Source organism: Prevotella pallens, assembly GCF_900454935.1.
Classification (GTDB): Bacteria; Bacteroidota; Bacteroidia; order Bacteroidales; family Bacteroidaceae; genus Prevotella; species Prevotella pallens.
In genome coordinates, this window is the sequence record NZ_UGTP01000001.1 from 1,211,100 (window position 1) to 1,268,770 (window position 57,671).

Annotated in this window: 38 protein-coding genes (2 of these 38 cut by a window edge); 14 read left to right on the plus strand and 24 right to left on the minus strand. The window is 36.5% G+C overall.

The window, feature by feature from the left end:
• The 3 genes in view from DX009_RS05235 to DX009_RS05245 are tightly spaced (at most 30 nt apart) and all read right to left on the minus strand, a layout consistent with a single transcriptional unit that may run on beyond the window.
• Nucleotides 1-338, minus strand: partial view of a LutC/YkgG family protein gene (locus tag DX009_RS05235; protein WP_115083252.1) — the 5' portion only. It extends 238 nt beyond the left edge of the window; the window shows 338 of its 576 coding nt (coding positions 1-338); it begins with the start codon at nucleotides 336-338; its stop codon lies off the left edge, out of view.
• Nucleotides 339-368: 30 nt separating this feature from the next.
• The gene (locus DX009_RS05240) at nucleotides 369-1,766 is read right to left on the minus strand and encodes a lactate utilization protein B (protein ID WP_115083253.1); all 1,398 of its coding nucleotides are present in this window, start codon (nucleotides 1,764-1,766) and stop codon (nucleotides 369-371) included.
• Nucleotides 1,767-1,789: 23 nt separating this feature from the next.
• Nucleotides 1,790-2,521, minus strand: a complete 732-nt coding sequence (locus DX009_RS05245; RefSeq protein ID WP_006044866.1) for a (Fe-S)-binding protein — start codon at nucleotides 2,519-2,521, stop codon at nucleotides 1,790-1,792.
• 391 nt (nucleotides 2,522-2,912) lie between these two features.
• Between DX009_RS05245 and DX009_RS05250 the strand changes: the two genes are divergently transcribed.
• The 5 genes from DX009_RS05250 (at nucleotide 2,913) to DX009_RS05270 (ending at nucleotide 10,913) form a co-directional block, all read left to right on the plus strand.
• Entirely contained in the window at nucleotides 2,913-5,072 is a 2,160-nt protein-coding gene (locus DX009_RS05250; RefSeq protein WP_115083254.1) for a Tex family protein, read from the plus strand.
• Nucleotides 5,073-5,675: 603 nt separating this feature from the next.
• Complete coding sequence (gene abc-f / locus DX009_RS05255; RefSeq protein ID WP_115083255.1) at nucleotides 5,676-7,643, plus strand: ribosomal protection-like ABC-F family protein; 1,968 nt, start codon at nucleotides 5,676-5,678, stop codon at nucleotides 7,641-7,643.
• A gap of 124 nt (nucleotides 7,644-7,767) precedes the next feature.
• Complete coding sequence (locus tag DX009_RS05260; protein WP_115083256.1) at nucleotides 7,768-9,801, plus strand: M13 family metallopeptidase; 2,034 nt, start codon at nucleotides 7,768-7,770, stop codon at nucleotides 9,799-9,801.
• Between the two features lie 139 nt (nucleotides 9,802-9,940).
• Nucleotides 9,941-10,300, plus strand: coding sequence for a cyclopropane-fatty-acyl-phospholipid synthase (locus tag DX009_RS05265; RefSeq protein ID WP_115083257.1), 360 nt, complete (start codon nucleotides 9,941-9,943; stop codon nucleotides 10,298-10,300).
• Between the two features lie 253 nt (nucleotides 10,301-10,553).
• Nucleotides 10,554-10,913, plus strand: coding sequence for a cyclopropane-fatty-acyl-phospholipid synthase (locus DX009_RS05270; RefSeq protein ID WP_115083258.1), 360 nt, complete (start codon nucleotides 10,554-10,556; stop codon nucleotides 10,911-10,913).
• A gap of 639 nt (nucleotides 10,914-11,552) precedes the next feature.
• Here the strand turns inward: DX009_RS05270 and DX009_RS05275 are convergent.
• From DX009_RS05275 to DX009_RS05285, 3 genes are read right to left on the minus strand one after another with little or no spacing between them, the layout of a single operon-like run.
• Nucleotides 11,553-13,079 carry a peptide MFS transporter gene (locus DX009_RS05275; RefSeq protein WP_115083259.1) on the minus strand — a complete coding sequence of 509 codons (1,527 nt, stop codon included), beginning with the start codon at nucleotides 13,077-13,079 and terminating at the stop codon, nucleotides 11,553-11,555.
• Nucleotides 13,080-13,113: 34 nt separating this feature from the next.
• Complete coding sequence (locus DX009_RS05280; protein ID WP_115083260.1) at nucleotides 13,114-13,863, minus strand: porin family protein; 750 nt, start codon at nucleotides 13,861-13,863, stop codon at nucleotides 13,114-13,116.
• Nucleotides 13,864-13,902: 39 nt separating this feature from the next.
• The gene (locus DX009_RS05285; protein WP_115083261.1) at nucleotides 13,903-15,276 is read right to left on the minus strand and encodes an amino acid ABC transporter substrate-binding protein; all 1,374 of its coding nucleotides are present in this window, start codon (nucleotides 15,274-15,276) and stop codon (nucleotides 13,903-13,905) included.
• A 105-nt stretch (nucleotides 15,277-15,381) separates the two neighbouring features.
• Here DX009_RS05285 and DX009_RS05290 point away from each other — a divergent pair, with 105 nt between their 5' ends.
• The 3 genes from DX009_RS05290 (at nucleotide 15,382) to DX009_RS05300 (ending at nucleotide 24,546) form a co-directional block, all read left to right on the plus strand.
• Complete coding sequence (locus tag DX009_RS05290) at nucleotides 15,382-16,077, plus strand: gliding motility-associated C-terminal domain-containing protein (RefSeq protein ID WP_115083262.1); 696 nt, start codon at nucleotides 15,382-15,384, stop codon at nucleotides 16,075-16,077.
• A gap of 34 nt (nucleotides 16,078-16,111) precedes the next feature.
• Nucleotides 16,112-18,946 (plus strand): excinuclease ABC subunit UvrA, encoded by a 2,835-nt coding sequence (gene uvrA / locus DX009_RS05295; RefSeq protein WP_115083815.1) that lies wholly within the window; start codon nucleotides 16,112-16,114, stop codon nucleotides 18,944-18,946.
• 1,169 nt (nucleotides 18,947-20,115) lie between these two features.
• Nucleotides 20,116-24,546: a choice-of-anchor J domain-containing protein gene (locus DX009_RS05300; RefSeq protein WP_115083263.1), complete on the plus strand. Its 4,431-nt coding sequence runs from the start codon at nucleotides 20,116-20,118 to the stop codon at nucleotides 24,544-24,546.
• A 761-nt stretch (nucleotides 24,547-25,307) separates the two neighbouring features.
• Here the strand turns inward: DX009_RS05300 and DX009_RS05305 are convergent.
• The 10 genes from DX009_RS05305 to DX009_RS05345 form a co-directional block, all read right to left on the minus strand.
• On the minus strand, nucleotides 25,308-27,662 hold the full coding sequence (locus tag DX009_RS05305) for a bifunctional dihydroorotate dehydrogenase B NAD binding subunit/NADPH-dependent glutamate synthase (protein ID WP_115083264.1): 2,355 nt from the start codon (nucleotides 27,660-27,662) through the stop codon (nucleotides 25,308-25,310).
• Between the two features lie 230 nt (nucleotides 27,663-27,892).
• Nucleotides 27,893-29,182, minus strand: a complete 1,290-nt coding sequence (gene serS, locus DX009_RS05310; RefSeq protein ID WP_006044881.1) for a serine--tRNA ligase — start codon at nucleotides 29,180-29,182, stop codon at nucleotides 27,893-27,895.
• A 224-nt stretch (nucleotides 29,183-29,406) separates the two neighbouring features.
• Entirely contained in the window at nucleotides 29,407-29,835 is a 429-nt protein-coding gene (locus tag DX009_RS05315) for a biotin/lipoyl-containing protein (protein ID WP_006044882.1), read from the minus strand.
• Nucleotides 29,836-29,841: 6 nt separating this feature from the next.
• On the minus strand, nucleotides 29,842-29,991 hold the full coding sequence (locus tag DX009_RS13310) for a hypothetical protein (RefSeq protein WP_181792315.1): 150 nt from the start codon (nucleotides 29,989-29,991) through the stop codon (nucleotides 29,842-29,844).
• A gap of 35 nt (nucleotides 29,992-30,026) precedes the next feature.
• On the minus strand, nucleotides 30,027-31,592 hold the full coding sequence (locus DX009_RS05320; RefSeq protein ID WP_040595394.1) for an acyl-CoA carboxylase subunit beta: 1,566 nt from the start codon (nucleotides 31,590-31,592) through the stop codon (nucleotides 30,027-30,029).
• A gap of 660 nt (nucleotides 31,593-32,252) precedes the next feature.
• The gene (locus DX009_RS05325) at nucleotides 32,253-33,992 is read right to left on the minus strand and encodes a DEAD/DEAH box helicase (RefSeq protein WP_115083265.1); all 1,740 of its coding nucleotides are present in this window, start codon (nucleotides 33,990-33,992) and stop codon (nucleotides 32,253-32,255) included.
• 55 nt (nucleotides 33,993-34,047) lie between these two features.
• Nucleotides 34,048-35,178 (minus strand): LptF/LptG family permease, encoded by a 1,131-nt coding sequence (locus tag DX009_RS05330; protein ID WP_314957895.1) that lies wholly within the window; start codon nucleotides 35,176-35,178, stop codon nucleotides 34,048-34,050.
• Nucleotides 35,179-35,283: 105 nt separating this feature from the next.
• Entirely contained in the window at nucleotides 35,284-36,411 is a 1,128-nt protein-coding gene (tgt, locus tag DX009_RS05335) for a tRNA guanosine(34) transglycosylase Tgt (RefSeq protein ID WP_115083267.1), read from the minus strand.
• Nucleotides 36,408-38,876: an endopeptidase La gene (lon, locus tag DX009_RS05340; protein ID WP_115083268.1), complete on the minus strand. Its 2,469-nt coding sequence runs from the start codon at nucleotides 38,874-38,876 to the stop codon at nucleotides 36,408-36,410. The genes tgt and lon overlap by 4 nt, the downstream gene beginning before the upstream one ends.
• 634 nt (nucleotides 38,877-39,510) lie before the next feature.
• Complete coding sequence (locus tag DX009_RS05345; RefSeq protein ID WP_006044890.1) at nucleotides 39,511-40,176, minus strand: hypothetical protein; 666 nt, start codon at nucleotides 40,174-40,176, stop codon at nucleotides 39,511-39,513.
• Nucleotides 40,177-40,347: 171 nt separating this feature from the next.
• Between DX009_RS05345 and uvrA (DX009_RS05350) the strand changes: the two genes are divergently transcribed.
• The 4 genes from uvrA (DX009_RS05350) to DX009_RS05365 all read left to right on the plus strand — a co-directional run bounded on the left by uvrA (DX009_RS05350) (nucleotide 40,348) and on the right by DX009_RS05365 (nucleotide 45,128).
• Complete coding sequence (gene uvrA, locus DX009_RS05350; RefSeq protein WP_115083269.1) at nucleotides 40,348-43,203, plus strand: excinuclease ABC subunit UvrA; 2,856 nt, start codon at nucleotides 40,348-40,350, stop codon at nucleotides 43,201-43,203.
• A gap of 13 nt (nucleotides 43,204-43,216) precedes the next feature.
• Nucleotides 43,217-43,960, plus strand: a complete 744-nt coding sequence (locus DX009_RS05355; RefSeq protein ID WP_115083270.1) for a hypothetical protein — start codon at nucleotides 43,217-43,219, stop codon at nucleotides 43,958-43,960.
• Between the two features lie 151 nt (nucleotides 43,961-44,111).
• Nucleotides 44,112-44,453, plus strand: a complete 342-nt coding sequence (locus DX009_RS05360; RefSeq protein ID WP_115083271.1) for a hypothetical protein — start codon at nucleotides 44,112-44,114, stop codon at nucleotides 44,451-44,453.
• Between the two features lie 78 nt (nucleotides 44,454-44,531).
• Nucleotides 44,532-45,128 (plus strand): imm11 family protein, encoded by a 597-nt coding sequence (locus DX009_RS05365; RefSeq protein WP_245944590.1) that lies wholly within the window; start codon nucleotides 44,532-44,534, stop codon nucleotides 45,126-45,128.
• Between the two features lie 319 nt (nucleotides 45,129-45,447).
• On the opposite strand, the gene DX009_RS05370 is transcribed toward DX009_RS05365, so the two are convergent.
• The 3 genes from DX009_RS05370 to DX009_RS05380 are packed head-to-tail and all read right to left on the minus strand — an operon-like array spanning nucleotide 45,448 to nucleotide 48,399.
• Complete coding sequence (locus DX009_RS05370; RefSeq protein ID WP_115083272.1) at nucleotides 45,448-46,551, minus strand: glycosyltransferase family protein; 1,104 nt, start codon at nucleotides 46,549-46,551, stop codon at nucleotides 45,448-45,450.
• Nucleotides 46,552-46,567: 16 nt separating this feature from the next.
• A complete protein-coding gene (locus DX009_RS05375) occupies nucleotides 46,568-47,551 on the minus strand; it encodes a glycosyltransferase family 2 protein (protein WP_115083273.1) in 984 nt (327 codons plus the stop codon).
• Nucleotides 47,503-48,399 (minus strand): glycosyltransferase family 2 protein, encoded by an 897-nt coding sequence (locus DX009_RS05380; RefSeq protein WP_115083274.1) that lies wholly within the window; start codon nucleotides 48,397-48,399, stop codon nucleotides 47,503-47,505. Before DX009_RS05380 ends, DX009_RS05375 begins: the two co-directional genes overlap by 49 nt.
• A 53-nt stretch (nucleotides 48,400-48,452) precedes the next feature.
• Here DX009_RS05380 and DX009_RS05385 point away from each other — a divergent pair, with 53 nt between their 5' ends.
• Nucleotides 48,453-49,949, plus strand: a complete 1,497-nt coding sequence (locus tag DX009_RS05385; RefSeq protein ID WP_115083275.1) for an oligosaccharide flippase family protein — start codon at nucleotides 48,453-48,455, stop codon at nucleotides 49,947-49,949.
• Nucleotides 49,936-50,928: a glycosyltransferase family 2 protein gene (locus DX009_RS05390; protein WP_115083276.1), complete on the plus strand. Its 993-nt coding sequence runs from the start codon at nucleotides 49,936-49,938 to the stop codon at nucleotides 50,926-50,928. The genes DX009_RS05385 and DX009_RS05390 overlap by 14 nt, the downstream gene beginning before the upstream one ends.
• Nucleotides 50,929-51,033: 105 nt before the next feature.
• Here the strand turns inward: DX009_RS05390 and DX009_RS05395 are convergent, their stop codons facing one another.
• The 5 genes from DX009_RS05395 to nrfA all read right to left on the minus strand — a co-directional run.
• A complete protein-coding gene (locus DX009_RS05395) occupies nucleotides 51,034-51,762 on the minus strand; it encodes a YebC/PmpR family DNA-binding transcriptional regulator (RefSeq protein WP_006044900.1) in 729 nt (242 codons plus the stop codon).
• A 13-nt stretch (nucleotides 51,763-51,775) separates the two neighbouring features.
• Nucleotides 51,776-54,244 carry a phenylalanine--tRNA ligase subunit beta gene (gene pheT, locus DX009_RS05400; RefSeq protein WP_115083277.1) on the minus strand — a complete coding sequence of 823 codons (2,469 nt, stop codon included), beginning with the start codon at nucleotides 54,242-54,244 and terminating at the stop codon, nucleotides 51,776-51,778.
• Between the two features lie 665 nt (nucleotides 54,245-54,909).
• Nucleotides 54,910-55,707, minus strand: coding sequence for a cytochrome c biogenesis protein CcsA (gene ccsA / locus DX009_RS05405; RefSeq protein WP_006044903.1), 798 nt, complete (start codon nucleotides 55,705-55,707; stop codon nucleotides 54,910-54,912).
• The gene (locus tag DX009_RS05410) at nucleotides 55,704-57,011 is read right to left on the minus strand and encodes a cytochrome c biogenesis protein ResB (protein ID WP_115083278.1); all 1,308 of its coding nucleotides are present in this window, start codon (nucleotides 57,009-57,011) and stop codon (nucleotides 55,704-55,706) included. Before DX009_RS05410 ends, ccsA begins: the two co-directional genes overlap by 4 nt.
• Nucleotides 57,012-57,055: 44 nt before the next feature.
• Nucleotides 57,056-57,671, minus strand: partial view of an ammonia-forming cytochrome c nitrite reductase gene (gene nrfA / locus DX009_RS05415; RefSeq protein WP_115083279.1) — the final stretch only. It continues 881 nt past the right edge of the window; 616 of the gene's 1,497 nt are visible here — the last part of the coding sequence; its start codon lies beyond the right edge, outside the window; it ends in the stop codon at nucleotides 57,056-57,058.

Genomic DNA, 57,671 nt, shown 5'->3' on the forward strand with positions numbered 1-57,671 from the left:
ATACAACCATTTTCTGCAACTCCAACCTCTCCTTGTACAATGCCTACGTCTGTTCCATTTAAATCGGCTGCAGAAGCGATAGTATCTGGATTTAAATCAGCTTCAATCCCCTCTACGTTCGATGCAAATATTTTTGCATTGGGACAGGCTTCCCTTATTACAACGTTTAGGTTGTCTCCTTTCTTCACCTCTATTACCTTTGAGCCAACTGTCTTAGACATACCTATGAACTCTTTTACGACATCGGTATAAACAATTCCTTGTACAGGTTTGGTTGGCATATCGAATTGCTGTGTGATGTTACGACGTAATTTATCGAGTAATTCTTCTTTCTTCATCTTGGCCTTCGTTTATGAAACCATAATACATTATTTTATTCCCTTCTCTTTCTCTTTTTCTTCTTCCATCATCTGCTTATAAAGTGTATGGAATGTTTTCTTAGGGAAGTGTGGCATATCGTGTCCCACACTCCATGTATTCGGTTTTACATCCATCATTTTTTGTGGGATAATATTAGCGAAATGCGCATATTTTGTAGCAACGCTGTAAATTGCAGGGTGTTGGTATAGTTCGGTCATTGCAACCGACATATATTTTTTCTCTTTATTTTCTGTACCAAATCCCTCCAACGCTTGACGCCAATAATAAATTTGGCTACCAGGTGCCACTTTTACTGGACAAACAAGGTCGCAGCTTAAACAGAGAGAGCAAGCTGAAACATTTCCACTGTGTTTTTTCGGATTGTGTACCATTCCGAGATTAATCCCTATTGGTCCAGGAATAAAATAATTGTATGAATAGCCCATTGAACGGCGATAAACAGGGCATGTATTCATACATGCACCACAACGAATGCATTTAGCTGTTCGCCAGTGCAATTGGTCTGCTATAATATTGCTTCGTCCGTTGTCTACCAAAATAACGTGCATTTCTGCTCCTGGACGAGCTTTACGAAACTGAGAAGTAAAGGATACAGAAGGCTGTCCGGTTGCGCTTCGGGCCAATAGGCGTTGGAACACAGCCAGTGCATCATAGTTTGGAATAACCTTATCTATACCCATTGACACTATATGCAGTTTTGGAATGGAAGTACTCATATCAGCATTTCCTTCGTTTGTGCACACCACACAATCGCCCGTTGAAGCTACACCAAAGTTGCAGCCCGTCATACCAGCATCAGCTTCTATAAATTCTTGTCGTAGACTATAGCGTGCGCATTGTGTTAGATAGGTGGGATCGTGATTACCTATATCCTTTGATATACCATCTTTCTCGAACAATTCACCAACTTCATCGCGTGTAATATGAGCTGCTGGAACCACTATGTGTGCAGGTTTTAAGTTCATCAGCTGCAATATGCGCTCACCCAAGTCGGTTTCTACAACATCAATACCTTTTGCTATAAGGTATTTGTTCATTTCACACTCTTCAGTTAGCATCGATTTAGACTTCACCAGCTTCTTCACATTATGCTCTGCTAATATGCTGTATGCAATCTCGTTAAATTCTTGGGCATCTTTTGCCCAATGAACAATAACACCATTGCTCTCTAAGTTCCTTGAGAATTCGTCTAGATAATCAGCCAAATGTGTTAGTGTGTGCTCCTTTATCTCGCTCGCATGTTCTCTTAAATCTTCCCATTCGGGAAGCATTGCTGCTTGTATATCTCGTTTTTCTCTAAGTCCCCAAAACGTTTGGTCGTGTCGGGTTACTCTTTCGGGGTCTGATATAAACTTTGCCGCTTTCTTTGCATGACTTGTTGCCATCTCTATTCTTTCTTCGTTATAACCTAAATACCAGCTGCTAAAATCTCAGCAATGTGCTTAAATTGAATATTGTAGTGCTTTTTGTGTGCAATTCCTTGCATGTGCATTAAACAAGATGAGTCTGGTCCAGTAATAAATTCAGCACCTGTAGCTATGTGGCGTTTTACTTTATCATCGCCCATACGGCTACTTACATCTGGTTCTTCTATAGCAAACATACCGCCAAATCCACAGCATTCGTCTATACGTTCTGGTTCTTTTACCGTTATACCTTCTTTTAGACTTAGAAGATCTACTATCTTGCTATATCTTGGAATATGTTCTTCTGATGGTGAGCTCAATCGTAGCTCGCGTACTCCATGACACGAATTATGAACTGAAACTATATGTTCAAACTTTCCTGGAAGCTGCTTAACTTTTAAGACATCGTGTAAGAATTGCACCAACTCTAACGTTTTCTCAGGTGTAGAACATTTATGTTTATGAAGTTGCGGGTGGTTGAACTGTACAAAAGCTGCACATGAAACACTTGGAGTTACTATATAATCATAATCCTTAAACACATCTTCAAATTTTTCAACTAAATTCTTCGACATACGTTGGAAACCACCATTCGCCATTGGTTGTCCACAACAAGTCTGCCGTTCTGGATACTCTACATCAAGGTTCAACCCACGTAGAAGTTTATAAGTGGCAATGCCTACCTCTGGATATAAAGTATCAACATAGCATGGAATAAATAATCCTACTTTCATAAATAGTTATATCTTGTTAGCTTTTATAATACAAAGGTAGATATAAAATAATAAATAGAAAAGGAATGTAGCTACAAAATATAATTAGAGAGTTAATTTAGTTTGCATAGCTCTATTGTTTGAGCGTATAGACATACAATTACTGTAATAACTTTTAGCATTATTCCCACTTCACTATCTTTCATTTCTAAAATACAAAAGAAGTACTCTACATAACCATTTTAGCGTAGACAGAATAGGTGAAGTAATATAAGATGGAAACTTTTTGGTAGCCACAATATACAATATACTACTAATTAGAAATATATCATATAAGAGTTACTTAGTGTAAGTAAATACTCCTATATTTCAAGATTTCTATGTAAATTTGCATCCAACCAAAAGTTAGAAAATGAACACATATACAAAACATATAGCAAAAACGCTTAATTTACCTGAACGAAATGTTGATGCAACATTAACGCTATTGAAAGAAGGCTGTACTATTCCTTTTATTGCAAGATATCGAAAGGAACGTACGGGAAACCTCGATGAGCTGCAAATTACACATATTGCAGAAATGAACGTGCGTCTGATAGAAATAGATAAACGTAAGGATACTATTTTAAGAACAATAGGTGAACAAGGAAAGCTTACCAACGATTTGGAAAATAAAATTGCAAATTGTTGGGATAATACGGTGTTGGAAGACTTGTATTTGCCATTTAAGCCCAAACGAAGAACTAAAGCTCAAATAGCACGCGAACAGGGACTTGAGCCATTGGCTATGTTGTTATTGATGCAGAAAGAACAGAATCCAATAGTTGCAAGTAAGCGTTTTGTAAGAGGGAATGTGGAAAACGAGATAGCAGCGCTACAAGGAGCAAAAGATATTATTGCCGAAATGGTGAGTGAAAACCAGCAGGCACGGAATACTGTGCGTAATATGTATAAGCGAGATGCTGTGTTATCTTCTATGGTTATAAAAAAGATGAAAAGTACTGATGTGGCACAGAAGTATTCTGACTACTTTGATTTTTCAGAACCATTGCGAAGCTGCAACAGTCATAGGCTATTAGCTATGCGAAGAGGCGAAACTCTTGGAATACTGCGTGTTAGCATTTCGATTGATGAAAAGGATTGTATTGAACGATTGAATCGGCAGTTTGTACATGGTAAAGGGGCTTGCCAAACTTTAGTAGCTGAAGCTATTGAAGATAGTTTTAAACGTTTAATTAATCCAAGCATCGAGAATGAATTTGCCCGATTAAGTAAAGAGAAAGCCGATGAGGACGCTATAAAGGTATTTACTGAGAATTTGCGCCAACTGTTACTGTCTGCTCCACTCGGTCAGAAAAGAGTTTTGGCTCTTGATCCGGGTTATAGCAATGGTAGCAAAATAGCTTGTTTAGATGCACAAGGAAGTCTGTTGCATCACGAGATAATCTATCCACATCCACCAAAGCGACTCTACGCACAGGCAACAGTGGCTATGATACGTATGATAAATCAATATCACATAGAAGCGATAGCTATAGGAAACGGAACAGCGAGTAGAGAGTCGAAAGAATTTGTTACCGATTGTATAACACATTTATCTGAAGCTGGGAAAGAAACTCCAAAAGTATTTGTCGTAAGCGAAGATGGCGCTTCTATTTATTCGGCTTCTGCTATTGCGCGAGAAGAATTTCCTAATGAAGATGTAACAACACGAGGAGCCGTATCTATAGGTAGGAGACTAATAGACCCATTGGCAGAACTTGTGAAGATAGATCCTAAAAGTATTGGCGTCGGACAGTATCAGCACGATGTAGACCAGGCTGAACTACGGCGTTCTTTAGACTTAACTGTAGAAAGCTGTGTGAATCAAGTAGGTGTGAATCTTAATACAGCATCAAAACACTTATTGATGTATGTTAGTGGATTGGGTCCAGTATTAGCACAGAATATAGTTGATTATAGAAAAGAACACGGTGCTTTTACATCGCGTACACAACTAAAGAAGGTTCCTCGACTTGGAACAGTGGCATATCAGCAAAGTGCAGGTTTTTTACGAATACCAAACGCAAAGAATCCACTCGACAATTCGGCTGTACACCCTGAAAGCTATCATATTGTTGAAGCTATGGCAAAAAATAAAAATTGTACAGTAAAGGAACTTATAAACAATAAGAAACTGTTAGAACATATCAACCTAGAAGAATTTGTATCAACCGAAGTTGGTTTACTAACACTGAATGACATCTTGCACGAATTAGAGAAACCTGGACGAGACCCACGTGAACAGCTGAAAGAATTTGAATTCGATAAATCTGTGCATACAATTGCAGACCTTAAAGAAGGTATGGAATTGCCTGGAATAGTAACTAATATAACAAACTTTGGTGTCTTTGTAGATGTTGGGGTTCACCAAGATGGGCTTGTACACATCTCACAATTAAATAGTAAGTTTGTTTCTAATCCTAACACTATTGTACATTTACATCAACACATATATGTTAAGGTTATAGAGATAGATTCTAAGCGAAATAGAATAGGTTTGAGTATGAAGAATATTAAACAACCAATTTAAAATTGTATACGCCTATATAATCAATCTAGTATATCGACTATGTAGACTTAATAAGAATATAGTGGAAGATTTATTAGACGCATCTATTATTTACGCATAAAACAAATATAATATTCCTAATTTTGTTACTTTTGTTTCAGATATCTGTAAGTCTCGTTACAGATATCTATGAGTTTCGTTTCAGACGTCTATCAGTAACAAAATAGATATCACAAAAAACTACAACTGTTATGAGTCTATACTGTAATACGCAAAATATATTTATTCAGCTTAAGATATATGGCTTATAATATCTGTAATCTTTTAATTTAATTATATTTTATAAGTATCATATTCACAACAGATTATTAATTTTAATTTATGTATAAATGGAATACATTATAAGCCTTTTCTTATTAAAAGTATTCCCATCTATTTTCTATTGAGTCTTTTCTCAATTTAACAATCTCCTTCTTATAATATCCCTATATAATCATACATTTTCTTGTGATACCTACTTGTAAATCAAACTCACTATATGGATAAAAGTAAGGTTGGCTACTAAGAATTACGAAATTATTGCGTATCTTTGCAATCGTTAATTAGGGAGAAAACAAAAAATAGATGCTGTCAATCGAAGGTTTAAAAGTTGAGTTTGCTGTAAAGCCACTCTTTCATGATGTTTCTTTCGTGGTAAACGACCGTGATCGTATAGCTTTAGTCGGCAAAAATGGAGCGGGGAAATCTACAATGCTTAAAATACTCTGTGGTTTACAACGTCCCACAGCAGGTGTAGTAGCTGTTCCAAATGATACCACAATAGGCTATTTACCACAGGTTATGAAGTTATCTGACGATACTACGGTAAAAGAAGAAACGCGTAAGGCATTTGCAGATGCTACCAAAATGAAAGAAAAGTTGGAGCGTATGCAGCAAGAAATGGCTGAACGTACCGACTATGAAAGTGGAAGTTATGCTGAATTGGTCGAAAAATTTACGCAGGAGCATGAACGTTTTATGTTACTTGGCGGTGAAAACTACGAAGCAGAAATAGAGCGGACACTGACAGGGTTAGGCTTTGAACGTACAGATTTCGATCGTCCTACGTCTGAATTCTCTGGTGGTTGGCGTATGCGTATAGAGTTGGCAAAGATACTTTTACGCCGCCCCGATGTACTATTACTTGATGAGCCAACCAACCATTTGGACATTGAGTCTATACAATGGTTAGAACAATTTCTTGCTCAAAGTGCCAAAGCTGTAGTGTTAGTATCTCACGACCGTGCATTTATTAATAATGTAACTAACCGTACATTAGAAATAACATGTGGCAGGGTAGAGGATTACAAAGTGAAATACGATGAATATCTTGTTTTACGTAAAGAACGTAGAGAACAGCAGATGCGTGCGTATGAAAACCAACAAAAGGAAATAGCAGATATAAAAGCTTTTATAGATAGATTTCGTTATCAAGCAACTAAGGCTGTACAGGTTCAGCAACGCATAAAACAATTGGAGAAAATTGTCCCTATAGAGGTAGATGAGGTTGATAATTCAGCTATGCGGTTAAAGTTCCCACCATGTTTACGAAGCGGCGATTATCCAGTTATAGGCGACAATGTGCGCAAAGAATATCCTCCACGACTTGTTTTCGATAAGGTAGATATGACCATTAAGCGAGGCGAGAAAGTAGCTTTTGTCGGCAAGAATGGTGAAGGAAAGTCTACACTTGTGAAGTGTATAATGGGAGAAATACCATTCGATGGTAACTTAAAGATAGGGCATAATGTTCAGATTGGCTATTTTGCACAAAATCAAGCCCAGCTTTTAGATGAAAGCTTAACAATTTTTGAAACCATAGACCAAGTGGCAAAAGGCGATATGCGTTTGAAGATTAACGACCTTTTAGGTGCTTTTATGTTTGGTGGAGAAACGTCTGAGAAGAAAGTCAAAGTACTTTCAGGTGGCGAACGTTCACGTTTAGCAATGATAAAACTATTATTGGAACCTGTTAATCTTTTAATTCTGGACGAACCTACAAACCACTTGGATATTACGTCGAAAGAGGTTTTGAAAGAAGCTATTAAAGCTTTCGATGGAACAGCCATTATTGTTTCGCACGATAGAGAGTTTTTAGACGGATTAGTAAGTAAGGTTTATGAATTCGGTGGAGGTAAAGTGCGTGAGCATTTAGGTGGAATTTACGACTATCTACGTGCTCATAATGCTGAAACAATACAAGAAAGTTTGAGTAAAGCAAGTGCAAACAACATTGCAGCTGAAGCAGAAAATATACTAAATGCAAAGCAAGAAACGGCAGCTCAACCTTCATCTGGTGCAGCTTCCTACGCAGAACGCAAAGAACAACAGAAGAAAATAAGGAAAGCACAGCGCGCAGTAGAAGACTCTGAAAAGAAGATTGCCAAGATGGAAGAGCGTAAAGCTGAACTTGACGAACTATTGATGGTTGCTGAGAATGCGTCGAATATGGAACTCGTTACTGAATACACCGACCTGCAACGCTATCTAGATAGAGAAAACGAGCAATGGCTTGAGCTTTCAGAAGCGTTGGAAAGGTTGCTCGATGAATAAGGAAAAGTAATTAAATTCAATAAATAAATCAACAATCTTTTTCGTTTATATTGAACTTGTAGAACATGCGTTTAGTTTTAAGGGTGATATATTAACGAGAAGTTTTAAACTAAAATCATTTAAAATGAACATTAAAACAATCTTACCAATGATGATGATTGCTGCTGTTCCTATGACTGGTTTTGCTCAAAAGCAAGCTGGTATAAAGGAAAGTAATCTCGACAAATCGGTACGTCCAGCTGATGACTTCTATCAGTTTGCGACAGGTGGCTGGCAGAAAAACAACCCATTGCCTGCAGCTTATTCACGTTATGGTTCTTTTGACCAATTAGGTGAAGACAACAACAAGCGTATCAACACAATTCTTACAAGTCTGCTTAAGGCTAAAGCAAAGCCTGGAAGTGTTGAACAAAAGCTGAGCGATTTTTACAAACTCGCTATGGACTCTGTGCGTAGAAATAAAGAAGGTGTTGCCCCAGTAATGCCATTGCTCAACGAAATTGAGAATGCTAAGACTTTAGCAGACCTACGTAAGATTCAGTTGAAATATGCAAGTCAAAGCTATGGTTTGCCTATCAGCTATGGATTTGGTGCTGATGAGAAGAACGCGAAGATGAATATTCTTAACGTTAGTCAGAGTGGTTTAACTTTAGGTCAGAAGGATTACTATCTTGACAACGATAAGTCAACAACCGAAATACGTAATGCGTTTAAGAAGTTCATTGTAAATATGTTTGAACTTTTCGGTTTCTCTAAGGCTCAAGCTGAACAGAATAGTAACTATATTATGCGTTATGAAACAGCTATTGCACTGATTTCAAAGAGCAGAACTGAGCTTCGCGATGCTGCTGCTAATTATAACAAGATGACATTGGCAGACTTTAAGGCTAAATATCCTAATATTCGTTTGGAACAATTGCTTAATGCCGACGGGGTAAAGTCTGCTGATATACAGGAAATGGTAGTTGGTCAGCCTAAGTTCTTAGTAGGAGTAGACAAGTTGATAGAGACTGAAACTGCAAACGAACTTCGTGCTCGTATGGAGTGGGAGGTTATTCTTGAAGCTGCAAACTATCTCAGCGATGACGTCCGTGCTGAATACTTCAACTTCTTCAGCAAGACAATGCGTGGCACAAAGCAAGATTATCCACGTTGGAAACGTGCTACACAACAGATTGAAAGTCAAATGGGCGAAGCACTCGGCAAAATATATTGCGAACGTTATTTCCCTGCAAGCAGCAAACAACGCATGGAGCAACTCATCAAAAATCTTGAGGTTAGTTTGGCTGAGCGCATCAAAGCACAAAGTTGGATGAGCGAAGAAACTAAGAAGGCTGCACTCGAAAAGTTATCTACTTTCTACGTTAAGGTTGGTTATCCTAACAAGTGGCAAGATTTAAGCTCGCTTACCATTGACCCAAGCAAGTCGTATTACGATAATGTTATGAACTGCCGTAAGTTCTGGCATAAGGTAAATCTCGACGAAACTGCTGGAAAACCAGTTGATAAGGATAAGTGGTATATGACTCCACAAACTGTAAACGCATATTACAACCCTACCACTAACGAGATTTGTTTCCCTGCAGGTATTCTTCAGTACCCATTCTTCGACCCGACTGCTGACGACGCCTTCAACTATGGAGCTATCGGTGTGGTAATTGGACACGAAATGACTCATGGTTTCGACGACAATGGTCGTAACTACGATAAGGACGGAAACATGAGAGACTGGTGGGCTAAGGGAGATGGCGACAAGTTTAAAGCTCGCACAACTCCATTCGGTGAATTCTTCAGCAACATTAGTGTACTTCCAGACCTCAAAGCAAATGGAAAGCTTACTATGGGTGAAAACCTTGCCGACCACGGAGGTTTAATGGTGGCTTACAATGCTTTGAAGAATGCAATGAAGGGCAAAAAGTCGCAAAACATCTTTGGTTTCACACCAGAACAGCGTTTCTTCCTTGCTTATGCAGGTGTATGGGCAGCTAACATTACTGAAGCTGAAATACGCAATCGTACTAAGAGCGACCCACACTCGTTAGGCGAATGGCGCGTAAATGGTGCTTTGCCACACATCGACGCATGGTACGATGCTTTCAATGTGAAGCCTGGCGACAAGCTGTACTTGCCAAAAGAACAGCGTTTAGACCTTTGGTAATTCCCAAAAAACAAACATATTACTTTCAACAATCATTAAGAAAGTAGTTTAATAAAGGGCTGGATTTATCTTAATAGTTATTCAGCCCTTTTAATTTAAAACTTCAAAAAGATTAAAAACATCATTATTGCCCTTAAACATGGATAAAGAAAGAGTTGTAGAAAGATTATCATGGATATTAAATTCTCCAGTATCATCACCAAGATATGCCACTAAAGAATTCAGAGAAGAACAATTTCGTTTTTTCGAGAATTATGTTCATTTTCTCCAAGACAATGGATTTACTACGAGAATCTTGTTGAAGAAAGGCGAAAAGGCAACAAACGAATCGCAAATCAAGGTAGGAGATTTAACCCCTGAAGGACTAAAATTCTATGCCTTCGGAGTAAGAAAATGGAGAGAAAAGTACGACCGTGCAAAAGATAAAATAAGAGCAATCAACGACTTTGCATTTATAGAAAAGAAATTGAAGCAGTTTCGTGAACAAGAAACAAAATAGATTCTTCAAACCACAAATAAAGGTATCTAAGTTCATAACACCTTTAAGAAACTCGGAAAACCAACAGAGCAAAAAAATCCACCCATCAGGACTTAAACGAATGTATGTTTTGAAGATGGAAAATAAACATATAACTTTATACAATTATTAAGAAAGATGGCTAAGCAAAGGACTAAATAGCTTTCAAGGTAGTTCAGTCCTTTAAAGTTTAAAGCTATTGCGATTTTTAAAGAAACATCATTATATAAGAAATATGGATCCAGAAGAATTAATTGAGAAATTAGATTGGCTATTTAAATCGCCCTTATCTTCGAACAGGTACAACACTCAAGAATTTAAAGAAGAACAATTTCGTTTTTTCGAGAATTATGTTCATTTTCTCCAAGACAATGGATTTACTACGAGAATCTTGTTGAAGAAAGGCGAAAAGGCAACAAACGAATCGCAAATCAAGGTAGGAGATTTAACCCCTGAAGGACTAAAATTCTATGCCTTCGGAGTAAGGAAATGGAGAGAAAAGTACGATCGTGCAAAAGATAAAATAAGAGCAATCAACGACTTTGCATTTATAGAAAAGAAATTGAAGCAGTTTCGTGAACAAGAAACAAAATAGATTGTTCAAACCAAAAACTAAGGATAGATTATAGTATTACGCCTTAAAGAAGCTCAGAAAACTGTCTGAGTAAAATATACCAACAAGGAGTTGAACGAAAGTAGGTTTGGGATATAGAAAAGAAACATTCTAAACCTACTCTCAAAAGCCTATGACTTTTTTCATAAAAGTTATTGAGCCTTGTTTTAAAAGTAATAAAACCATTTGATAAAAATAACAATAACAATACGACCTAGATAATGGCATTTGTTGCGTATTAAAAAATATCACAATACTTCATTTGTCAAATAATCTATAATATAATCATAAAGGTCGTAATTTGCTATGAAATCTAATTAGTAAAAACAGATATCTAAAACGTAACTGACAGACGTCTGAAACAATCGTGACAGATATCTGAAACGAACATTATAGATATCTAAAACAAAGAAACTACATCTGTTTAACTTCTTTTTATGTCTGAAATATTCTATTGAATATGAAAGTAAACAGAATGTGTACTGTTTTATAAATCTTATCTAATTTATACAGAATCAATAAGAATAGGGATATAGGCAAGATGGAATATATAAAAAGACGTATCAAATATACCCATTCAATACGTCTTTTAAATAATATATATTTATCTCTATCTCTTTATTATTTTGCAACTTTTTCTAGTTTTTTCATAACAGAGAACATAAAGAGTGCAGATAGAACACAAAGAATAATGAATACGCTCCATACAACAGTTAATGGAAGCTTACCCCAGAGGAATCCGCCGACACTAACGAGGAGGTTACCTAAGGCTGTTGCAACAAACCAGCCGCCCATCATTGCACCTTTATACTTTGGAGGAGCAACCTTTGATACAAATGATATTCCCATAGGGCTAAGCAATAACTCACCAAAGGTAAGAACTAGATAAGTTCCAATAAGCCAATTAGGAGATGCAAATGTCTTTGCACCCTCTGCAGCTGCCTTCTGTGCATCAGGAGAGTTGAGACCCATAGAAGCGAGCAACATCACCAAGAAGCCGCAACCAGCAATCAGCATACCATAAGCAATCTTTCGTGGAGCAGATGGTTCTTTACCTTTACGAGCCAATGCACCGAATATAGCCATACTAACAGGAGTTAAAGCTACAACATAGAATGGATTGAACTGTTGGAAAATAGGAGCACTAACAGCTACACTACCACTTATGCAGCTATATTTATAGGCTATCACTGCTAAGGCTGCAAGAATAACGAGCGCTGAAATTCCTCTTGCTTTTCCTGTTTTTGCACCAAAGAATGCGAAACCAGCATAAACGATGATGATAACCATAAAGAGATTAATAACATCGAACACCATACTCTGCACACCTTCTGCTGTAGGCTGTACAAATTCGTCAGCAAAGTAAGTTAGTGTGAGACCATTTTGATGGAAAGCCATCCAGAAGAAAATTACAACAGCAAAAACGAGGCAGAGGGCTATGATGCGTTCTTTTGTTTCAGCAGGAGAAAGTTCTTCTACTGTTGTAGCGCCAGCTTTTTCTTCTTTCTTCTTAGTGCTACCTTCTAAATGTTTAAATCCTGGACGGAAAGCATAATAGATTGCAATAGAAAGGATTAGTGAGACGCAAGCAACGGCAAATGCCAAGTGATAGGCAGAATTGGGGTCCATGTGTAATGATTTTACTCCCCAATCATGAATTTTCACAGCAGCAGTAGGAGCAAACAAAGCACCTATATTAATTGCCATGTAGAAAATAGAGAAACCTGAATCGCGTTTGCTTTCCATTCCTTGAGCATCATAAAGATTACCGACCATTACTTGTAAGTTTCCTTTAAACAAACCAGTACCCAAAGAAATTAAAAGCAGAGCAGCTAGCATACTAGAGAAAGCAACTGTGCTTGTTCCTAATGGAATGGCTAAACAGAGGTATCCTATGAACATAATCATAATACCGGTTGTAACCATCTTACCATAACCGAATTTGTCTGCCATAATACCACCAACCAGTGGTAAGAAGTAGACTAATCCAAGAAAGGTGCTATAAATAGCTCCTGCTGTACCAGGCTCGAGGCCAAAGTTTCCTCTAAGGAAAAGGGCAAAGACTGCAATCATGGTGTAGTAACCAAATCGCTCTCCTGTGTTGGCTAAAGCCAATGCATAAAGACTTTTAGGTTGTCCTTCGAACATAATTTTAAAGTTTTAATTTTGTTATTAATTAATTTTATTTGTTGTTTTTATTCTTCACAATATCATATAGATATGTTAATTTGATAATTATATTACTATTATTAGATTTTCCAAAGAAATCTTTCTTACTATTGCCGTATATATTGCCCAATCCATAGTAATAGCGTGCCTCTAAAATAATATGTCCTATGCGACGGATACTCCATTCAGCACCTAAACCTGCTGCAATACCGTAGTCGAATTTCTTTTCGACGGGCATAGATTCCTGTTTTACAATTGTATTACTTCTTCCTGTACCATCATTTAATAAATTGGGTGTATCATAGTTGCTTATGACAGTTTCATTCAGTAATATCCCAATTTGTGGACCTGCTTGTACAAAGAAATTGAAACCATTCTGTTCTCTTCCCCACGCTAAATGTGCAAAAACAGGTATTTGCAGATAGTTTAATGTCCGTGAATACTTTTCAGCAGACCCATTTGTATTGATAACAGGTTTATCTGTTGCAGTTCGTATATCTTGTTTCCAACCAGTTGAAGCATAATTTATCTCACCGTAAATAGAACAGATAGTGTTGAAATACTTTTCACATACATACCTCACACTTAGACCAGCAGTAATACCGCTGTGTAGAGATTGTGATACTTTAGGGTCAAATCCTACGTTAGATAATATATAGCCGGTATTACCACCTATAGAAAGACTATTGCGGTAATCTCCCACTTGTGCATATATCCATAATGGAAAGAGTATAAGCAATGCTGTTACTACTTTTCTGTTCATAGCTTTATCTGTTCTACTACTGTATTAAGTTTTTAAGACTTAATAAACTAAGTTCTCCATAGTCTTATTAGGTTTAAAGTGTACTAGCTGGAAATGATTATTAATGTAGCCACCATTCCCTATATGTTCAAAATTGTATCGTGTTTGTAATGGAACATAATTAACTTCTGTACTTGTTCCCTTAAAGTTTTTGCCCTTATTCTTAATACCTCTAATAAAGAATTGTGCCTGATCGTATCCAACAATAGCAAAACGTGGAATATATGAATCCTTCATAGGTTCATCATATTTATTGATATATTGTTTTTCTAACGCTTCAGTTCTTTTTGCTGCTTTATTATAATAATAGGTAGATGGGATATAAACATCATATTTAAAATAATTATTGATATTATAATCCTGGTACATAAACCATTCGTTATAACCATACATCGAGATATTAATATTTGGATTAGCCTTTCTTAGTAGGTCTAATTTTTCAAATACTTTATTCAGATAAGGACTTTTCTCAGAATTTATAATAACCACGTTAGGTTGAGAAGTGCTGAATTGTTTCGCAAAATCAACTTGTGGTGTATTTAAGTTAGTTATATTATAATGTATTTTTGCTAATTCAAGTTGTTTTCTTAATCCATTAGTAAAGAGTCCAACTTGGCTATCAATATCATTACAATTAATAAATATAGGGTGATGGGTCTTTTGGAAACGCTCGAAGAAACATGCAATGGCTTTTCTATTCAAACGATTATTATCTTGATATACTTGGAATATATAAGGATTGGTATCTACTTCTTTCGATTCGATAGAAAAAGGTATAACCATTTTTATATTGTTGCGTTGGCAAAAGTCGCCTAATGGTTTTACTTGATTAGAATAGAGTGGACCAAAGATAATATCTAACGTCGGAGCATTCTTATCTAATAAAGTTGTTTTAATATCGGCATCTTTAGGAACATTCCAAGCATGCACATCTGTATTAATTCCTTCTTGTTTCATTTGTTCTAATGCAAGTAGAATACCTCTATAGTATTCAACCATTCTTAATCCATCGCCATCTTCTCGATGTAAGGGTAACATAACTCCTATGCGAATGGCATTTGTCGTTGTGTTGGCTATTACAGGTTTCTTATCATTAATATTGTTTGGTGAATCAGGTACATATTTTTTATCATTCCCTTTGGCATAAGGAACAAATATCCAATTACCTTTCTTGAGTTCATACCCCTCTTGTTTCATCTCTGGATTTGCATCAATAAGTTCTTGAATACTAATTCCATAATCTTTTGCTATTCCAAAGATTGTTTCTTTCTTTTTTACTTTATGAATATCTCGCCAGATAGTAGTCTGAGCTGATACTTGAATGGTGAAAAATAATGTAAGCAATAAGAATAAGTATCTATAATAACGCTTCATAATCTGTTTATTTCTGAAATTAACACTCTGCAAAGATAACAAAAACTATTTACTATTTGCTTTTTGTCGATAGAATTTTTGTATTTTTGCAGAAATAAGAAGATTATGCAGCTATATTTTCATAAAATATCTTTAATAGTGGTTTTATTCCTAATCGCCACTAATAGTTTTTCTCAGTCTTGCGAGCCTTATGGAACGTATATTGGAGAAAGTGGGAGCTCTGAAACGATAAACTCAGCACAAGGCTTTTCAGGTTCAGCCCCATTAACTGTAAATTTTGTAGCGAATCCTACTGTAAATTTGCCAAATGGGACTCATTTTGAGTGGCATTTTTTAGAGCAAAACAAACCTACTAATGCATTCTTAATTCGCTATGAACAAGACACACAATATACTTTCATAACTGCAGGCTCATTTCGTGTTTGTTTATATGAGATATTAAATAATGATACTGTTTATATTTATGAACCGATAAACATATCTATTAGTGAGAGTGAAATATCTTTCCCCAATGCCTTTTCTCCTAATGGCGATGGTATAAATGATGTGTTTAAAGCTAAGAAAGGATTTAAAAGTATTGTAGAATTTCATGCAGTTATCTTTAATAGATGGGGGCAAAAGCTTTTTGAATGGAATAATCCTAATGAAGGCTGGGACGGAACTTTTAATGGAAAGCCTGTTGCACAAGGAGTTTATTTTGTGAATGTGAAGGCTACAGGCGCAGATGGAAAGAAATTCCATATTAAGAAAGATGTGAATTTATTGCGCGGATACAACGAAACAACTACACAAACGCATTAATTGTAGTTTTACAAACAAACTGACACAAATAATGGTGAATGATAAAATAGAAGTGTTTGGGGCACGTGTGCACAATTTAAAAAATATAGATGTGTCAATGCCTCGTAATGCATTGATTGTTTTTACAGGATTATCTGGCTCGGGTAAAAGTTCATTGGCTTTTGATACTATATTTGCTGAAGGGCAAAGACGCTATATTGAGACGTTTTCTGCTTATGCTCGGAACTTTTTGGGTAATATGGAGCGACCTGATGTTGATAAGATTACTGGATTATCACCAGTAATATCTATTGAGCAAAAAACCACAAACAAAAATCCACGTTCAACAGTTGGCACTACAACAGAGATATACGATTATCTTCGTTTGCTATATGCACGTGCAGGAATTGCTTATTCGTATATGAGCAACGAGCCAATGGTAAAATACACGGAAGAACGTGTAATCGAAATGATTCTTCACAATTATGCCAACAAAAGTATTTATGTACTTGCACCATTGGTAAGAAATCGTAAAGGACATTATCGTGAACTATTCGAACAAATGCGACGTAAGGGATATCTTTATATTCGTGTAGACGGTGAGATATTGGAAATTACACGTGGTATGAAGGTAGATAGATACAAAAATCACAATATAGAAGTTGTAATAGATAGACTTAAACTTGGTGCTGCGAACGATGAAACCTTTAAAGAGCGTTTAGCAAAGACGGTATCGGTAGCAATGAAACAAGGCGACTCTCTTATTATGATTATGGAGAAAGAGAGCGGCATTACTAAATATTTCTCTAAACGTTTGATGGACCCTATTACGGGAATTGCTTACAAAGACCCTGCTCCTAATATATTCTCATTTAATTCTCCAGAGGGAGCGTGTCCGCATTGTAAAGGATTGGGCAAGATAAACGAGATTGATTTAACGAAGGTAATTCCTAACAAAAGCCAAAGTATTTATGAAGGTGCTATTATTCCTTTAGGTAAATACAAAAACCAAATGATATTCTGGCAGATAGCTGCTATTCTTGAAAAATACGATTATACTTTGAAAACACCAATTAAAGATATTTCGAAAGAAGTGCTTGACGAAATACTTTATGGGTCGCTAGATAAAGTTCGTATCTCTAAAGAGCTTGTTCATACTAATTCCGACTATTTTACTTCTTTCGATGGTGTTATAAAATACTTGCGTTCAGTAATGGAAAACGATGAAACTGCTGCCGGAAAGAAGTGGGCTGACCAGTTTATTGCTGAACGGGAATGTCCTGAATGCAAAGGACAACGTCTTAATCGTGAAGCTCTCTCATATAGAATATGGGACAAAAATATAGCAGAGCTGTCTACAATAGATATTGCCGACTTAAAGAACTGGCTTGGAAATGTAGAGCGACACCTTAACGAGAAACAGCAACTTGTTGCTAAAGAGATTCTAAAAGAAATTCGCAAGCGTATAGACTTCTTGCTAAATGTTGGTCTTAATTATCTTTCGCTAAACAGACAAAGTGCAACGCTTTCAGGAGGAGAGAGCCAACGTATAAGACTGGCTACACAGATTGGCTCTCAACTCGTAAACGTGCTTTATATTTTAGACGAACCTTCTATTGGTTTGCATCAGCGTGATAACGATCGCTTAATAAAATCATTGTGCAAATTGCGCGACCTCGGAAATACGGTGATTGTTGTTGAGCACGATGAGGATATGATGCGTGCTGCCGATTGGGTTGTTGATATTGGTCCAAAAGCTGGTAAGAATGGAGGAGAGGTTGTTTTTCAGGGTACATACAATCAGATGCTTCAAACGCACACTCTTACAGCTCAATATCTTAATGGCGAACGAATTATTCCACTTCCAACTGAATATCGTAAAGGAAATGGTAAATCGTTATGGCTGTATGGTTGCAAAGGTAACAATTTAAAAAATGTTGATGTAGAATTTCCTTTGGGTAAACTTATTGTTGTTACAGGGGTGTCTGGCTCTGGAAAGAGTACATTAATCAACGAGACCTTACAGCCTATACTATCTCAACATTTCTATCGTTCTTTGAAAGCTCCTATGGCGTATGCTAAGATAGAAGGAATAGAGAATGTAGATAAGGTTGTGAATGTAGACCAAAGTCCTATTGGACGTACTCCGCGCAGTAATCCTGCAACATACACAGGTGTATTCTCCGATATTCGCAATCTGTTTGTTAATCTTCCTGAGGCAAAAATACGTGGCTATAAACCTGGACGTTTTTCGTTTAACGTAAAGGGTGGACGGTGTGAGAATTGTGGGGGTAATGGCTATCGCACCATAGAAATGAACTTCTTACCTGATGTATTTGTTCCATGCGAGGTTTGTCATGGAAAGCGTTATAACCGAGAAACGCTTGAAGTGCGTTTTAAAGGAAAATCAATAGCCGATGTTCTCGATATGACAGTGAATACCGCTGTAGAATTCTTCGAGAATGTTCCGCTTATTCTTCCTAAAATAAAAGCCTTACAAGATGTTGGTTTAGGTTATATTAAGTTAGGGCAAAGTTCTACAACTCTTTCGGGAGGCGAAAGCCAACGTGTAAAACTTGCAACCGAACTTTCTAAACGGGATACAGGAAAAACGCTCTACATTCTTGACGAACCTACTACAGGATTGCATTTCGAAGATATTAGGGTACTTATGGGTGTATTGCAAAAGCTGGTTGATAGAGGAAACACGGTTATAATTATAGAGCACAACCTTGATGTAATAAAACAAGCCGACTATATTATTGATATGGGACCTGATGGCGGTCGTGGTGGTGGACAGATTATTGCAACTGGCACTCCAGCAGAAATAGCAAAGGTTTCTCAAAGTTATACTGCGCCATTCATTAAGAAGTTCTTAAATGTAAAATAAGTAGTATTAATGCTTCTTTAAATTTAACTGGTTATTATAGATTCAGCAGATTTTACTTTATTGTTGGTAGATTAGTTTACTTTAGAACGAAGTAGTAGGATAGTAAGCTACAATGAGTTAGAAAGACAAGCTATCTGCCAACAAGAAAACAGAAAGCTAGTAAGCAACGAAAGTGTTGCAGTCTAATAAGCTATTGAAACTCACGGGTGTGGTTGTCTGGCATCAACTTTTTATTTCTTCGGTCCAGCGTCTTTTTCATCGTCTTCCCATTCGTCTTATTTACGGTCTACGTCCTACAGCTTTTGTGCAAATGTACAATCTTTACTTACCCCTCGATAGTAATTTTGGAAAATAAAGCGAACGCACATACCTTCTATTTGGTTCGCCACTGTTTCCTTCTCTGTTGTTATACCGTGCTTCTAAAAACACATAATAAAATAATGTTAAGCCAAATGCTGTAATTGTTAATATCAACGAAATGTACTGCCGTACCCCACGAGTTATACAGCCGTGCCCCACGAGTCCTACTGCCGTACCTTACGAGTCCTACTTCCATAAAAACTCAAAATCGTAGGCTTTCGGTTTATTTATATAAATTGCTTATTTTTACTCGCATTCGAGTCTTTATCCAGCAAGGTTTTTAATCAAACAAAAAGTGTATAGCAAAATCAGGAAAAGCCCATCAGATGTATATCTCTTGTTTCAGATATCTGTAACGTTCATTTCAGATATCTGTCAGTTGCGTCTTAGATATCTCTCAGTTGCAATTTAGATATCACAACAAACTGCAACTTTACAATCGTGCTTTTTTTCGAGAAAAATCTATCTTTTTCCCACCGTACCTATTTTGATGTATATAAATATGAGAGAGATGAAAACTATGCGCTGTTGCCTTTTGTAAAAACAGTTATATGTCAATCTTAAAATTAAATGTATAAAAAAACGTTGATAGTGCTGAGTATAAAATTATATTTGTAATTTTGCAGCGAAAATAAATCTTTATGGAAACAACCGAGCAATCGTTTTATAGCAAATAAATAAATGTTGTCTATGTATCTTCACAATCTTCTTTTGGAATACATATATCAGCCGTTATAGTGTTTCGAACGAATTTGCATTATCTCCATATATAATATAAGGTATAAGTCTACTTATTAATTTTAATATAAATGAAACAAAAATCTACATTCTTATTAGGCACTTTATTGTCGTTGCTAATATCGTTGCCTACTAATGCACAACCTGAACCACAGTCTGTGCTACAAATCAGGTCTGGTAACCTTCTTCCCTCAGAGTTTACCTCGGCTAAAAAGGTAGTGTCAAACAATATTCTTTCTGTGTTTAAGGCTAAGATGCCTAAGACACAAGAGAAAAGCACAATGCAGACCAACCATAAACGGAATACACAACACTTACTTGTAAATCCAAAGCAATGTATTTGGGGAAATGTTGTAACCGATAATCTGCTTGGCGTTTATTCATTTTTTCCAACGCAATCAATCGATTTTACAGAACTTGCTCCCTTTAAAAAAGGATTACTAAATGGAGGTTGTGGTATTGTTGATGATGAGCTACATTGTATTTATGTCGATGATACTTATGCGGCTTATGGAGTTCTGGGAGTTACTCACTATGCATTCAACACAGATACATGGGAGTTAATAGAGCAATCGCTTCAACCAAAAAGTTGGAACGTTATAGCTACAGAAACAGCTATAGACCCTAAGACAGGTGAAGTTTTTGGTGAGTTTTATTCAGCAAACTTGAAATCGTTAGAGTGGGGTGTTATAGACTATAGAACATTGACACGAACCACAATAGCAAAAGCTGAACACAGTTATATTGCTCTCGGAATAACTAACGATGGCAGAGCGTTTGGTGTTGCAGACGATGGAAACCTTTATCAGATAGATCGCACAACAGGTGTAGAAACATTAAAGGGTAGTACAGGTATAAACGTAAAGGACGAGGCAGAAAACCATTTCTATCAAACTGGAGAAATAGACCCTAATACGAACGAATTTTATTGGGCTGCAAAAACGGCTAATGGCAACTGTACATTATATACAGTAGACCTGAACGATGGACATGTTACAGCTGTAGGGTCAATGGAAAAAGCTACAGTCTTAGGTATGGTAATTCCAATGCCAAAAGCAGCAGCTGCAGCTCCAAATGTGGCAACCGATTTGCAAACTCAATTCAATGGCGCATCAACCACTGGTTATATTTCATTCAAAGCTCCTGAAACTCAATTCGATGGTACTACTCTTGCAACCAATAAGCCTCTTTCTTATACCATCACAGCCAACAACAAACAGGTGGCAACAGGAACGGTGCTTCCGGGACAGGTGGCACAAACATCTATTCAAGTGGAAGAAGGTATGAACCACTTCATTATTGTTACAACCAACGAGGGTGGAAAAAGCCCTAAGGCAAAATACGAAAAGTATATAGGAAACGATGAACCACTTCCTTTAGACTATGTAGATTTAAAAATAGACGACACGCGTAAAGCTACAGTGTCTTGGGACAAACCTACACAAGGACTTCATCAAGGCTATATAGGAAACCTTACTTACAATGTATATCGTTTCAGTAGTACAGATACTATAAAGGTTGCTTCAAACTTAACAGCCACTACTTTTACAGAAACTTTGCCCGAAACTACACGAACAGGCTATGCATACGGTGTACAAGCCGTTAATACTACTCAGTGTAGCAAGATAACAGTAAGTGAATATAAGGTTACTGGTAACGTTTTCGACACGCCATACTTCGATGATTTTAGAAACAAAAACGATGCTCTCATCTATACTATTGTCGATGGAAACGATGACGGATTTACATGGAGATGGTATGATGATGAAGAAAAAGGAAGAGCTTTCCGCTACTCGTATAGTCGCAATAATGCTGGCGACGATTGGTTGATGAGCCCTCCTATAAAGTTGAAAGCTGGTAAAACTTATAAAATTAGCTTTAGAGCTAGCAATGCTGAAGAAGAATACAAAGAACGATTAGAGGTTAAAATGGGCAATGCGCCAACAGCTCAAGCTATGACAACTAATGTTATATCGCCCATTGAACTTACAGATCCGCAATACCATGAGTTCAGCGCACAAGTTACTCCACAGAGTGATGGCGATTATTACATTGGATTTCACGCAATTTCTGACGCAAAAAAAAGCTTCATCTACTTAGGCGAAATGGGTGTTGAGCCTATTCCCACAACAAATGCTCCCGCAGCAGTAGAGAATATGAATGTTATAGCAAATCCAACGGGCGCATTAAAGGCTGCTATTACTTTTAAGGCTCCAACTAAAGCAATCGATGGAAATCAGCTTACTGCTATTAAGAAGATTGAATTGCGCAATGGAACTAAAATACTAAAAACATTTGTTGCTCCTACGCCTGGTGCTGAACTCAAACTTATTGACGAGAACCCTACGCAAGGAATTAATAACTATATTGCAATTGCTTTCAACGAAAATGGTAATGGAACAAGTGTTACACGGAGAGCATACATAGGAAAGGATCTCCCCGCAGAACCTATAGTGAAAGCAATAGACCAAGGCACTTCGGTTAAACTTACATGGGAACCTGCCAAAGGTGCTCACGGTGGTGTAGTAGAGCCCTCTAAAGTTGATTACGATATATATGATGTTAATCAGAATGGACTTGGCAACCATATTGCAATTGCAAAGAATGGCTTAACAGAATACACTGTAGAGGGTATAAACACTAAGACTGGCGCACAACGCTACAGAAAATGGGCTATTGCTGCAAACTATAATGGCTTAAGTAGCGAGTTTGCAACAGCAAGCATTATTTTAGGAGTGCCTTATACGCTTCCATATCGTAACAGTTTCAGAAATGCTACTTTCGAACAGCAATTATTCCAGACTACCAGTTCTAACGACAAAGTATTGTGGCGACTTACTAGCAACGAATCGTCTGACGATGATGGAGGCTGTTTGTTCTTTAAACCTCGTGCTGCTGGTACATCGACTATTACAACTGGAAAAATTGATATGCGTGGAACTACTCAGCCTAAATTAGGTTTTAGTTACAATGCAAAGGCACAAACTCCTGTTCGGTTAGAGATTACCTTCGAAAAGATGGACGGTACAGTTACAGACCCTGTATGGATACACGATTTCGCCAGCGATACAAAGGTTGGAAAATGGATAACTGAAATTGTAGACTTGCCAGAAACTCTTACCACCCAAGACTACATTCTTATGCACGTAAAGGCTATAGCTGCCGATGCCTCTCCAAATATTGTGTACTTAGACAATATAAGCATTTCGGACCCATTGCAATGCGATGGCGCAATTGAGCTTTCTGCACCAACAAGTGTAAATAAGGGACAAACTGTGAACTTAAAAGTAAAAGTTAGCAATTTAGGCCTCGACAAGATAGACCATGCTGCTGTAAAGGTTTCGTTGAACAATAAAGTTATTCACCAATCGGATATCACCAAAAGCTTATCTCTGTTGCAAGATTTTGTTATCCCTATTAGTTATGCCACCACTATTCTCGACCCAAGCGAGCAACACAGTATAAAGGCTGAACTAACAGTTGCTAACGATATGCAAACTGCAAACAACACCGACTTAGCAAATATTATTCTCGAAAAAGCAAACGTGCTTCCACCAACCAACTTAACAAGTAAAACCGACAAGGTGGGTACGGTAGAACTGTTGTGGAATAAACCAGAAACAACAAAAGAAACCATAAGAGAAAACTTTGAAAGCTACGAAGCTTGGCAAACCGACTTTGGAAAGTGGACTACATTTGATGCTGATAAAGGCTATGCTATTCCGCTTAGCGCACAAGTTAGCTATCCACATCAAGGAGAACAATTCGCTTTTATAAATTGGAAACCCGACGACTATTTCCGTGGCACTAAAGATATAGCTCCACACTCTGGACGTAAAGCCGCCGTAGCAATGTACCAACAAAATGCAGAAGGAAACGTTATAGGTGCTGATAACTGGTTGATTAGCCAGCCTCTATCTGAAGAGGAACAAACCATTAGCTTCTGGGTGAACAATGCGCAAGGAAACAGCCAGACAACAGAAACTTTCGAAGTGTTAGCATCGCCTACCGATAATAAACCTGCTAGTTTCAGCAAAATCGATACGTATAAACAAGAGTCGGCTGTATGGAACGAAATAACAACACAGCTGCCTTCGGGTACACGCTATTTCGCAATACGACACACTACACCTGCGAGTCAAGGACTGGTTTTCATGATAGACGATATTACGTTCGACGCAAGTAACGGACCTGCTGCTTATAATATTTATCGTAACGATTCGCTTATTGTAAGCACAACATCTCCATCGTTCACCGATGATAAACTGAAACCAGGAACTACGCATAGCTATAAAGTTACTGCTGTATATCCCGATGGTTCCGAGTCTGAGCCAATAAGCGTAACTGCTACAACCAATATTCACGATATTGTAGGGAATGTAAACCTATCGTACGATGTTTATACCGTTGATGGCAAATTGGTTGCTAAAGGTTTGCACAACTTAAACACTCTGCCAAAAGGAATGTATATTATAAATGGCAAGACTATTATTATTCAGTAAAAATTGCGACTGAGCTAAAGTCTTATACTCCTTTCTATGAGATGCGGACTTTATTTCTAATCCAAATTTTATAGCACAAATAAGAAAGGCTGAGCGGGTAGTACGTTCAGCCTTTTTAATTGCTCTGCTCAAATAGTTTGTGCCTAACAATATGGGCGAATAAGAAAAATGTTGGCAATGTTGTTAGTTGCTGTTTCTACCGTCTGAAACTCTCGTCTTTCTCGTAATTATATCACTACTTCGTTACAGTTACACAAGTCTTCCATATCAACGATATACCGATTAGACAGTATTACTTATGTGTAAGTAAAACTTTATTTACATGTAAGTAAAACTTTATTTACGTGTAAGTAAAACTTTATTTACGTGTAAGTAAAACTTTATTTACGTGTAAGTAAAACCATACATTGCTGTAGTCAATAATGCCTCTTACGCATAAGGCTGTTGCGTATATATGTAATAAGCGAAAGAACAGCGTGGAAAAAAGTAATACATTCGCATTGTAGCATTCCGCTACACACCTTTTAGCATAAATTGCGTCATTCTAGCTTTGGCACGAACTTACCCCATATACGCCCAGCTCTTGCTTTATTACGAAGCATATTAATTATTTTATAACGAAAGCATAGTGCCAATATAAAACATTATAAAATATAATGCATATTTCTTGAACGTTGGATAAAATGAATAAAAAAGGGGGTAAAGACAACTTAAATGGTTAGTCTTTAACCCCTTTTTATTAGTTAGTTTTATTAATGTATCTATTCTTTCAGCAAAGCATTTGCCATATTAAGAGCAGCTTTTCTGCCATCGCCCATCGCCAATATAACAGTAGCACCACCGCGCACAATGTCGCCACCTGCATAAATTGTAGGAATAGAACTCTGCATTTCTTCGTTCACGGCAATAGTGTTCTTTCGCCCTAACTCCAATCCATCTATAGAATTCGGCACAAGAGGATTGGGCGATACTCCCACGGCAACTACTACTTGATCGCATTCTATCGTAATAGTTTTCCCCGTAGTTTGTGGTCTGCGACGGCCACTTTCGTCAGGTTCACCCAATTCCATAACATCTAAGACAGCTCTGCAAACACGTCCATTTTCATCAGCAATATATTCCTTCGGGTTGTGTAGCGTTAGGAAGTTAATACCTTCTTCTTGTGCATGTTTCACCTCCTCTACACGTGCAGGCATTTCTTCTAACGAACGGCGATAAACTAATGTAACATCTGCACCAAGACGTTTTGCCGTACGACAAGAATCCATTGCAGTATTTCCACCACCAACAACAAGCACCTTTTTTCCAATAATAATAGGCGTATCGGTATCAGGGTTAGCTGCGTCCATTAGGTTTACACGAGTAAGATATTCGTTGCTCGAGAGAATATTTATGCTATTTTCGCCTGGAATGCCCATAAAGTTCGGCAATCCTGCACCAGAGCCAACAAAGATTCCTTTGAAGCCGTTTTGTTTCAGTTCTTCCACACTTATAGTTTTGCCAACAATAGTGTCTGTCTGGAAATGAACTCCCTGCTTTCTTAAGTTTTCAACTTCCACCTCAACAATCTTGTTTGGTAAACGGAACTCTGGAATACCATATTTAAGTACGCCACCAATTTCGTGTAATGCTTCGAAAACATAAACCTCAAATCCACGCTTCACCATATCGCCAGCAAAACTAAGTCCTGAAGGTCCTGATCCAATAACAGCAACCTTCATTCCATTAGACGGAGCAAGTTCGGGCAAAGTAATATTTCCACTTTCACGTTCGTAGTCGGCAGCAAATCTTTCAAGATAACCAATAGCTACAGCAGGTTCTTTCATTTTTAAATGAATACAACGACTTTCGCATTGCTTTTCTTGTGGACAAACACGACCACACACAGCGGGTAGGGCAGAGGTGTCTTTCAATACACGGGCAGCGTTAAGAAACTGGCCACGTTCAATGTTCTTAATAAAGCTTGGAATATTAATGTTTACCGGACAACCTTCCACGCATGTAGGTTTTGCACAGTCGAGGCAACGTTTAGCTTCGCGCATTGCCATTTCTTTCGTAAGACCTTTGTTAACTTCCTCCAAACGAGTAGTTGCACGATAAACAGGATCAAGTTCAGGCATCTGCACTCGCTCTATAGTAGTGCGCTCTTTGGGCTTCATACTTTTGCGCAATTCAGTACGCCATTCAGAGTTTCGTTCAATAAGTTCAGCAAAGTCTTGCTTTGTTTCTTCGGCAGGAGCTAAAGGCGTATGCACTGTGCTATTAGTGGTCTCAACTTCTATATGATGATGCCCTATCTGGGTTTGTTTTCTCTCCATCTCTTCGCGTTCAACACCCTTAAAAGTGCCCATACGCTTAAACATTTCGTCCCAATCAACAAGGTCTCCATTAAATTCAGGACCATCAATACATACAAACTTTGTTTTTCCACCAATAGTAAGACGGCATGCACCGCACATACCAGTACCGTCTACCATAATTGTATTCAGTGATACATCGTTAGGTATACCATACTTCTTTGCCAACAAAGATGTAAACTTCATCATTATTGGAGGACCAATAGCCAAAACTTTATCTACTTTCTCGCGCTGCAACACTTCTTCAACACCAACAGTTACTACTCCCTTTTTTCCCATACTACCATCGTCGGTCATTATAATAACTTCGTCGGAGTATTTTGCAACGTCTTCAACCATAATCACCAGTTCTTTCGTGCGCCCTGCCAACACAGAAATGACACGATTTCCTGCTTTTTTGAATGCTGTTAAAATTGGTAGGATAGCAGCAATGCCAATACCACCACCAGCACACACCACAGTACCATAATTCTCTATGTGAGATGCTTGTCCTAATGGTCCTACAATATCTAGAACCTCATCGCCGGGTTCAAGTTGGCACAATTTAGTAGACGAAAGCCCCACTTCCTGTATAACCATTGTAAGTGTTCCTTTCTCAGGATCAGCTTTAGCAATAGTGTAAGGTACACGCTCGCTGTTATTGTCTACGCGTACTATAACAAAGTTTCCCGCTCTACAACTGCGTGCAATGAGTGGTGCTTCTACTACAATACAAAAAACCTTTTCGGAAAATTGTTTTTTACTAATAATCTTGTTCATGTTTTAAAGGTTAAGTTGTTTATAGATTCTTTATTTTCTAACTCTCTGCAATATTTATTTTTTCTGTGCTCTTCGAAGTAGATTGCATTATACAGACTAAATTCTGTATTTTTCTATCTCTTTCTATTTTGGATTAGGGGAGATACAATCTTAGTTTTCGGATATCCTAAATACAAGATAGTATCAGCCCTAATTTCAGCAAAGAATATTATCTACGATTTCAAAAACAATTAGAAGTTCTTGTCATCAAGTATTTCAAATCCACAATAAGGAACAAGTGCTTTAGGAACTCTTATCCCTTCAGATGTTTGATTGTTTTCCAAAATGGCAGCAACAATACGTGGTAAAGCCAATGCTGAACCATTAAGAGTATGGCACAATTCTATCTTTTTATCTTCAGAACGGCGATAACGACAATGTAAGCGATTTGCCTGATAGCTCTCAAAGTTTGATACAGAACTTACTTCCAACCACCGTTTTTGAGCACCGCTCCATACCTCGAAATCATAACAGATAGCGGAAGTGAAACTCATATCTCCACCACATAATCGAAGAATATGATATGGAAGTTCCAATTTTATTAACAAACCTTCAACGTGTTTCAGCATCTCGTTTAAAGATTCATAAGAATGTTGTGGAGTATCTATACGAACAATTTCTACTTTGTCGAATTGATGCAAACGATTTAATCCTCGTACATCTTTTCCATAACTTCCAGCCTCACGACGGAAACATGAAGAATAAGCACAACGTTTAACAGGGAGTTCCTTTTCGTCGAGAATTTCATCGCGGAAGATATTGGTTACTGGTACTTCTGCTGTTGGAATTAAATAAAGATCGTCTACTTCGGCATGATACATTTGCCCCTCTTTATCAGGTAGCTGTCCAGTGCCTAAACCAGAAGCCTGATTAACTACTAATGGAGGTTGTATCTCTAAATATCCACTTTTGCGTGCTTCGTCTAAGAAGAATGCTTCTAAAGCACGTTGAAAGCGGGCCATCTTACCTATATATATAGGAAAGCCTGCTCCTGTTATTTTAACACCGAGATCAAAATCAACAAGATTATACATCTTACATAAGTCCCAATGACAAAGAGCTTCGCCTTCAAAGGTTGGTTTTTCTCCTCCTTCTTTTACAACAACATTATCGTTTGCATCTTTACCCTCAGGAACATCTTCATTGGGAATATTTGGAATAGTTAGCAACAAGTTAGTCATATCCGCTTGTGCTTTTTCCATATTATCTTGTAGTTCTTTATCGGCAGTTTTCAGTTCGGCTACTTTATTCTTTATTTCGTTAGCCTCGTCTTTCTTTCCTTCTTTCATTAATCCGCCAATTTGTTTTGAAAGAAGATTTTGTTGTTGTTTATTGTTATCAAGTTTCTGTTGGTATTCTCTACGTAATTTATCGTATTCTAATACCGTTTCAATGGTCTTCTTAGCATTATTAAAATGCTTTTTTTCAAGACCTTTTATAACACGTTCAGTTTCTTCACTGATAAGCTTTAATGTAAGCATACGTTTTTGTATATTTTATGTTCTATTTTGACAACAAAGTTACGAAAAAATATCTGATATACAAGAATTTTAGATAAAGTTTCCTTATCTATTATGATAGGCTAAGGAATAGGTGAGATTATCGAAAAAAGAAATCCATCCATAAGCTTCTATTAGGAGCAGATGAATGGATTTCTATTATAGTATATTCTTTAATAAGTAGACGTTTTATGCGTCTCGCTAATTTATTCTATTACGACTAATGGCTCATCTTCAAGCACAGCCTGACCAACTTTTACAATGATAGCTGTAACTTTACCGTCTCTTTCTGCTTCAATGCTATTTTGCATTTTCATTGCTTCAAGCACGAGAACAGTATCACCAGCTTTAACTTCTTGTCCAACTGAAACCTCTATAGAAGTAATAGTGCCAGGAAGTGGAGCCTTTATTGCATTAGAAGTATTGATATTTGCTGATGTAGCCGTGTTTTCTGTTTCATTTTCAGCTACAGGTTTCCCTAATTCAACCTTTTTCTTCTCTGGTTCTGCAGGTGCTTCCATCTGCACCTTATATTCTTCACCATTCACAGTAATGTCAGCAACATTATCTTCACTAACATTATTTATTACGACAGAATATTCCTTGCCGTCTATTGTATATTTAAATTCTTTCATTTTCTTTTATGGTTTCTTGGTCATAATTTCGAACTTCGCATTCCACAATGTCTGCTTTGGTTTAATTGTGATAATGCCAGATTCTACATCGTGAACATTATTGCCTGCATACTCATAGAGAGCCATAGCAATTGATGCATATATATTATTGTTCATTTATAGATATTTTTAATGAAAGGAACTTGCAAATTTTACATTGGCATACAACCATGTTTCTTAGCAGGTAAATCTTGCTTCTTATTTGCTAATTGTGCAAGACCACGGCAAATGCGGAAACGTGTGTTACGTGGTTCAATAACATCATCTATATAGCCGTATTGAGCTGCCTGATATGGATTTGCAAATTTTTCTGTATATTCTTCTTCTTTTTCAGCAATGAATTGTTTAACATCGCCACCATTCTCTTTCACTTGTTTTACTTCTTTTCCGTAAAGAACTGCAACAGCCCCCGATGCTCCCATAACAGCTATTTCTGAACTTGGCCAAGCAAAATTAAGATCTGAGCGCAATTGTTTACAGCCCATAACAATATGCGAACCACCATAACTCTTACGAAGTGTAATAGTTATTTTAGGTACTGTCGCTTCACCATAAGCATAAAGTAGCTGTGCTCCATGTAGAATAACAGCATTATATTCCTGACCAGTACCAGGAAGGAAGCCTGGAACGTCTACTAACGAAACGATAGGAATGTTAAAAGCATCACAAAAACGCACAAATCGTGCACCTTTTCTACTTGCATTTGTATCGAGAACGCCAGCATACGCAGATGGTTGATTAGCTACAATTCCCACACTTTGACCATTAAATCGAGCAAAACCAGTGATAATATTTTTAGCAAACTTCGGTTGTACTTCGAAGAATTTTCCATTATCGGTTATTGCTTTTATCACCTTATACATATCGTAAGCTTGATTTGGGTCGTCAGGAATAATTTCATTCAACAAATCCTCCTTACGATCAATAGGATCGGTGCACTCTGTACGTGGAGCCTCTTCGCGATTATTAGAAGGTATGTAAGAAAGTAAAGTCTTAATGGTCTCTGTTGCTTCTTCTTCTGTTTTCGCTGTAAAGCTTGTTACACCACTTTTTGTTGCATGAACACTTGCACCACCAAGATGTTCAGCATCAATATCTTCTCCAGTTACCGTTTTTACAACTTTAGGTCCAGTAAGGAACATATAACTTGTATCTTCTTTCATTAAGATAAAGTCGGTAAGGGCAGGAGAATAAACAGCTCCACCAGCACAAGGACCGAGAATACTTGAAATTTGAGGAATTACACCCGAAGCGAGAATATTACGTTCGAATATCTCTCCGTAACCTGCCAAAGAAGAAATTCCTTCTTGAATACGTGCTCCACCAGAATCATTCATACAAATTATTGGCGCACCATTTGTCATAGCCATATCCATAACTTTACAAATTTTCTGTGCCATTGTTTCTGACAAAGAACCTCCATTAACAGTAAAATCTTGTGCGTAAACATAAACAAGACGACCATCTATTGTAGCTGAACCTGCAACTACTCCATCGCCCAGATATTGTTTTTTCTCCATACCAAAGTTATGGCAACGATGGAGTTTAAACATATCATACTCTTCGAAACTACCTTTATCTACCAACATCTCGATACGCTCGCGCGCTGTATATTTTCCACGAGCATGTTGTTTTTCTATGGCCTTTTCGCCACCACCTAAACGAGCTTGCTCTCTTTTGGCTACGAGTTCCTTGATTTTTTCTGTTTGTTTACTCATAATGTATTTATTTCTCTTAATAATTCTAACTACACTTGGCGAGATAAAAACCACCAATTCGATGCAAAAATACGAAAAAAAGCCCACTTAATATATCTTAGGCTCTTTAAAGTTTGTTAAGGAATGATATTGTTATATGCTCAAATAATGTATATATTCAGACTAAAATTGCTGTTTGGTCATTATCTACTAGCGTTCGTTTATCGATATCTCAGTTATCATTCTTTACTCTGCTTTTGAGTGGAATGAAGTTTCAAAGCATGCTTTCTACTCTTAAGCCACCTTTGAGTATTGTTAATATTTAGACTATTAATAATGATAGGTATCTTACGAAAAACACCAACTATAAAATAACCATACGTTGGAGTTTTTGTATATAACGTTTTTGATATGTTCGTGTTTTGTTTTTTCGTATAGACCTTTTTTTATTTTCACCTTTGTAAACAAAATAATTATGTCTTTTTGAAGTACGTGATAAATATGTAGAGAAGTAGAATCCTCATCTACATACTCTCAACGAGTCTCACATCCAGCCACTTATTTATTAAGATGAGAAAGTTTTCACTAGGATATTAAATATACGTAACCTCCTCTTATTATTATTTTAGTTTAAGTAAATGGAGGTTACGTTATTAAATATTGATCATCACATATATGAATTTACTTTTTTCCAAATTTACTTAACCATTTTAATGGTTTCTTTATCAGTGATTTAAATTTATTTTCCGACTTTTCTTTCTTTGTCATATCGTCTTTTATCTCATATTTGGTACTTCGCTGCAGTTTATTTATTTCTTTAGAACGTCGTTCTTTCTTTGTTTTCGTTTTTTGTTTTCGTTTAATATTTGACTCAACAGTCGTATTTTCATATCTCTGTTTCTTTTCCTCTTTTTTATCTTTAGCAGATTTTGAAGTAGAATTATTATTCTTTTCTTTATTTCCAACCTTATTGTTCTCTATAGAATTTCCATTCTGTACTTTATTCTGTTGTTTATTATCTACAACATTTGAGGAAGGCTTTCTATTGTTGCGATTATTTTTACTTGTATTTTCTGCATTTTGTTTTCTCTTATCGTCTGTATGAACGGTAAGATTTTGAGATTTCTTTTCAGTAATTTCGTTTCTTGTTGATTGTTTTTGGTTACCTCTCTTATTATTACGAATTTTCTTATCTTTGTGACTTTGTTGATCGCGTGCTTTTTTCCGTCTCGTTTTAGCACTTGTATTTTTTCTAGATTTATTGATGCTTTTATATTCAGGACCTTTTCCTATATCTTCTGGTAATGAAACTTTTTCAATTTCTTTCTCTAAGAAATTTTCTATTTGTTGAAAGTTATAGATATCATCATCACTCACAAGTGTTATTGCAATTCCATCTCTGTCAGCTCTTGCCGTACGTCCTATTCGGTGTACATAATCTTCTACATCGTGTGGTACATCATAATTAATAACCATTGTAATATCATCGATATCAATTCCTCTTGATAAAATATCTGTAGCTACAAGAACATCAATTTGTCCACTTTTAAATTTAAACATCATCTCATCGCGTTGAGCCTGATCAAGGTCAGAATGCATCTGCCCACAATTTATCTTTTTCTGATTAAGCGATGAAGCTATTTGTTTTACTTTTTGTTTTGAACCAGAAAAGATTATGACTCGTTGAGGATTGTGTGATTTGAATATGTCTTTTACAATCTCCATCTTTTGTGTTTCATAACAAACATAAGCTATTTGGTGTATTTTATCTGCAGGTTTGCTAACAGCGAGTTTAATTATTGCTGGATTTTTTAGTAATGTCCCAGCAAGATCTTCAATTTTTTTAGGCATCGTCGCCGAAAACATAATAGTTTGACAAGTTTTGGGTAGTTTTTTCTGAATAGTTAATATGTCATCTGAAAATCCCATATCTAACATTCTATCAGCCTCGTCAAGAATGAAAAAGCTAACTTTAGAGAGGTCAACATTGCCTAAAGAAATATGAGAAATAAAGCGTCCAGGGGTGGCAATAACAACATCGGCACCTAAAGAAAGACTCTTTAATTCTTGATCGTAACGGTTTCCATCGTTACCTCCATATACAGCTACACATGAAATACCATTCAAATAGTATGAGAAACCTTGAAAGGCTTGGTCTATTTGTTGCGCTAATTCACGAGTTGGAGACATAATCAGGCAATTTATTGCATCTTCTGGATAACCTCCATCTGCAAGTTTCGAAAGGATAGGAAGCAAGTAGGCAGCTGTTTTACCTGTTCCTGTTTGTGCTACACCTAATATGTCTTTACCTTTTAAAATTTCTGGTATACATTTTTCTTGAATAGGTGTACATTGCTCGAAATGCATATCGTAAAGTGCATCGAGTATATCGTCATTTAAATCTAAGCTTTCAAAAATCATAGAAATTTTATTTAATTCTTCCCACTACGGATTTTTTTGTTTATTTTTTTCTTCATTAATTAGGTGCTTGTCGATAACAGAAATATGCTATCGCAGCGAAAATTATATTTGGAATCCAAGCAGCCAATATTGGTGGGGTATTTGCATTAATGGCAAAAGTAGAAGAAACAGTTTGCAATAAAATATAACTTACGCTCAATACAAGTCCAATGCCAAGATACAATCCCATTCCACCTTTTCGTTTACGTGAAGATAACGATAAGCCAATAATAGTTAAGACAAATGATGAAAAAGACATTGCTATACGTTTATGGTATTCAACTTCGTATTGTACAACATTCTTAGAACCTCTGCTCGTTTGTTTCGAAATATAATTACGAAGTTCTGCCGACGTGAATGTTTCTTGTTGGCCTTTTGAGAAAACTAAATCAGTTGGTTCCATCATTATAACAGTATCTTTTTCTGCTCCTGTTGTAATATGTTCTCGTAACCCCCTTAATTTTCTGCTTTTCCAGTCTGATATTTTCCAATGATATTTCGAATCTGCTATTGTATCATACTGAATTTCGCTAGCTGTTAAGTGATCAACAAGTTTGTTACCATCAAATTTGTCGAGTGAGAACCCATAACCACGCTTATATTTATCATCGTAGTTCTGAATATAAGCCACAGTATTTTTCGCAACCTTTAGCTGTACATTTTCTGCAGCAGTATTTTTTTTAGAATTAAGATAGAGTGATCTAAAATTTAAACGTATTACAGTACCATGCGGAATAACAGAACTATTTAAATAATAAGTTAGTCCTGCTATTAATATACACGAAATCATATACGGGCGTAGCAACCGATTAAACGACACACCAGAAGCAAGCATAGAAATTATTTCAGAATTACCAGCTAGTTTTGATGTAAAGAATATTACGGCTATGAAAACAAATAAAGGAGAAAACAGATTAGAATAGTATGGAACGAAGTTTGCATAATAATCGAATATAATAGCATGCCATGGAGCTTTATACTCGGTAAGTTTCGATAAGTTTTCGTTAAAGTCGAATATTATAGCGATAGAAATTATGAGAATTATAGAAAATACATAAGTTCCTATAAATTTTTTAATGATGTACCAATCTAATAAACCAACAAGATGTTTTGGGTGAAGAGCTGGTAAATGTTTTTTTAACCACATAAAAGCATTTATTAAAACTCTTATAAGTTTAAGATGTTTCAATGCTGCCAGCTTATTGATAACAATATTTATTATCCTGTTGAATAGATTTTTCATCTAATATAGTTATAAACGTCGTCCTAACTTGTCCATAATAGAAGACTTCCATTGTGTAAAGTCTCCTTTTTCTATATGTGTCCTTGCATCAGTAACTAATCGAAGGTAAAAAGCAATATTATGAATACTTGCTATTTGCATAGCGAGTAATTCGCCTGCTTTAAATAAATGATGTAAATAAGCTTTTGAGGTTATAATATCTATATCACACCCATTGCTATCTACTGGCGAAAAATCGTTCTCCCATTTTTTATTTCGCATATTCATAGTCCCTTCGTATGTGAAAAGCATTGCATTGCGACCATTTCTTGTAGGCATAACACAATCGAACATATCTACTCCACGTTCAATTCCTTCAAGAATATTTTGAGGAGTACCAACTCCCATTAGATAACGAGGTTTATCTTTTGGTAAAATCTCATTAACAACCTCTATCATTTCGTACATAACTTCTGTAGGTTCTCCTACTGCAAGTCCTCCAATAGCATTACCATCTGCTCCTTTATCGGCTACGAATTTTGCAGCTTCTGTTCTTAAATCCTTGTAAGTGCACCCTTGTACAATAGGAAAAAGACTTTGTTTATAACCATATAAAGGTTCCGTTTCGTTAAAACGTTTAATACAACGATCTAACCACCGTTGTGTTAATCCTAAACTTTGCTTCGAATATGCATAATCGCTATTTCCAGGAGGACATTCATCGAAAGCCATAATGATATCTGCACCTATAATTCGTTGTGTGTCCATTACATTTTCAGGTGTAAATATATGTTTAGAGCCATCAATATGACTTCTAAACTGGCAACCTTCTTCTGAGAGTTTACGAATGCTTGTTAATGAAAAAACTTGAAAGCCACCTGAATCTGTTAATATTGGGCGGTTCCAACCATTGAATTTATGTAATCCACCTGCTGCTTTTAGAATTTCTAAACCTGGACGTAAATACAAATGATACGTATTACCAAGTATAATTTGTGCTTTAACTTGTTCTATTAGTTCTGAAAAATGAACTCCTTTAACAGTACCAGCAGTACCAACGGGCATAAATATAGGTGTTTTTATTTGCCCGTGATCAGTGGTAATTAAACCAACTCTTGCTTCACTTGCTCTATCAGTACATTGAAGTTCAAACGTCATTCCGCGTTATTTTTATTGTTTTCTTCTTTAATTGTAAAGTCAATCGGATTTGCCACCATCTCGTTTGTAAGAGCAAAATTCCATACTTCTTGTACATTTTCTACATAATGGAACTCAACACCAATGCGATATTTCTCTGGTATTTCCTCTACATCTTTACGATTCTCTTTGCACATAATGATATCAGTAATCCCCGCTCTTTTTGCTGCAAGAATCTTTTCTTTAATACCACCAACAGGAAGTACTTTCCCTCGAAGTGTTATTTCGCCAGTCATTGCAGTATTTTTTCTAACTTTGCGCTGAGTAATTGCTGATGCAATACTTGTGGCTATAGTTATACCTGCAGATGGACCATCTTTAGGAGTAGCTCCTTCTGGAACGTGAATATGAATATTCCATTGTTCAAAAATACGATAATCTACGCCAAGTGTTTCTATATGAGCCTTAACATATTCTAAGGCGATAATAGCAGATTCTTTCATAACGTCTCCAAGATTTCCCGTAAGCGTTAATTTTCCTGCTTTTCCTTTCGATAGAGATGTTTCTATAAATAAAATCTCTCCGCCAACGCTAGTCCATGCTAACCCCGTAACAACTCCAGCATAATCGTTTCCTTGATAAATATCGCGATAAAAAGGAGGTTTACCTAACAAATCCTCTAAATCTTCAGGTTTAATTTTCTCAATAGGCAAAGCATTGTCTCTTTCTTGTTTTAATGCTAATTTACGAAATGCTTTATCTATTTGCTTTTCTAGTTGGCGCACACCACTTTCACGCGTATAATTTTCAATCAATTTTTCTAAAGCGAGATTGGTAAATTTTAAGCCTTTATTATGTTGGATTAAACCAGTGTCTTTGACTTCTTTTGGAACTAAATGACGTTTAGCTATTTCTATTTTCTCTTCAGTAATATAGCCTGAAACTTCAATTACCTCCATACGGTCTAATAATGGCTTAGGAATACTGTTTATATCGTTTGCAGTTGCTATAAATAATACACGAGAAAGATCATAATCTACATCGAGGTAGTTATCATGAAATGCATTATTCTGTTCTGGATCAAGAACTTCTAACAAAGCAGATGCAGGATCGCCATTTATAGTATTTTGTGTTACTTTATCGATTTCGTCAAGAATAAAGACCGGATTAGATGAACCTGCCTTTTGTATATTTTTTATAATACGTCCAGGCATAGCTCCGATATATGTACGACGATGACCACGAATTTCTGATTCATCGTGTAGTCCACCAAGAGACATACGAACATATTTACGTTTCATAGATTCGGCTATACTTTTACCAAGACTTGTTTTTCCAACACCTGGTGGACCATATAAACATAGAATAGGAGATTTTAAGTTCTTTGTAAGTTTTAGCACTGCCATATATTCTAGAATACGTTCTTTCACTTTTTCCATTCCGTAGTGATCTCTATCTAGAACTTTTTGTGCACGCCCAAGTGCTAAATCGTCCTTAGTAAATTCGTTCCAGGGAAGATTTACCATTGTTTGTAAATAATTTACCTGAACACTATAGTCGGGACTTTGAGGGTTAAGCGTGCTTAATTTATCAAGTTCTTTATTAAAGACTTTCGCAACATCTTCCGACCATTTTTTATTTGCTGCCTTTTCTATAAGTTCTTTTTTCTCAGGTGTACTATCACCATCGCCCAATTCTTCCTGAATATTCTTAATTTGTTGATGTAAGAAGTATTCGCGTTGTTGTTCGTCTAAATCTTCACGTGTTTTAGAACGTATATTCTGTCGTAAATGTTGAAATTGAATTTCTCTATTCATTATCTTCATTAGTCGGAATAAACGGTCTTTTATAGACTCTTCTTTTAATAGGTGTATCTTCTCTGATACACTGAAGGGCATATTGGCACAAATATAATTAACAGAAACGATAGGATTAGAGATATTATCGAGTGCAAATTGCGAATCATCGGGTATATCATCACTTCCCTGAATATATTCTTTTGCAGTAAGTTTCATATCATTTACTGCAGTAATAAACTCTTTATCGTTCTTATCTACTTTTTCTTCTGGTAGAGAATGGGTTTTACCTTTTGTATATGGCTTCTCTTTTGTAATTTCGTCTAATTGACAACGACCCAATCCTTGAATGATTGCTGTTCTGTTTTCACCATCTACAGTTCCTGGCATATCAAAAACTCGCACAAGTTTTGCATATATACCTGTGTGATACAAATCTTTTTCTTGAGGTTCGTCTATATTTCCATCTTTTTGACTGAAAACAGCAAAAACTGTATTAGGGTGTTTCTCTAAATATTTTATTAATGTTAATGTAGCCTTACGACCTACTAACACAGGCATTAGAATACCAGGGAACATAACAAGGTTGCGTGTTATGAGAACTGGAATATCTCCTTCAATATTCGTATTAAAGTCAGGTAATTCTCCCTCGTAATCAGCAAACATTTGTATTGAATTATTTTGTTTCATTGGAAATTCATTAAATCATTTAGGGTGCAAAATTACTAAATAAAAATAAGATAGACAATATTTCTTATACCTTTAATCTTAATTATAAGTATCTGATAAAACTTTTCTTTCCAATTTATAGAGGTAAATGTGTCTAAAATATATTCTGAGTTTATAGATAAAAATCTTGTTTCTGTCATATTCGATTCTAACTTTTTTACTTGTTGTATATTATCAAAAATTTGTAATATAAAATTTAGGATTTATAATTATATTTTTTAATTTTATAATTATGATTTATCTACGTTTTAATTAAAAGTAGATGTAGTGGCTTTTTTATTATCGAGGTTGAGAATATTTAGCAAGTATTTCTCTATTTTTGCTGTGCTAAATAAAACAAGCTGTGGGCTTTGTATGTAAGTAATACAAGTAGATTATAATTCTAATATAAACCATTATCATTTTAAGATCATGGCTAACTTGTATATAGAGAGCCTTTATTCATTAGCTGGTTGCGAGAATATTCGTACAAAACAGTCTTGAGAAAGCGAAAGATGAGAGAGACCTTTTATGTTTAATAAGAAAAAAGGACATTTAGAGATTTCTTAATCTTCCAAATGTCCATTACATTTATATTGTTTTTTATCGGTATTTATTATTTTTCCACACCATCAGTTGTTAAGAGTATTTTTTTTCCATCATATTCGGCTTCAAAGTATGGAGGCTCTTCTCTGAGCGAAATACTGTCGTATTTGAATGGAGTAACCAATGTATCTTTTCCATCTGGCAGAACCAAACCTAATTTTCCATTTAATTGTGCTATAACAGGCATAGTTCGTAAATCATCAACATATACATAGCACGTTCTAACAAATTCATATTTAGTACTTAATATTGTATTTCCTCGATAATCTACAATGCCAAATTTACCATCTTTTTCTACAACTTGATGATACTGAATGTAGGTTTCTTTTAATAATTCCAGATAGTTAGCCATTTTACGTTTATCGTTTACTAAGGTAAGCAGATATTCGAAGGTATCAGAATAATTAGCTATCGAACGAACTAATACCATTTTCATATCAAGTCCTTTCAGTGCCTTGCGGTTTAAGTCTAAATAAAGTGCGATAGCTTTTTCTCTTTCTTCTAACGAAAGGTCTTCTAACGATTTTTCAAAACGTAACATCTGTTCTTTAGAACCGCACATTCCTTTTATATAACGGTGTATTTGTCTGCCCATTTCCTTGCAAGCGAAATGTCTAATCTGACGTTCTTCAACAGGATCGGCAAAATTGTGTATAATGTTATTTTTATTTCCCATAACTATTTCTCCTATGTTTTTTAAAGATATTACGTTAATTCTAAATTATGATTATAGAATAAGATTGTAGTAACCTTTTTTATAATGAACATGGTGCAAATATACGATATTCTGAATAGGATACCAAAAGTTTTTTGTATTTTTGTGCATTGAAAAGATATAGACTTACCAATGCAAATGGAGAAAAAGAGTAAACAGGAAGATAATTATATAGAAATAAAAGGTGCTAAAGTAAACAACTTAGCCAATATAAATGTAAAGATACCCCGTGAGAAATTTATAATTATAGCAGGAGTGTCGGGCTCTGGTAAGTCATCGTTAGCATTCGATACACTTTATGCAGAGGGACAACGCAGATATGTTGAAAGTTTATCGGCATACGCTCGTCAGTTTTTAGGCAGAATGTCGAAACCTGAAGTAGATTTTATAAAGGGACTCCCACCAGCTATTGCAATCGAGCAAAAAGTTATAGCACGAAATCCACGTTCAACTGTTGGAACTTCAACAGAAATATACGAATACCTACGATTACTTTATGCACGAATAGGACGAACTTTTAGCCCTAAAACAGGAGAAGAAGTAAAACGACATACGGTAGAAGATGTCATAGAAAAAGTTAAAAGTTTTTCTGTTGGTACGAAATTTTGTATTCTTGCTCCATTAAATGTTCAAGAGGGTAGGAGTATAAGAACCCAACTTGAAATGGAAGTTCAGGAAGGTTATGCACGTATTTATGTTGCTGGTGATATTGTGCGTATTGAAGATTGGTTGGAATCAAACGATGAAAAGAATGAAGAGAATGCTGGTAATATTTATCTTGTTATCGATCGCTTAACTTTCACCGATAATAAAGAAACAATATCACGTCTTACCGATTCTTGTGAAACAGCTTTTTTTGAAGGCGATGGAATGTTGCAACTGTTACTATTACCATCTAAAGTTACTTACGACTTCTCTACACGTTTCGAAGCAGATGGCATTAAGTTTGAAGAACCTAACGACAATATGTTTTCTTTCAACTCTCCATTAGGAGCTTGCCCTACCTGCGAAGGTTTTGGACACATTATTGGGATTGATGAGCGTTTGGTTATTCCAAATAGTTCGCTTTCTGTTTACGATGGTTGTGTACAATGTTGGCACGGTGAAAAAATGAAAGTGTGGCACGATGAGTTTTGTCGTAGAGCTGCAAAAGACAACTTTCCAATATTCAAGCCTTATTTTGAATTATCGCAAACAGAAAAGAAACAACTATGGCATGGACTTCCAAGTGAAGCAGATAATCCACTTTCAGACAAAATTTGTATTGATTCTTTCTTTCAAATGGTAAAAGATAATCAATACAAAATTCAATATCGCGTACTTTTAAGCAGATATAGAGGTCGAACTATTTGTCCCGATTGCTATGGACGACGATTAAAGAAAGAAGCAACATGGGTTAAGATAAACGGAAAAGCTATCACCGATTTAGTAGATATGCCTATTATCAACCTAAAAGAATGGTTCGATAATATACGACTAACAGAACAAGAAAAAGATATTAGTAGACGATTGTTGTTAGAAATAACTAACCGTATTCAGTTTCTTGTAGAAGTAGGATTGGGTTATCTTACACTTAACCGTCAATCTAATACACTTAGTGGAGGCGAAAGTCAGCGTATTAATCTTACAACATCGTTAAGTTCTTCATTAGTAGGCTCACTATATATATTAGATGAACCAAGTATAGGACTACATAGTCGCGATACTGAACGACTTATTAATGTCTTAGAAGAATTAAAAGCCATTGGAAATACTGTAATTGTAGTAGAACACGATGAGGAGATAATCCGTTCTGCTGATTATCTTATTGATGTAGGACCTGATGCTGGACGTTTGGGTGGACATATTGTATATAATGGTATTGTGCCAGAAATTAATGATGCTAATAAAGCTAATTTATTAGAAACTTATCCCAATTCGTATACAATAAAATATCTTACAGGTGCAGAAACTATAGAAGTACCACTGAGCCGTCGCCCATGGAATTTATCCATAGAAATAAAAGGTTGTCGAATAAACAATTTAAAAGGGTTAGATGTAAAGATACCACTCAATGTTCTCACTGTAGTAACTGGAGTTAGTGGAAGCGGTAAATCATCGCTTATAAAAGGAACTTTATATCCTGCATTGAAAAGACGTCTTGACGAAGTAGCAGATTTACCAGGAGAATATTCTTCGCTAACAGGTGATTTAGATAAAATAGCTCACGTAGAATTTATAGACCAAAACCCAATAGGGAAAAGTACACGTTCTAATCCTGCAACATACGTTAAGGCATACGATGAAATTAGAAAGCTATTTGCCGACCAACAACTTTCAAAACAAATGGGCTATACACCACAGTTCTTTTCTTTTAATGCTGACGGAGGAAGATGTGAAGAATGTAAAGGCGCAGGAGTTATTACAATAGAAATGCAATTTATGGCAGATTTAGTTTTAGAATGTGAAGAATGTCATGGTAAGCGTTTTAAACGAGAAATTCTTGATGTTACCTTTGCTGGAAAGAATATTAATGATATTCTAGATATGACGGTTTCAGAAGCTATACAGTTCTTCACAATTAATAAACAAAAAACTATTGTAGCTCGATTACAACCTTTGGAAGATGTGGGATTAGGTTATATAAAGCTTGGACAAAGTTCATCGACACTATCTGGTGGCGAAAATCAACGTGTAAAACTTGCATACTTTATTGGAAAAGAACGACAAGAACCATCGCTGTTTATTTTTGATGAACCAACAACAGGACTGCATTTCCACGATATAAAGCGCTTATTGCAGGCTTTTGATGCGCTTATTTCAAAGGGACATTCAGTGTTAGTCATAGAACATAACCTTGATGTAATTAAGTGTGCCGACTATATTTTAGATATTGGTCCAGATGGTGGAGATAATGGTGGTAAATTAGTTGCGTGTGGTACTCCTGAAGAGATAGCTCGCAATAAAAATAGCTTGACAGGAAAATATCTTATAACAAAGTTGAAATAAAAGACTAAAGAATATGAAATATAAATTCTTAATATTTTTATTAATACTTGCTAGCAACTGCTTTGCAACTAACTCTCAGCTTAACTTTGTTAGAATGAATGAGAAATTGGCATTGGACACATTAGACGAATATGGTTATGATATTGAGGCTGATACTGTTGCAAATTATTTAAACAAGCCCATTCAGCATCTAATGAAATTCCAGAATGATACAATACAACTAAGCATCTCTATTCCAAAAAACTTTGCTGGATATTATAAATGGAATGGTTTTACAATATCAAAATTCTATATAAAAAGTGCAGAAGCTACTTTCAAAGGATTACACGCTGCTATACTTTCCCCTGTTACAATGACAGCGAACAGAGAGGACATTGCTGATTCTATCTATACCGATCGTCTACTTATTATTGAATATAAAAATAAAAGATGGGTGTACGCTAATATTATTCGCAATACTGAAGAAGATGCTCAGCCCGAACATGAAGACTTATCAGTTGGAAAAGAGGGTTTGATATTAAGTTACGAGGCAGGACAAGGTTATAAGTGTAGTTATAATATGCTTATTGCAATGTTTTTGGGACAACCTTGTTTAATGAATTTATTAGTTGAGGAACATAATTCTACTGCACAATATCAAGCTACTCACCAATATAATTTTACGCCAGGCGAAACAGAATCTTACTCACTTTATAAATATCGACGTAACTTTCCTATGTTGCTTCGTAATGGAAACTATGATGCCTTTATAGAGTAACACTATACTTCAATCCATTATTTCTTTCTTAAACTTTAGACTGACAATGTACAATAGAGACAGCCCCATTTATAATAATATAAAGAATTTTAGCTGTTACAATGGATAAGAAAGGATAGGTTCTAAATCATATAAGAAATGAAAATAAGTTATGTTTACAGGTATTGATTACGTTCTATATACACAGAAAAAGCAAGAAGTGTTTATCCAAGACGTGAAGAATTCTTTCTCATTATGGAGTAATCCTCATTATGTTATTGACGATGAAGACGAAACAACGGATATATATGTTGCTAAAAATAAATATATGTTCGATCTTATGGACGAAAAAGGATTTTATACCAATAAGGATTCTGGCGAAGGTCCATTTTTACTTATATTTAATAGTAACTATTCTTCAGATAGTAATAGCATAACTTTGGTTCTTCCTAAGGATATTGAAACATCAAAATTTGCAAGAAAGGTATTTGAATGGCTTAAAACTATTTTGTAGATAAATGCTAACTAGTTTTTTTAAAAAGTTCTTTGATAGAAGACTATTCAGTGAAGAATAAATAGATAAAATAAAATTATGAATGGATATATTTTAACAACTACAGCGAACACGAATGGGTGGGTGGTTTACGAAAATGATATTTCTATAGATTACAAAGAATTTTTCAAAGGGGAACTTCTACCAAGCGAAGAATTACCGTTGTTCTATAACATTCCCAAAAGGTCAAACTTAAAGAAAATAAAGTCTGCCGTGTTATTGGAATCGGCAGGTCCTGAATTAGTATGTAAACGATTAAAAGATGTGTTAGAATCGCTAACGGGAGACATTCAGTTTTTTGATGTAGACTTATTTTGTGGCGATGAAAAGGTTGAGGGTTTTTACGCTATGAATTTACCATGCCGAATGAAATGTGTTGATTTAGAAAACAGCGAATTCCGCCTAATGAATTTCGACAGAAATAATCCAGATTATATGTTCTATTATATGAAACTTAGAAAGAACATCTTTAACGACAACAATGCTTACGTCGTGCGTTGTGAAGAAATGCACAGAAGTATTGTTGTTAGTGAGAACGTTAAAATTACATTGTTTGAAACTGGATTAAAGGGGCTACAATTCAGCGATAGTGTAGACATAACACCACAAGAAAGATCAATATATGAAAGAATATGAAATGATGAAATCAAACTTTATAAAGTTTAAAACTCTTAGAATTACAAATAATTAAACAACGAACTACCTTTACTCTATAACACTTTCAAAAGTTTTAACTAAAAGTATTTAGTTCTCATCTGAATGACATACTACCATAACGGTTGTTTTTGTTTATGATATCTAAATTGCTACTAACAGATATCTGAGACGATTATTACAGATGTCTAAAAAAAGACAACAGTATATGAGAACTTTTATAAACATCAGATACCTTCTATTCAATTAGTGAATAAACAGTAAGTGCTACTTATAAATTCCCGACTTATTTATACTACTTTTATTTCTCTAGAATAGACCTATAGAAAGCTTCGTATTGCTTTGCTATTTTTATGTAATCGTGATGTTTCCGGATATAATCGATACTTTCTTGTTGTAACTGTGGTATACGTTCGGGGTGGAGTGTCAATAATTTTATTTGTTCGTAACAGCTTTCATAATTAGGCTGGACGTTTATGATGGGGTGGAGTAGTGTTTCGTTTAATATTTCGTAGTTTTCGGGCTCGCCTCCTCCAATGCATATAATACCTCTACTCATAGCTTCCAATGGATTCATTGATGGAGTGTAGCTATAAAGTTGATCGAGTATAGCGTCAGAACCTTCCATTAGTTTTACGTATTCATTGAATGGAATTCCTTCGGCAATGCGTAATTCCAATAGTTCTGGATAGTCTGCCTTAACGGCTTTTGCCGCACGGAGCATAATATCTGTACCTTTATATTCAGAGCGATTCTTGCTTATTCCTATAAAAAGTTTAAGAGGTCCATCTAGTCGTTCTGCTTTTGCATTCTTCCCTTCGGTAATGATAGGGAAGGGAATAAAGACTGTTTTCTTGGGAAAAAATTGCTGATAGCAAACTTTGTATTCGTACAATCCTGCCACAATGCCATCACAATCGTTTGCTATAGTTTTGTTCAGCTTTTCTTTATCGGTATTTATCCAATCGTGTTGTTCTATAATGGCATCTTTGTTAGTTCGTAGTGTCTTGCCAATGTTAAAGTCGCTATATCGCAAAGGCATAGTTGTACTATTAACGTACACCCAATAGTAGTCCATACCAAAAGCTCCCATTATAATCTTTTTGTTATGACGACGCAAGTAGTTGTATATAGGTTGAATACGTTTTGCTTTTAGGTCGATAAAGACAGGGTTGATTATTTGCACAATATCGTAGCCACGCAACTTGTGTAGATTAGCGAGTAGATGAAGTAGAAGCCGAAGTCCAGCAAATCGTCCAGACGGGCGGACAAAGTTAATATCACGAGGATATGCCTTCCAATAATCACCATTTGAAGCAACAACAACTTTATGTCCTAAGCGTTCTAAACCAGCTTTTAAAGAGTTGTGCACGTTGCTGTACTCGCCAATCAATAATATCTTCATTTGTGTTATAGTATTTCTAATGACGATTAGGTAAAGTACGAATAAGAATTTTCCGTCCAAATCCAGAGTTAATTAACGCAGAAAATAATCTATATTTCCGTGTGTAGTTCTTCTTTGGAAGAGGAAATAATCCTCGTTTCTCAAGCCGTAAAATAACGTGATTTAGATATTGTTCATCGCGTGTTAGAACAATAACATTGTAAATATAATCCATTGTTAGTTGTGCTACACGGCGTAACATAGCCATTCTATCTTTAGCAGGCATAAGGTCGGCTTTGCCTTGCAAAGTCTTTATAATCTGTTCGGTGTCTTGCAACCGCATTAGTATCCAACGTTTATCCTTTTTATGCGTTATAGATTCTTTACGTTTCCTGTAAAAATAGGCTTGCACCTTAGTGTTGTAAACCTTATCGGCACAAATAAAGAGCTGTGGGGTAAACTCTTCGTCTTCGTGTAAGATACCTTTTGTAAAACGCAAATTTACCAATATATTCTTCCTAAAAATATATCCGCATGCCGATGCTCTCAAATTGTTATTGTGCATATACTCAGTGCCAGAGACAACCTCGTTGTTAGCAAGTTGTATGTTTGATGTATCTTTGGTAGCAAAATCAAAAAGAACAATATCGGCATCTTTAAATCTTATAAAGTCTAGACACTTATCGTAGTTACCAGATATAAGAAAGTCATCAGCATCTATAAACTGAATATATTGTCCCTTTGCCATTGCAATACCAGTGTTTCGGGCTTGACTAAGTCCTTGATTGGGTTGCCTAATATATATCATCTGGTTCGCAATTTCTGCCAATAAGTTGAGTGGTGAATTGTCTGAGCCATCATCAATAACAATAATCTCACGTTCTTCCGCGCTAAGCGTGAGTTTAAGAATACTATCGATACATTTCTTTATCATATCAATAGGTTCGTTGTAATAGGTTATGATAAAACTGATTAGCGGTAGAGTTTTATCGCTTTGTGGAAGATGGTGTTGAGTTTGCATAAGCGTTTTATTCCTAAAAGATGAAGTAATGTTAGTTTAAAGCTATTATAGAAAGGACGAATGGGTAACACTGGTGCGTGTCTGGTAGCTTCGTAAACATCTAACTGAATATTTAAAATATGTGCGTAATAAGTAGCATCAATATCATTATTACCATTTATTATGTATTCTAAATGTGCTTCTAACAGACTCGTTAAGTCTTGTCCATTAGCATTGGCGGTAATCCCTTCGTTATTCCAACAATAATAGTATGTTCCTCTACTAGTGGTTGCAATGGTCTTTGCTATAGCCATAAGTTTCGGCAGCGTGTGTGCATCTTCGAAGTTCTTACCTTTGGGAAATTCAATATTGGTAAACAGTTCACGTTTATATATTTTGTTCCATGCATAAGTATGGCGATAAGCCTGTCCTTTCAGCCAATACTCTTGTTTGTTTTGATAAACACAATCGTCTAATATTAATGTGTGTTGTGCTTTCGAACCGTATCTTTCGATAACCGAAAATTCAAGAATATCATATTCAGGGTGCGCATTCAACAAATCTATAATCCCTTTATAAGTATCTTGTGCTATAAAGTCGTCAGAGTCTATAAACGTGATATATTTTCCCTTCGCAACCTTTATACCTGTGTTTCGTGCAGCAGAGAGTCCTTGGTTGCTTTGGTGTATAACGCTAATTCTGCTGTCTGATTGGGCAATTTCGTCTGCCATTACAGAGGAGTTATCTTTAGAGCCATCATCAACCAGTATCATTTCAAAATCTTGAAACGATTGTCCTAAAACGCTATCAATACATCGCTGAAGCGTTCTCTCTACATTATAAATAGGTATAACAATGCTTAGTTCCATAAATTTCCTTGTTGCAAAAATAATAAAAACTTTTAAATTACGTTTAAAGATTAATGAAAAAGACAGACAGCTACGGGCATATTCTGCGATATACTGGGCTCTTTGGTGGAGTTCAGGGGATAAATATATTAGTTGGTGTCGTACGAAATAAGTTGGTTGCAATGATTTTAGGACCAGAAGGAATGGGGCTTATATCGTTGTTTAATTCTACTTTGAAATTAATGAGCGACTCTACCAATTTTGGCATATCTATCAGTGCAGTTAAGAATATATCTGAATATTTCGATAAGAGCGATGAAGAAAAGTTGGCAAATACCGTGAAGTTAGTACGTTCGTGGAGTTTGCTAGCTGGACTGTTAGGAATGTTTCTATGCATCGTATTGAGTCCGTTATTAAGCAAATTTACTTTTTCGTGGGACGGGCACCGCTTGCACTTCATTCTTCTTTCGCCTATTGTTGCTTTAATGGTATTGTCGGGTGGAGAGCTTGCAATATTAAAGGGTCTTAGAGAGTTAAAGAAGTTAGCTATAATCTCTATTTTAAATGTGTTAGGAGCATTAATTTCTTCTATTCCGTTATATTACTTCTTTCGCGAAAAAGCAATTGTACCGTCATTGGTAATAATGGCACTTATTCAGTTTGCTCTTACAATAGCTTATTCATATCGTATTTATCCCTTGCGTTTAATGAACCGTTGGCAAAATATGCGTGGAGGAGTGGGTATGCTCCGACTTGGAATAGCATTTGTTATTGCAGGTATTTTAGGCTCGGGAGCAGATTTTTTGATTCGTAGCTATATAAATAATGTGGCGAATATTGATACAGTAGGTTTGTTTAATGCTGGCTATATGATGACGATGACTTATGTAGGTATGGTGTTTGCAGCAATGGAAACCGACTTTTTCCCTCGTCTTTCGGGTGTTAATCATTACCTATTTACATTTAATCAGATTGTGAACAGACAAATAGAAGTTATGTTGTTATTGGTTTCACCGCTATTAGTGCTATTCTCTTTGTTTCTTCCTATATTGCTTCCTCTATTATATACAGGTAAATTTATGCCCGCTTTGGGTATGATGCAAGTCATTATGCTTGCTATGTATTTTAGAGCTATAAAGTTGCCAGTGCAGTATATACCATTGGCAAAAGGCGATTCTACCTCTTATTTACTTTTAGAAGCTGTATACGATGTGATATTAGTGATTGCTGTAATTCTGAATTTTAATAGGCTCGGTTTAGTTGGAGCTGGGTGGGCGATAACCATTGCGGGCTTTTTAGACGCTGTATTAGTATTTGTTTATTCGCGATGGAAGTACGGTTATAAGGTCTCTTCAAGTGTCTTGCTTTATTCGTCTATTCAGATTCCTATAGGGCTCTTAACTTTTATGATAACTCAGCAAGATAATCTGCTGGTGTATTGGGGTGGGGGATTGTTGTTGGCTATGATAAGTATAGCTATATCGTTTCTTTTTCTACGAAAGAAAGCAAATTTGTGGAAGGGAGTTGCTTCTAAATTATTAAGAAGAATTAAAAGAGATGGCAACAATTAGTATTTTAGTAGCTGTATATAATGCAGAAAAGTATCTGCATAAGTGCTTAAAATCTCTACTATCGCAGACACTTCACAATATAGAAATTATATGTGTTAATGACGCTTCTACCGACTCGTCGCTTAGTATTCTTAATGCGTATGCTAAAAAAGATGAGAGGATAAAAGTAGTACACTTGTCCCAAAATGTAGGAATAGCCAAGGCACGAAATGCTGGATTACGTATTTCTACTGGACAATATATTGCATTTGTTGATAGCGACGATTGGTTGTCTGAAGATGCTTGCGAAAAGGCTTTTGATGTTTTTACACATTATCCATTAACCGATACGGTACTTTTTCAAGTGAAAAACGTCTATGGTGATAAAGATGTAGATTTCATTATGCCTTCTTTTACCACCTTAGACGGCTTTACGGCATTCCGTGAAAGTTTGACTTGGAATATTCATGGTGTTTATGTTGTTAAGCGTGAACTGCATCTTCGTTTTCCATACGATGAATCGGCTGTAGCATATAGTGATGAGAATGTAACTCGTCTACATTATCTAAACTCACGAGAGGTACGCATTTGCAATGGTATTTATTATTATAGGCAACATTTAGGTTCGGTAACGCATAGAGTAAGTTTACGTCGCTTCGACTATTTGTTAGCAAACCAGAGTATGAAACAGCAACTAGAAGCATTGAATGTTTCGGACAGGATACTTGATATATACGAAGAAGTGCGTTGGCGGAATGTTATAGGACTTTATATGTTCTACTTTTTGCATCGTAAGAAACTTGATAGGAATTCTCGACAACAAGGATTAGCTATTATAAGAAGAAGTTGGCAAAGTATTGAAGTTTACCGCTTACCTCGCTGGTTGGTAAGGAAGTTTGGTTATATCCCATTCCAGAAGTCTTGGTTTGTATTCCGTTTGCAAGAAGAGACTTATTTCTTTTTGCGCGCCTTACTTGGTAAAAACAAAGAACAGCTATAGTAACCTTTCTTATAAAAAGTCTATAATGCAGCAGTTATTGCGCACAAAGGGGTGTGCCGTTATTTTGACACACCCCTTTATGTTTCTTACCTATGATGGAGCGTTTTACTCAGCAGGTTTCATATTTGTATAAACGTTCTGCACATCATCGAACTCTTCTAACTTATCAACCATCTTGTCAATAGTTTCACGTTCTTCGTCGGTAACTTCTTTTAAGTCGTTTGGAATACGTGTAAACTCTGCAGAAGTAATTTCGAAGCCATTATCTTCTAAATGTTTCTGTATTTCGCCAAAGCTAGTAGGTTCGCCGTAGATTGTTATTTCTCCCTCTTCTTCGTCTTGGTCGAATTCATCTTCTACGCCATAATCAATAAGGTCGAGTATAAGCTCTTCCATATCTATACCTTCTTTCATTTTGAAAGTAAACACAGCTTTATGGTCAAAGAGGAATGCAAGCGAGCCTTGTGTACCAAGTGTTCCATTAAATTTATTAAATATAGAACGTACATCTGCCACAGTGCGTGTAGTGTTATCAGTTAAGGTTTCTACGAAAATAGCTATTCCATGAGGACCGTATCCTTCGTATGGCACCTCTTTATAGTCGCTTGTATCTTTACCCATTGCGTTCTTTATGGCGCGCAATATATTGTCTTTAGGCATATTCTCGCGTTTGCAAGTTGCAATAATGGCACGCAATCGTGGATTTGTTTCAGGTTCTGGACCGCCAGCTTTTACAGCAATAGCAATTTCTTTACCTAACTTTGTGAATGTTCGAGCCATGTGGCCCCATCTCTTTAGCTTTGTAGCCTTGCGATATTCGAATGCTCTTCCCATTGGAATTGTGTATTTATCGGAGTTCTGCTCCGAGTTTTGTTGTTATGTTTTTAATTAATTTCTGCATAATGGCATCAATTGCCTTATCGTTTAATGTCTTTGTCTCGTCTTGAAGAATGAAATTCACAGCGTAACTCTTCTTACCTTCTGGAAGGTTTTTACCCTCGTACACATCAAAGAGTTCTACCTTCTTTAGAAGTTTCTTTTCTGTTTGGCGTGCTATCTCTTCTATTTGTGCAAACTCTATATTTGAGTCTAATAAGAGTGCTAAGTCGCGACTGACACTTGGATATTTAGATAGTTCTTGGAACTGCAACTTATTTTTGCGAATTGCTTTCATTAAGTTTGTCCAATGTATATCGGCATAGAAAACTGTTTGCGCAATATCCATTTTCTTTAGTAGCTTATGGCTTAGGATACCCATTTCTACGATAGTTTTACCACCACGAGTCTTTAAAGCTAGTGCTTTATCGAAAATATTATTATCTGATGCTTCGGTGGTAAGTGCATTTTGTGCGATTCCTATTCGTCGAAGAATATTCTCTACGTTTGCTTCTAATTCGTAGAACGAACTCTCTTCATCGGCATGCGCCCACGAACCTTGTACTCGTTTACCAGTTATCCAAAGTGCTAAATGGTATTCTTGCTGGTATGCTTTAATAGGATTTTCTTCGCTCCACTTTTCTTTTTCATACTTGTAAGTGTTGCCAACTTCGAAGAACTTTAAGTTTGCTGCCTTTCTATTTATATTGCGACGGATACTTTCTAAGCCTCCGAAGAGCAATGTTTGTCGCATTACGCCCAAGTCGCTTGATAGTGGATTCAGTATTTTAACGCATTGTTCCCACGGATAAGCGTTAAGATTTGCTTCTTCGTAGTATGACTGTGCGGTGAGCGAGTTGTTTAAAATTTCGTTGAACCCAGCACCAACAAGCTGTTCGCTAATAATATCTTCGCGATGAAAGTCTTTGTCGGCTTCTTCAGCAATAGTAAGCGATGATTTTAATTCGGTTGGTATTTCAACGTTGTTGTAACCATAAATGCGCAGAATGTCTTCTACAACATCGCACGGACGTTTTACATCTACTCTATAAGGTGGCACTATTAAGTCGATTCCTTCAGAATCTTCTTTTACTATCTGCATTTCCAAACTTGTTGCTATATTCTTAATAGTGTCTGCACCAAGTTTCTTTCCTATCAGTCGGTCGGCATATTCGTAGTTTAATCTAACTGGAAATCCGTCCATCTTTGTTGGATATACATCGCAAATGTCCATACTGATTTTGCCTCCAGCCAGTTCTTTGCAAAGAATAGCTGCTTGTTTTAGGGCATAGATGATTCCATTTGGGTCGATACCACGTTCGAAACGAAAACTTGCATCGGTAGAGAGTCCATGACGGCGTGCACTTTTTCTAATCCAAGTAGGGTGGAAGTAGGCACTCTCTAACACTACGTTATGTGTATTCTCGTATGTTCCGCTTCCTTTTCCACCGAAAACTCCTGCTATGCACATTGGTTCTTCGGCATTGCAAATGGCTAGGTCGTGTTGTCCAAGTGTATGTTCTTCGCCATCGAGTGTAACGAATTTCTTGCCTTCGTTGTTATCTTTCACTATAATCTGCCTACCTGTTACCATATCTGCATCGAAGCAGTGCATTGGTTGTCCGTAAGCCATCATTATATAGTTTGTTATGTCTACGATATTATTGATGGGGCGAACGCCTATAACGTTGAGTTTATCTTTTAGCCATTGTGGACTTTCTTTTACTTCACAATCGGTAATGCTAAGGCAGGCATAGCGTCGGCAGGCATCTGTGTTCTCAATAGTTACCTTTATGGGTAAATTATGGTTGTCTACTTTAAACTTGCTGCAATCTGGTCGGTGCAACGATGTTTCGTATCCGTTTTGTTTTAGCCATGCATACAAATCGCGTGCTACGCCATAATGGCTTAAGGCATCGGCACGATTGGCTGTTATATCAATTTCAATAAGCCAATCGCTTTCTACCTTATAGTATTCGGCTGCGGGCATACCCACTTGTGCATCTTCTGGCAAAACAATAATGCCATCGTGGCTTGTTCCTACACCAATTTCGTCTTCGGCACAAATCATTCCGAGGCTTTCTACACCTCTCAGTTTGCTTTTTTTAATTACGAAAGAATCTTCACCATCGTACAAGACACAACCTAAGTCGGCTACTATTACCTTTTGTCCTGCTGCTACATTAGCAGCACCACACACTATTTGTTGTGGCTCGCCTTTACCAAGGTCTACGGTCGTAATGTGTAAATGGTCAGAATTTGGGTGTTCTTCGCAGGTAAGCACCTTACCAACAAACAGTCCTTTCAGTCCGCCTCGAATAGTTTCAACCTCTTCTACGCTTCCAACTTCTAATCCTGTTGATGTTAGCGCTGTTGCTAATTCTTCTGGAGTAAGGTCGAAATCAACGTATTCCTTTAGCCATTTATATGAAATGTTCATTTATATTGTTGTTTTTTATTTATCTATTTTATGCGAATGCTGCATTTTATTTTGGTGCAAAATTACTAATTTCCATCAATATACACAAACCCTATAAAAGCATTTTCGCTATAAGTATGCTTTATGACCTATTCTGAATAGATTTAAACAATTATATTTCCATTTCTAAGAAGGCGCTCTATGGTTAATATGAGAGGCTAAAAATTAACCAAGATGGCTGATAGGAACATAAAAGTAGGCGAGAAGCAATGTTGCCAATAATGTGCTGTGGTGTTGCAAGCTAACGAATGAATTTATAGTTAAATGGCGTATATGGGAGCACTGCTATACGAATGTGTAAGTCTTTTACCACTATGTGCTTTCGCTTCTAACACGTCTCTGTAATACTCTTATAAGCAATATACGCTATTATTTACGTGTAAGTAGAGTTTTACTTACATGTAAATAAAGTTTTACTTACACGTAAATAAAGTTTTACTTACGTGTAAATAATACTGTTTAATCAGTATTTAATAAATACAGAATACGCATACGAATATGTTAGCAGAACCGTAAGAAAGTTAGAAAGCACTATACAGCAAAAGAGGAAATGCCTGTTTGACACTTCCTCTTTTCTGTGTTTTGCGTTTATAGCTTCAATACTACAAGCGCTGTTGCCAATCCGGCTATTGCATGTTGTAAGTATGTACGCTGGTGCCTTGTGCAGAAGGCAAATAGTTTATACCCCACCAGCACATTTGCAAGAGTGCGAAGTTTACAATTAGAATCCACATAGCTATTTCTAGATTGCACTTCTTTCGTAACCGGTAATGAATATAGGTAAGATAAGCCAACCAAGTAGCGGCAGCCCAAGTTTCTTTAGGGTCCCAAGCCCAATAATGTCCCCAGGCATCTTTTGCCCAAAGCGCACCTGTAAGCATACCTAATGAAAGAAAAGCCCAACCTATATACACAAGATTATCGGTTATATCCAGTTCTTTATGAGTTACTATCTTGCTCTTCTTAAAGAACAACAAATAAGCCGCCATAACAAAGGCACCGCCCAAAAGTGCGTATGCAAACATATAAATAATGACGTGTGGTGCAAACCACGGACTTTGTAACGCAGGCATAAGTGTTTTGCTATGAATTTCTGGCTTCAATAAATTAACTCCAATAAACACCATAGATAGAATAGTGGAGAAGGATAGGAGCCATTTGTAGTCCCAACGACTGTAAACAATAACACCTGCTAATGGCAAAAAGAACGAATACCATAAACGAGTTTCGCCCATAGTACGCATAGGAGGACGGTCGAGAGTTATCCACATAACAAGAATATAACTGAAGAATACAACCAATCCGGCTATTGTGGCACTGTATGCTACAACCTTTCTATCTTTCCAAGCAGCGTATGCACCCGTTGCCCAAAGCAACACAGCTACAACAGCAAAATATATAAAGTAATTCCAAAATGCAATCATTTCTTTTCTTCCTCCTTCTTATATTTGTTACGACCAGCAGTTATAAACATCAAAATAGCTCCTAACAGAAGCATATAAATACCTACATAGGTAGCCGGTAGCCAAGGGTCGGATACAAGTTCGTAAACGCTGAGAGTGCTCCACTTGCCTTGCTCCTTATTGAAATCTAGTTGGTAAATCTTCCATGTTCCTATAGTAACAGGCTTGTTTACCTCTATGTGTGTTTTGAAAGCTTTACCTTCTTTCGTATAAATGTTCACGTCCGATGCATAACGCAATGGCTCACGAGCCGACATAGCTATTTCGGTTCTCTTGTCGAGTTTCAAAGTCGACATAGGAAACATATAACTTCCTGAGCTTACCCAACCCTCTTTCACTACATTGCCTTTTTGCGCTTTAATAAGAATAGCAGTAGCAGCACCTTTATCTTTATATTCAACAAAGCCAGCATGATTAATGCGCATACCAAGGTCGTCCATTCGCATCATATTCATCATCTGTGCAGGCATACCTTTTATCATCTTAATCATGCCAACAGGTAGTGCATCTTCAATATACTTCTTTACAGTAATGGTCCAACCCATCAATTCTCCAGAAGTAAAACCAGGTTCAATAATAATATTCTGCGGTTTATCAATAGGCAGACTCTTACCCGTTTTATTGTCGAATACAGCCAATTTAGGAGGATACTCATCTATACTGAACTTCTGCAGTTCAATAGCAATAGGTAGTTCGTGAACCTCTTGATAGCTATCAATACCACGCCATTCGGGTTTACCTACTTCACAATACATCTTTAGGCGTTGCATATCGGCAGAACCCAATGTACCACAAGTAATGAAAATAAATAATCCTAAATGACTAATGAGCGAAGGAATGAAGCGCTTCTGAAAATGCACAAGCTGGTGTATTCCTACTTCGGCTACTATAATTACGCTCCAAAAATAAATAAGAACAAATGGCCAGAAACTAAGCATACGCGTAAGACCAATAGGGTCTATAGCAGGGTGTCCTTCGGCTACTTGTCGGGTTAATCCCATCACAACAGTTAGTATAGACGCAATTGCAAGAGCTGGTACGGCAGCCTCAACCTGCGTCATAAATCGAAACAAATATACTTTAGGGCGAAAAGCATAAAACAGCCCTAACATAATAATAAGTACTGCAAGGGCAATAATATTAGCTGGCCACATAAATACCAGCCATTCCATAGGCCCTATAGAAACCTGCAATAGGGCTCCTGTAATCAGAAGCCCTATACTTATTGCAAATCCCTCGCGATATTTCCAAGGTTTATTCCACATAATATTTATATCCTGTATACAATTCAAATATTCTTAATGATATTTTACATTGGCTTAGTTATAAAGCGTCCATTCTTCTTTGCTGTCTGAATCCATTTAGGAACAACATTATTAATGAAGTCTTTCTTCTGAGAGTTAAGCTTCTTCATATCAAGTCCAATGTAAGATTGAGCCTTAGCCTTTGTAGAGATATCAGGCATTGGAACAGGTTTACTGTATCCATGACGTGCAAGAACGCGAGCTATTTCAACACGTGCTGTTTGTGCATAATCGAGAGCTATGGCGAGCAAACGTGTAACTTCTTGTGGTGCATGGAAACTTGCTCCATGGCTAGCTACAGCATAATCCCAACGCCATTGGCTCTTGCGCAATGCCTTTAATACCGGCTCCATCTCTTTGGCAGTAGCGCCCTTGTCCCAAGCAAACTTGGCTTCGATATGTGCACGAGACAGTTCTTTCTCCACACGGTTGCGAACCTGAAGCACTTTCTCCTGACGCTCATATACATTCTGCCTTAGTGTCTCTTCACTCTGACGGTGGCAAGTCTGACATGTGCGGCTGATGTTTGCCAATGGAGAAGTAATATGGTGGTCTGTATATTTCACGCCACCTTCTTGAACGTAAGGCATGTGACAGTCAGCACAACTCAGACCACGCTGA

Coding starts and splice junctions, on each gene's coding strand:
- DX009_RS05390 (WP_115083276.1), top strand. CDS start 49,936: ATGGCAACAATTAGTATTTTAGTAGCTGTATATAATGCAGAAAAGTAT.
- DX009_RS05385 (WP_115083275.1), top strand. CDS start 48,453: ATGAAAAAGACAGACAGCTACGGGCATATTCTGCGATATACTGGGCTC.
- DX009_RS05355 (WP_115083270.1), top strand. CDS start 43,217: ATGAAATATAAATTCTTAATATTTTTATTAATACTTGCTAGCAACTGC.
- DX009_RS05305 (WP_115083264.1), bottom strand. CDS start 27,662: ATGAACAAGATTATTAGTAAAAAACAATTTTCCGAAAAGGTTTTTTGT.
- abc-f (WP_115083255.1), top strand. CDS start 5,676: ATGCTGTCAATCGAAGGTTTAAAAGTTGAGTTTGCTGTAAAGCCACTC.
- DX009_RS05315 (WP_006044882.1), bottom strand. CDS start 29,835: ATGAAAGAATTTAAATATACAATAGACGGCAAGGAATATTCTGTCGTA.
- DX009_RS13310 (WP_181792315.1), bottom strand. CDS start 29,991: ATGAACAATAATATATATGCATCAATTGCTATGGCTCTCTATGAGTAT.
- DX009_RS05270 (WP_115083258.1), top strand. CDS start 10,554: ATGGATCCAGAAGAATTAATTGAGAAATTAGATTGGCTATTTAAATCG.
- DX009_RS05240 (WP_115083253.1), bottom strand. CDS start 1,766: ATGGCAACAAGTCATGCAAAGAAAGCGGCAAAGTTTATATCAGACCCC.
- uvrA (WP_115083269.1), top strand. CDS start 40,348: ATGCAAATGGAGAAAAAGAGTAAACAGGAAGATAATTATATAGAAATA.
- DX009_RS05285 (WP_115083261.1), bottom strand. CDS start 15,276: ATGAAGCGTTATTATAGATACTTATTCTTATTGCTTACATTATTTTTC.
- DX009_RS05365 (WP_245944590.1), top strand. CDS start 44,532: ATGAATGGATATATTTTAACAACTACAGCGAACACGAATGGGTGGGTG.
- DX009_RS05345 (WP_006044890.1), bottom strand. CDS start 40,176: ATGGGAAATAAAAATAACATTATACACAATTTTGCCGATCCTGTTGAA.
- pheT (WP_115083277.1), bottom strand. CDS start 54,244: ATGAACATTTCATATAAATGGCTAAAGGAATACGTTGATTTCGACCTT.
- DX009_RS05325 (WP_115083265.1), bottom strand. CDS start 33,992: ATGATTTTTGAAAGCTTAGATTTAAATGACGATATACTCGATGCACTT.
- DX009_RS05290 (WP_115083262.1), top strand. CDS start 15,382: ATGCAGCTATATTTTCATAAAATATCTTTAATAGTGGTTTTATTCCTA.
- DX009_RS05260 (WP_115083256.1), top strand. CDS start 7,768: ATGAACATTAAAACAATCTTACCAATGATGATGATTGCTGCTGTTCCT.
- ccsA (WP_006044903.1), bottom strand. CDS start 55,707: ATGATTGCATTTTGGAATTACTTTATATATTTTGCTGTTGTAGCTGTG.
- DX009_RS05265 (WP_115083257.1), top strand. CDS start 9,941: ATGGATAAAGAAAGAGTTGTAGAAAGATTATCATGGATATTAAATTCT.
- DX009_RS05300 (WP_115083263.1), top strand. CDS start 20,116: ATGAAACAAAAATCTACATTCTTATTAGGCACTTTATTGTCGTTGCTA.
- DX009_RS05245 (WP_006044866.1), bottom strand. CDS start 2,521: ATGAAAGTAGGATTATTTATTCCATGCTATGTTGATACTTTATATCCA.
- DX009_RS05380 (WP_115083274.1), bottom strand. CDS start 48,399: ATGGAACTAAGCATTGTTATACCTATTTATAATGTAGAGAGAACGCTT.
- DX009_RS05275 (WP_115083259.1), bottom strand. CDS start 13,079: ATGTTCGAAGGACAACCTAAAAGTCTTTATGCATTGGCTTTAGCCAAC.
- DX009_RS05250 (WP_115083254.1), top strand. CDS start 2,913: ATGAACACATATACAAAACATATAGCAAAAACGCTTAATTTACCTGAA.
- lon (WP_115083268.1), bottom strand. CDS start 38,876: ATGAAACAAAATAATTCAATACAAATGTTTGCTGATTACGAGGGAGAA.
- DX009_RS05395 (WP_006044900.1), bottom strand. CDS start 51,762: ATGGGAAGAGCATTCGAATATCGCAAGGCTACAAAGCTAAAGAGATGG.
- tgt (WP_115083267.1), bottom strand. CDS start 36,411: ATGACGTTTGAACTTCAATGTACTGATAGAGCAAGTGAAGCAAGAGTT.
- DX009_RS05370 (WP_115083272.1), bottom strand. CDS start 46,551: ATGAAGATATTATTGATTGGCGAGTACAGCAACGTGCACAACTCTTTA.
- DX009_RS05375 (WP_115083273.1), bottom strand. CDS start 47,551: ATGCAAACTCAACACCATCTTCCACAAAGCGATAAAACTCTACCGCTA.
- DX009_RS05330 (WP_314957895.1), bottom strand. CDS start 35,178: ATGTGGTTAAAAAAACATTTACCAGCTCTTCACCCAAAACATCTTGTT.
- DX009_RS05280 (WP_115083260.1), bottom strand. CDS start 13,863: ATGAACAGAAAAGTAGTAACAGCATTGCTTATACTCTTTCCATTATGG.
- serS (WP_006044881.1), bottom strand. CDS start 29,182: ATGCTTACATTAAAGCTTATCAGTGAAGAAACTGAACGTGTTATAAAA.
- DX009_RS05360 (WP_115083271.1), top strand. CDS start 44,112: ATGTTTACAGGTATTGATTACGTTCTATATACACAGAAAAAGCAAGAA.
- DX009_RS05410 (WP_115083278.1), bottom strand. CDS start 57,011: ATGTGGAATAAACCTTGGAAATATCGCGAGGGATTTGCAATAAGTATA.
- DX009_RS05320 (WP_040595394.1), bottom strand. CDS start 31,592: ATGAGTAAACAAACAGAAAAAATCAAGGAACTCGTAGCCAAAAGAGAG.